36 protein-coding genes and 1 riboswitch are annotated in these 43,762 nt (G+C 60.8%); of the genes, 19 read left to right on the top strand and 17 right to left on the bottom strand.

Annotation, left to right across the window (positions count from 1 at the left end; translation table 11 throughout):
• The 3 genes from JHD62_RS12065 to prpF form a co-directional block, all read left to right on the top strand.
• On the top strand, positions 1-817 hold an 817-nt coding region (locus JHD62_RS12065; protein WP_199103105.1), incomplete at its 5' end, for a citrate/2-methylcitrate synthase.
• A 69-nt stretch (positions 818-886) separates the two neighbouring features.
• Positions 887-3,487, top strand: a complete 2,601-nt coding sequence (acnD, locus tag JHD62_RS12060) for a Fe/S-dependent 2-methylisocitrate dehydratase AcnD (protein WP_199103104.1) — start codon at positions 887-889, stop codon at positions 3,485-3,487.
• Between the two features lie 169 nt (positions 3,488-3,656).
• Entirely contained in the window at positions 3,657-4,850 is a 1,194-nt protein-coding gene (gene prpF / locus JHD62_RS12055; RefSeq protein ID WP_199103103.1) for a 2-methylaconitate cis-trans isomerase PrpF, read from the top strand.
• 75 nt (positions 4,851-4,925) lie between these two features.
• Here the strand turns inward: prpF and JHD62_RS12050 are convergent, their stop codons facing one another.
• Positions 4,926-6,425 carry a GGDEF domain-containing protein gene (locus tag JHD62_RS12050; RefSeq protein ID WP_199103102.1) on the bottom strand — a complete coding sequence of 500 codons (1,500 nt, stop codon included), beginning with the start codon at positions 6,423-6,425 and terminating at the stop codon, positions 4,926-4,928.
• A 302-nt stretch (positions 6,426-6,727) separates the two neighbouring features.
• Complete coding sequence (gene asd / locus JHD62_RS12045) at positions 6,728-7,576, bottom strand: archaetidylserine decarboxylase (protein ID WP_199103101.1); 849 nt, start codon at positions 7,574-7,576, stop codon at positions 6,728-6,730.
• A 187-nt stretch (positions 7,577-7,763) separates the two neighbouring features.
• On the opposite strand from asd, the gene JHD62_RS12040 reads away from it, so the two are divergent.
• Both JHD62_RS12040 and JHD62_RS12035 read left to right on the top strand, forming a co-directional pair.
• Complete coding sequence (locus JHD62_RS12040; RefSeq protein WP_199103100.1) at positions 7,764-8,312, top strand: NADPH-dependent FMN reductase; 549 nt, start codon at positions 7,764-7,766, stop codon at positions 8,310-8,312.
• Positions 8,313-8,493: 181 nt separating this feature from the next.
• Positions 8,494-9,162 (top strand): hypothetical protein, encoded by a 669-nt coding sequence (locus JHD62_RS12035; RefSeq protein WP_199103099.1) that lies wholly within the window; start codon positions 8,494-8,496, stop codon positions 9,160-9,162.
• A gap of 45 nt (positions 9,163-9,207) precedes the next feature.
• Here the strand turns inward: JHD62_RS12035 and JHD62_RS12030 are convergent, their stop codons facing one another.
• Positions 9,208-9,993, bottom strand: a complete 786-nt coding sequence (locus JHD62_RS12030) for an ABC transporter substrate-binding protein (RefSeq protein WP_052694230.1) — start codon at positions 9,991-9,993, stop codon at positions 9,208-9,210.
• 111 nt (positions 9,994-10,104) lie between these two features.
• A complete protein-coding gene (lysA, locus tag JHD62_RS12025; protein ID WP_199103098.1) occupies positions 10,105-11,490 on the bottom strand; it encodes a diaminopimelate decarboxylase in 1,386 nt (461 codons plus the stop codon).
• 96 nt (positions 11,491-11,586) lie between these two features.
• On the opposite strand from lysA, the gene JHD62_RS12020 reads away from it, so the two are divergent.
• Positions 11,587-12,483: a LysR substrate-binding domain-containing protein gene (locus tag JHD62_RS12020; RefSeq protein ID WP_199103097.1), complete on the top strand. Its 897-nt coding sequence runs from the start codon at positions 11,587-11,589 to the stop codon at positions 12,481-12,483.
• 49 nt (positions 12,484-12,532) lie between these two features.
• Here the strand turns inward: JHD62_RS12020 and JHD62_RS12015 are convergent, their stop codons facing one another.
• Both JHD62_RS12015 and JHD62_RS12010 read right to left on the bottom strand, forming a co-directional pair.
• Complete coding sequence (locus JHD62_RS12015; protein ID WP_045847980.1) at positions 12,533-12,745, bottom strand: sigma factor-like helix-turn-helix DNA-binding protein; 213 nt, start codon at positions 12,743-12,745, stop codon at positions 12,533-12,535.
• A gap of 166 nt (positions 12,746-12,911) precedes the next feature.
• Complete coding sequence (locus JHD62_RS12010) at positions 12,912-14,159, bottom strand: TIGR03862 family flavoprotein (protein ID WP_199103096.1); 1,248 nt, start codon at positions 14,157-14,159, stop codon at positions 12,912-12,914.
• A 240-nt stretch (positions 14,160-14,399) separates the two neighbouring features.
• Between JHD62_RS12010 and JHD62_RS12005 the strand changes: the two genes are divergently transcribed.
• A complete protein-coding gene (locus JHD62_RS12005) occupies positions 14,400-16,028 on the top strand; it encodes a methyl-accepting chemotaxis protein (protein WP_199103095.1) in 1,629 nt (542 codons plus the stop codon).
• 158 nt (positions 16,029-16,186) lie between these two features.
• Positions 16,187-17,572 carry an ATP-dependent RNA helicase DbpA gene (gene dbpA, locus JHD62_RS12000; RefSeq protein ID WP_199103094.1) on the top strand — a complete coding sequence of 462 codons (1,386 nt, stop codon included), beginning with the start codon at positions 16,187-16,189 and terminating at the stop codon, positions 17,570-17,572.
• An 87-nt stretch (positions 17,573-17,659) separates the two neighbouring features.
• On the opposite strand, the gene tauD is transcribed toward dbpA, so the two are convergent.
• From tauD to tauA, 4 genes are read right to left on the bottom strand one after another with little or no spacing between them, the layout of a single operon-like run.
• Complete coding sequence (tauD, locus tag JHD62_RS11995; RefSeq protein WP_062787079.1) at positions 17,660-18,493, bottom strand: taurine dioxygenase; 834 nt, start codon at positions 18,491-18,493, stop codon at positions 17,660-17,662.
• Between the two features lie 59 nt (positions 18,494-18,552).
• Positions 18,553-19,434 carry a taurine ABC transporter permease TauC gene (tauC, locus tag JHD62_RS11990; RefSeq protein ID WP_199103093.1) on the bottom strand — a complete coding sequence of 294 codons (882 nt, stop codon included), beginning with the start codon at positions 19,432-19,434 and terminating at the stop codon, positions 18,553-18,555.
• Positions 19,431-20,222 (bottom strand): taurine ABC transporter ATP-binding subunit, encoded by a 792-nt coding sequence (gene tauB / locus JHD62_RS11985; RefSeq protein WP_045847932.1) that lies wholly within the window; start codon positions 20,220-20,222, stop codon positions 19,431-19,433. The genes tauC and tauB overlap by 4 nt, the downstream gene beginning before the upstream one ends.
• A gap of 2 nt (positions 20,223-20,224) precedes the next feature.
• A complete protein-coding gene (gene tauA / locus JHD62_RS11980) occupies positions 20,225-21,220 on the bottom strand; it encodes a taurine ABC transporter substrate-binding protein (protein WP_199103092.1) in 996 nt (331 codons plus the stop codon).
• A gap of 397 nt (positions 21,221-21,617) precedes the next feature.
• Between tauA and JHD62_RS22985 the strand changes: the two genes are divergently transcribed.
• A complete protein-coding gene (locus JHD62_RS22985) occupies positions 21,618-22,724 on the top strand; it encodes a methyl-accepting chemotaxis protein (RefSeq protein ID WP_199103091.1) in 1,107 nt (368 codons plus the stop codon).
• 46 nt (positions 22,725-22,770) lie between these two features.
• Here the strand turns inward: JHD62_RS22985 and mmuM are convergent, their stop codons facing one another.
• Complete coding sequence (mmuM, locus tag JHD62_RS11970; RefSeq protein ID WP_199103090.1) at positions 22,771-23,727, bottom strand: homocysteine S-methyltransferase; 957 nt, start codon at positions 23,725-23,727, stop codon at positions 22,771-22,773.
• A complete protein-coding gene (locus JHD62_RS11965) occupies positions 23,724-24,611 on the bottom strand; it encodes a LysR family transcriptional regulator (protein ID WP_199103089.1) in 888 nt (295 codons plus the stop codon). Before JHD62_RS11965 ends, mmuM begins: the two co-directional genes overlap by 4 nt.
• A 124-nt stretch (positions 24,612-24,735) precedes the next feature.
• On the opposite strand from JHD62_RS11965, the gene JHD62_RS11960 reads away from it, so the two are divergent.
• Positions 24,736-25,377, top strand: a complete 642-nt coding sequence (locus tag JHD62_RS11960) for an NAD(P)-dependent oxidoreductase (protein WP_199103088.1) — start codon at positions 24,736-24,738, stop codon at positions 25,375-25,377.
• Positions 25,378-25,523: 146 nt separating this feature from the next.
• A riboswitch (glycine riboswitch) is annotated at positions 25,524-25,611 on the top strand.
• Positions 25,612-26,005: 394 nt separating this feature from the next.
• Entirely contained in the window at positions 26,006-27,406 is a 1,401-nt protein-coding gene (locus tag JHD62_RS11955; protein WP_199103087.1) for an L-serine ammonia-lyase, read from the top strand.
• Positions 27,407-27,491: 85 nt separating this feature from the next.
• Here the strand turns inward: JHD62_RS11955 and JHD62_RS11950 are convergent, their stop codons facing one another.
• Positions 27,492-28,760 (bottom strand): MFS transporter, encoded by a 1,269-nt coding sequence (locus tag JHD62_RS11950; protein WP_052694302.1) that lies wholly within the window; start codon positions 28,758-28,760, stop codon positions 27,492-27,494.
• A gap of 101 nt (positions 28,761-28,861) precedes the next feature.
• On the opposite strand from JHD62_RS11950, the gene JHD62_RS11945 reads away from it, so the two are divergent.
• The 5 genes from JHD62_RS11945 (at position 28,862) to JHD62_RS11925 (ending at position 34,428) form a co-directional block, all read left to right on the top strand.
• A complete protein-coding gene (locus tag JHD62_RS11945) occupies positions 28,862-29,758 on the top strand; it encodes a LysR family transcriptional regulator (protein WP_199103086.1) in 897 nt (298 codons plus the stop codon).
• Between the two features lie 324 nt (positions 29,759-30,082).
• On the top strand, positions 30,083-31,060 hold the full coding sequence (locus JHD62_RS11940; RefSeq protein WP_199103085.1) for a response regulator transcription factor: 978 nt from the start codon (positions 30,083-30,085) through the stop codon (positions 31,058-31,060).
• 123 nt (positions 31,061-31,183) lie between these two features.
• Complete coding sequence (locus tag JHD62_RS11935) at positions 31,184-32,059, top strand: transporter (protein ID WP_199103084.1); 876 nt, start codon at positions 31,184-31,186, stop codon at positions 32,057-32,059.
• A 58-nt stretch (positions 32,060-32,117) separates the two neighbouring features.
• Entirely contained in the window at positions 32,118-33,299 is a 1,182-nt protein-coding gene (locus JHD62_RS11930; protein ID WP_199103083.1) for an MFS transporter, read from the top strand.
• A 16-nt stretch (positions 33,300-33,315) separates the two neighbouring features.
• Positions 33,316-34,428: a class II histone deacetylase gene (locus JHD62_RS11925; RefSeq protein WP_199103082.1), complete on the top strand. Its 1,113-nt coding sequence runs from the start codon at positions 33,316-33,318 to the stop codon at positions 34,426-34,428.
• A gap of 170 nt (positions 34,429-34,598) precedes the next feature.
• Here the strand turns inward: JHD62_RS11925 and JHD62_RS11920 are convergent, their stop codons facing one another.
• Positions 34,599-35,855 carry a hypothetical protein gene (locus tag JHD62_RS11920; RefSeq protein ID WP_199103081.1) on the bottom strand — a complete coding sequence of 419 codons (1,257 nt, stop codon included), beginning with the start codon at positions 35,853-35,855 and terminating at the stop codon, positions 34,599-34,601.
• A 218-nt stretch (positions 35,856-36,073) separates the two neighbouring features.
• Between JHD62_RS11920 and JHD62_RS11915 the strand changes: the two genes are divergently transcribed.
• Complete coding sequence (locus JHD62_RS11915; RefSeq protein WP_199103080.1) at positions 36,074-37,723, top strand: BBE domain-containing protein; 1,650 nt, start codon at positions 36,074-36,076, stop codon at positions 37,721-37,723.
• 104 nt (positions 37,724-37,827) lie between these two features.
• Here JHD62_RS11915 and JHD62_RS11910 read toward each other — a convergent pair whose 3' ends face one another.
• From JHD62_RS11910 to uvrA, 3 genes are all read right to left on the bottom strand, one after another.
• Positions 37,828-38,001: a hypothetical protein gene (locus tag JHD62_RS11910; RefSeq protein ID WP_199103079.1), complete on the bottom strand. Its 174-nt coding sequence runs from the start codon at positions 37,999-38,001 to the stop codon at positions 37,828-37,830.
• 338 nt (positions 38,002-38,339) lie between these two features.
• A complete protein-coding gene (locus JHD62_RS11905; protein ID WP_199103078.1) occupies positions 38,340-38,783 on the bottom strand; it encodes a VOC family protein in 444 nt (147 codons plus the stop codon).
• Between the two features lie 128 nt (positions 38,784-38,911).
• A complete protein-coding gene (gene uvrA / locus JHD62_RS11900) occupies positions 38,912-41,740 on the bottom strand; it encodes an excinuclease ABC subunit UvrA (protein WP_045848295.1) in 2,829 nt (942 codons plus the stop codon).
• 180 nt (positions 41,741-41,920) lie between these two features.
• On the opposite strand from uvrA, the gene JHD62_RS11895 reads away from it, so the two are divergent.
• Positions 41,921-43,285, top strand: coding sequence for an MFS transporter (locus JHD62_RS11895; protein WP_199103077.1), 1,365 nt, complete (start codon positions 41,921-41,923; stop codon positions 43,283-43,285).
• Between the two features lie 90 nt (positions 43,286-43,375).
• The coding region (locus tag JHD62_RS11890) for a single-stranded DNA-binding protein (RefSeq protein ID WP_199103076.1) at positions 43,376-43,762 on the top strand (387 nt) is incomplete at its 3' end.

The following is a 43,762-nucleotide window of genomic DNA, read 5'->3' as shown; positions in this document are numbered from 1 at the left end:
GGGCTGCACCCTGCCGGAAAAGGACGACCACAACATCGCCGGTGCGCGTGACATCGCCGACCGCCTGATGGCTTCCTTCGGCTCCATGCTGCTGTACTGGTACCACTTCAGCCACAACGGCAAGCGCATCGACGTGGAAACCGACGACGACTCCATCGGCGGCCATTTCCTGCACCTGCTGCACGGTGAAAAGCCGTCCGAGCTATGGGTGAAGGCGATGCATACCTCGCTGATCCTGTACGCCGAGCACGAATTCAATGCATCCACCTTTACGAGCCGCGTGATTGCCGGTACCGGTTCGGACATGTACTCCAGCATTACCGGTGCCATTGGCGCGCTGCGCGGCCCCAAGCACGGCGGTGCCAATGAAGTGGCGTTTGAAATCCAGAAGCGTTACGACAATCCGGATGAAGCCGAGGCTGACATCAAGGCCCGCGTGGAACGCAAGGAAGTGGTGATCGGTTTTGGTCACCCGGTGTACACCATCTCCGACCCGCGCAACAAGGTGATCAAGGAAGTGGCGCGCAACCTGTCCGCCGCCGCTGGCGACAGCAAGATGTTCGACATTGCCGAGCGCCTGGAAAGCGTGATGTGGGACATCAAGAAGATGTTCCCCAACCTGGACTGGTTCTCCGCCGTGTCCTACCACATGATGGGCGTACCGACTGCCATGTTCACCCCGCTGTTCGTGATTGCCCGTACCAGCGGCTGGAGCGCACACGTGATCGAGCAACGCATTGACGGCAAGATCATCCGCCCGTCGGCCAACTACACCGGCCCGGACGATCAGGCTTTCGTGCCGCTGGCACAACGCTGATGGTCAGGGGAGCTAAGCCGCAAGGATAGCTCCCCGCTTTGCTTCCACCCTGAGAGTTTTAGCGACGCCATGAACAAAAACTACCGCACCCGATTGCCCGGCAGCCAGCTGGACTACTACGACACCCGCGCCGCCGTTGACGCCATTGCGCCCGGCGCCTATGCCACCCTGCCCTATACCTCGCGCGTACTGGCCGAGCAACTGGTGCGCCGCTGCGAACCGGAACTGCTGACCGACGCGCTCAAGCAACTGATCGAACGCAAACGCGACCTGGACTTCCCCTGGTATCCGGCGCGCGTGGTGTGCCATGACATTCTGGGCCAGACCGCACTGGTCGACCTGGCCGGTCTGCGTGACGCCATTGCCGACAAGGGTGGCGACCCCTCGCTGGTGAACCCGGTGGTGCCGACCCAGTTGATTGTCGACCACTCGCTGGCCGTGGAGTGCGGTGGTTTCGACCCGCAGGCTTTCGAAAAAAACCGCGCCATTGAAGACCGCCGTAATGAAGACCGTTTCCACTTCATCGAGTGGACCAAGACTGCCTTCAAGAATGTGGACGTGATTCCGGCCGGCAACGGCATCATGCACCAGATCAATCTGGAAAAAATGTCGCCGGTGATTCAGGTGCGCGACGGCGTGGCCTTCCCCGACACCTGTGTCGGCACCGACAGCCACACCCCGCACGTGGATGCGCTGGGCGTGATTGCCATCGGCGTGGGCGGCCTGGAAGCGGAAACCGTGATGCTGGGCCATCCTTCGATGATGCGTCTGCCGGACATCGTCGGCGTCAAGCTCACCGGCCAGCGCCAGCCCGGCATTACCGCCACCGACATCGTGCTGGCGCTCACCGAGTTCCTGCGCAAGGAGCGCGTAGTCGGTGCTTATGTGGAATTCTTTGGCGATGGCGCTGCCAGCCTGTCCATCGGCGACCGTGCCACCATCTCCAATATGTGCCCGGAATATGGCGCCACCGCTGCCATGTTCTATATCGACCAGCAAACCATCGACTACCTCAAGCTGACCGGCCGCGAAGCCGAGCAAGTGGCACTGGTGGAAAACTATGCCAAGGTGAGCGGCCTGTGGGCCGACAGCCTGGCAAGCGCGCAATACGAACGCGTGCTGGAGTTCGACCTGTCCAGCGTGGTGCGCAATATGGCTGGCCCGTCCAATCCGCACAAGCGCCTGCCCACCTCGGCACTGGCCGAGCGCGGCATTGCGGTTGACCTGGACAAGGCCCGCGCCGAAGAAGCCGAAGGCCTGCTGCCGGATGGCGCGGTCATCATTGCCGCCATCACCAGCTGCACCAACACCAGCAACCCGCGCAATGTGGTGGCTGCCGGCCTGCTGGCCAAGAAAGCCAATGAACTGGGCCTGCTGCGCAAGCCGTGGGTGAAGACGTCGTTTGCTCCGGGCTCCAAGGTGGCCAGGCTGTATCTGGAAGAAGCCGGCCTGCTGCCGGAACTGGAAAAGCTGGGCTTTGGCATCGTCGCCTATGCCTGCACCACCTGTAACGGCATGTCCGGCGCACTGGACCCGAAAATCCAGCAGGAAATCATAGACCGCGACCTGTACACCGCCGCCGTACTGTCGGGCAACCGCAACTTCGATGGCCGTATCCACCCCTATGCCAAGCAGGCCTTCCTGGCCTCGCCGCCGCTGGTGGTGGCCTATGCCATTGCCGGTACCGTGCGCTTCGACATCGAAAAAGACGTGCTGGGCGTGGTGGATGGCAAGGAAATCCGCCTGCAGGACCTGTGGCCGTCCGATGATGAAATCGACGCCATCGTGGCGCGCTGCGTGAAACCGGAGCAGTTCAAGCAGATCTACATCCCGATGTTCGATCTGGGTCAGGTGGAAGAAGCCAAGAGCCCGCTGTACGACTGGCGTCCGATGTCCACCTACATCCGTCGTCCGCCCTACTGGGAAGGCGCACTGGCCGGGGAGCGCACGCTCAAGGGCATGCTGCCGCTGGCGGTGCTGCCGGACAACATCACCACCGACCACCTGTCGCCGTCCAACGCCATCCTGCCCAGTTCGGCTGCCGGTGAATACCTGGCCAAGATGGGCTTGCCGGAGGAGGACTTCAACTCCTACGCCACCCACCGTGGCGACCACCTGACCGCCCAGCGCGCCACCTTTGCCAACCCGCAACTGGTGAACGAAATGGCCGTGGTGGATGGCGCAGTGAAGAAGGGTTCGCTGGCGCGTATCGAGCCGGAAGGCAAGGTCACCCGCATGTGGGAGGCCATAGAAACCTATATGGCGCGCAAGCAGCCGCTGATCATCATTGCCGGTGCCGACTACGGCCAGGGCAGCTCGCGTGACTGGGCGGCCAAGGGCGTGCGGCTGGCCGGGGTGGAAGCCATCGTGGCCGAAGGCTTCGAGCGCATCCACCGCACCAACCTGGTGGGCATGGGCGTGTTGCCGCTGGAATTCAAGGCGGGCAGCAACCGCAAGACACTGGGCATCGACGGCACCGAGAGCTACGACGTGAAGGGCGACATCTCGCCGCGCTGCACGCTGACACTGGTGATTCACCGTCGCAATGGCGAAACGCTGGAAGTTCCGGTCACCTGCCGTCTGGATACCGCCGCCGAAGTGCGGGTGTACCAGGCTGGCGGCGTGCTGCAGCGCTTTGCCCAGGACTTCCTGGAGTCCACCACCGTTTGAGTTTTGCTGCTCCCGGCCTGCGGGTATGTCCCTGCCGGCAGGCCGGACCCAGAGCAGCCCCAAACCGCAGGGCGGCGCGAAATCGGTTTCGCAGCCGCCCTGCTGCTTGCCACCCTATTCCGGCAATGCCTGTTGACGGCCTTGCCCACAGCATGACAGGAGAGACTGCATGGCCCATGCTCCACAAATCCGCATTCCTGCCACCTATATCCGTGGCGGCACCAGCAAGGGGGTGTTTTTCCGCCTGCAAGACCTGCCTGCCGCGGCCCAGCAGCCCGGCCCGGTGCGCGATGCCATCCTGATGCGGGTGATCGGCAGCCCCGATCCCTACGGCAAGCAGATCGACGGCATGGGCGGCGCCAGCTCCAGCACCAGCAAGACAGTGATCCTGGCCAAGAGCAGCCGGCCCGATCACGATGTGGACTACCTGTTTGGCCAGGTGGCCATCGACAAGGCCTTTGTCGACTGGAGCGGCAACTGCGGCAACCTGTCCGCCGCCGTCGGCTCCTTTGCCATCATGAGCGGACTGGTCGATGCCAGCCGCATTCCGGCCAATGGCGTGGCCACGGTACGCATCTGGCAGGCCAATATCAGCAAGACCATCATCGCCCATGTACCCATCACCAACGGTGAAGTACAGGAGACCGGCGATTTCGAACTGGACGGCGTCACCTTCCCGGCTGCCGAGGTACAGCTGGAATTCCTCGACCCGGCCGACGAGGGCGAAGGCGATGGCGGCGGCGCGATGTTCCCCACCGGCAATGTGGTGGACACGCTGGATGTTCCGGGCGTGGGTAGCTTCCAGGCCACCATGATCAATGCTGGCATCCCCACCATCTTCCTTAACGCAGCAGAACTGGGTTACAGCGGTAGCGAACTGCAGGAAGCCATCAATGGCGATGCCGCCGCACTGGCCCGCTTTGAAACCATCCGCGCCCACGGTGCCATCCGCATGGGCCTGATCAAGGACCTTGCCGAAGCGGCCACCCGCCAGCACACCCCCAAGATTGCCTTTGTCGCCCCGCCGGATGGCTATACCGCTTCCAGCGGCAAACAGATTGCTGCCAGCGACATCGACCTGCGCGTGCGCGCCATGTCCATGGGCAAACTGCACCACGCCATGATGGGCACCGCTGCGGTGGCCATCGGCACGGCTGCGGCCATTCCCGGTACGCTGGTAAACCTTGCCGCCGGAGGTGGCGAACGCCAGTCGGTGCGCTTTGGCCACCCCTCCGGCACCCTGCGCGTAGGTGCGGAAGCCAAGCTGGTGGACGGCCAATGGCAGGTCAGCAAGGCCATCATGAGCCGCAGCGCCCGCGTGCTGATGGAAGGCTGGGTGCGTATTCCCGGCGACAGTTTCTAAGCGCTGAAATCAGCAAATCAGCCAACAAGAATGGCCACCCCTGGGTGGCCATTTTTCATTGGGTAATGGCCAGCATCAGCCTGCCACCACCACCCGGTTGCGCCCGGCACGTTTGGCCTGATACAGCGCCATGTCAGCCTGCTTCACCCAGGCGGCCTTGTCGGCCATCAACAGCGAGGCACCCGCCACCCCCAGGCTCAGCGTTACCGTGATATCGGCCTGACTGGCATGCACCGTGCGTGCCGCCATTTGCTGACGCAGGGTTTCGGCCAGCAGCGCGGCATTTTCCAGAGTGCAATCGGGCAGCACCAGCAGGAACTCCTCGCCACCGTAACGGATGGCGGTATCGTGCAGGCGCATATGCTCCTGCAACACCATGGCTACCTGTGCAATCACCAGATCGCCCACATCGTGGCCGAACTCATCATTCACCTGCTTGAAATGGTCGATATCCAGCATGATCAGCACCGCTTGCTGGCCGGAGTGCTGGCAGCGCAACCACTCCTGCTGCAACACTTCGTCACCGGAACGGCGATTGAGCAGGCCGGTCAACCCGTCCAGCCGCACCAGTTGTGCCAGATAGGTATTGCTCTGTTTCAAGGCATCCAGCAGTTGCTGGTTGCGCCCTTGCCAGTGCAGGAACAGGCGGTAGGCAAAAAAGGCATTGAACAGCACGATCAGGGCGAACACCCAGAAGAACACCCAGCCGGTCTGGGTCATCACCAGCGCCGCCTGGTGCACTTCCGGAGCCAGCCCCCGTTGTAACTGCCCCAGCAACAGGCTGCTGCCCAGGCTGAGCGACAAATAGCCAAACACCAGTACCCCGACGCTGACCAACACCAGCAGCACCACCACCAGATGGCGCGATTCGCCATCACTGCCCTGCACCTGCGGCAAGCGCGCATACAGCCAGCGCTCGGTCCGCAGCCAGGACCACGCCAGGATAGGTCCCACCAGCAACAGGTTCTGCAGGAAAAAGCCTAGCCACCAGCCTTGCCAGATGGGCAGCAATTCCGACAAAGGCTGATGATTGCTGTAGGTCCAGATCAGCGCGCCGCTGGAGCTGAAAATGCTGCCGGCAAAGGAGAGCTGGACAAAATGCAGCAGCGACTCCAGGCTGCGCAGTCCACGCATTATCGGCAGGGCCCGAAACCCCAGGGCAATCACTGCCACGCCCAACGGGTCGGCAAAGGCAAACAGTACCGCCCACTGCCAGGCCATGCCGGCATACAAGGCCAGCGACAAGGTGGTGAGATAGGCTGGAATCGCCCCCCACCACCAGCCAATGCACAAACTCCACCACAGGCTGATCAGCAAGGCCGGGTAGACGGTGATATACACCGTCACCCCACCAAATTGCAGTGGCATGCCAGACCAGTTATCCACCACCGACAGCACACCCAGCCCCAGCGAAACCAGCAGACTGCCCAGCCACGCGCCAAACAACAGCCAGCGCTCACGTACCGACAGCTGTTGCCACAAACGCCAGGGGCTGGCAAAGGATGCGCGTGCACTGGCAAAAGCCGCAGGAACGGACAGCACGGAAGATGAGGAGCCGGCAGCGTCGGTATTCATGGTGAATCAAGGCTCACAACGGGATTGAAAAATCATTCTGCCTTGCCACCAACACTGGGCTGGGCGGCGGAACAAACCTGGAACACAGGCAAGGCGCGGCAGTGACATTAGCATAATTAACCCTTGCTCAGCAGGGATATTGCACCCGACTGCGGCATTACCCCTGCCCAGTTGCGACAGACGCATGATATTGCATGGACAGCTGTTGCATATTGACTGCACACCCGGTCTCATACCAGTCTGGACATGAAAAAACCCGGCCAAACCGGGTTCATGCACGCCATGTCCAAACCGGATGGCATTCAGACCGTGTCCGCCATGCTCTCGCCCAGACGCACCGGTCGTGCCGGTTGCCAGTCCTGCTCAAAATGCAGGCCAGCCGTGGCCGGGAACAGCAACACCACTGTAGAGCCCAGCTGGAAACGGCCCATCTCCTCGCCCTTGCGCAGCGTGATTTGCTGGTCCTGATAATCCCAATGCTGAATGCGGCCCGGACGCGGCGGATTGACAATACCGTGCCAGACCGTGCCCATGCTGCCAACGATGGTGGCGCCCACCAGCGTCAGCACAAAGCGGCCATGCGGGCCTTCGAATTCACACACCACCCGCTCGTTACGGGCAAACAGTCCGGGCACGCCACGCGCAGTAGCCGGGTTCACCGAAAACAGCGCACCAGGCACATAAGTCATGCTGAGCAAACGTCCGTCGCACGGCATGTGAATGCGGTGGTAATCACGCGGGCTCAGATAAATGGTGGCGAACTGGCCGTCCTGATAGCGTGCCGCCATCTCGGCATCACCACCCACCAGCGCAGTGGTGGAGTAAGCATGGCCCTTGGCCTGGAAGATCTGATCAGCGTGAATGGCACCAAACTGGCTGATGGCACCATCCACCGGACAAATCAGCGCGCTAGCCGCCAATGGCCGCGCCCCGGCACGCAGCGGGCGGGTAAAAAACTGGTTGAAGCTGGGATAGCTGCTGATATCCGGATTGGCCGCTTCGGCCATGTTCACCTGATAGCGTCCGACAAACCAGCGGATGACCGCCGTGGTCAGGCTGCCGGCTTCGGCACTTGCCAGCTTGCCGGCCAGAATGGTTAAAGCCTGCTTGGGCAGAAGATATTGCAGCCATACGGCAAAGCGTTCGGACACGATGTAAAACCTTGAATGCGGACAGCCGCACATTATAAGCCGGACTGCCAGTGAATGCGAAACGGCAAGCTGCAATTGCCTGCGCAGCAGATCACTGACCGTCAGCACTGGAAAGCCATGGATGCGCTAACTAGAATGCAGACGGGCTTTACCTCTTCTGCCCCCTTTCCTCACACAAGGAACCACGATGAGCACACTGAACGTTCTGGCCATTTGCGGCAGCCTGCGCCGTGCCTCCACCAATATGGGTCTGCTGCGCTACGCCAAGGCACATGCGCCAGCCGGCATCCAGATCGAAATTGCCGACATCAGTCAGGTCCCGTTCTACAACGCCGACATCACTGAGAAACCGGCCGCAGTGCAACAACTGCTGGCTCAACTGGCAAAGGCTGATGCCTTGCTGCTGGGCTGCCCGGAATACAACTACTCCATGGCACCTGCGTTGAAAAACGCACTGGACTGGGCCTCGCGCGAGCCAGAAAACAAACTGCTGGCAGGCAAGGCCGTGGCCATTGTGGGCGCTGGCGGCGGCATGGGTACTTCACGCGCGCAGTACCACCTGCGCCAAAGCTGCGTCTATCTGGACCTGCACCCGCTGAACAAGCCGGAAGTGTTTGCCAATGCCTTTGCCGGCGGCTTTGATGCCGAAGGCAACCTCACCGACGAGCGCCTGCAAGGCCTGGTGGTGCAGCAGCTGGAAGCATTGCAAGCCTGGGCCGCCCAACTGAAAGCCTGATCGCACCGCAGCACGCCCTGCGCTGTTCCACACCCGGCTGCGGGACAGCGCATTATCTTGTTTTTACTCAATTTTACCTCCATCCTGCCGATATACAGACATCTGCCGCAAGCCATACGGCACGCAGACCCGGCGCCATGCACAGGCTGGCGTCCTTCTCCGTTTTCAGCAGGAGCCTCCCATGACCGTCAACAGCGTCAACAGCAGCCTGTTGCTGAATGCCAGCTACAGCAGCAGCACCATTACCGACAGCAAAACCGGCAACAGCATCAGCAGCAGCAGCCTCACCGTGGACGAAGTGGTCACGCTGGGGCAAAACAGTCAGGACAACAGCGCCCTCACCTATGGCAAACCGACCACGGGCAGCAGCACGCCGGTGGATGTACCAGCCTTGCTGGCCAAGTCCAACCAGCAGGTGTCGGACTTCCTCAAGCTGCTGGGCAATCTGGTCCAGCAGCAGGGCCTGCAATGGAACAAGGTGGTGAGCGGCGAACAAAAACTGACTGTAGACCCGCAGACCAAGGCCGAAGCCACCCAGGCAGTGTCGGAAGATGGCGAGCTGGGCATCAAGAACACCGCGCGGCGCATTCTGGACTTTGCCCGGCTGGGCATAGGCAACGACCCCAGCAAGATAGATACCATTCGCGCTGCTGTGCAGCAGGGCTTTGACGAAGCCAAGAAGGCATTTGGCGGCAACCTGCCGGACATCAGCAACCAGACGCGGGATGCCATCATGGCTACGCTGGATGACTGGCAGAAAAACGGCCTGCCGAGCAATAACGACTACACGCTGATCCGCCCGGACTTGCAGCAGGACCAACAGCAGGCCACACAAAACGCGAGCAGTTGAAGCATGCCCGCAGTCCGTGACCGGGCTGCGGGAACACCAGTCGTGTCAGTAAATATCGCGGCCGAAGTACTGCACGCTCAGCTTCTTGAAAGTGCCATTGGCGCGCACGGCGCTGATGGCCTTGTTCAGCTTGTCCAGCAAGGCCTTGTCTTCCTTGCGCACCGCCATGCCGGCACCGGAGCCCAGCACCTCGCGCTCAGCAGCGTTGTCACCATTGATGGACGGGCCGACAAAGGCAAAACCCTTGCCCGGTTCGCTCTTGAGAAAACCCGCTTCCACTTGCAGCTCGTCCTGGAAGCTGGCATCCAGCCGGCCATTCACCAGGTCGGCATAGGCCTTGTCCTGATCCTCATAACGCACCACATCCATGCCGCGCGGTCCCCAGAACTTGCTCAGGTACATGTCGGCCGTGGTGCCACGCTGCACGCCCACCCGCTTGCCTTTCATCCCCTCCACCGTAAACCTGAGCGGACTGCCCTTGGCGGCAATCAGCCGCTGCGGCGTACGGAAATAGCGCTCGGTAAAGCTGACTGTTTTGGCCCGCTCGGCGGTAATGGTCATCGACGACATGATCACGTCGTACTTCTTGGCCATCAGCCCGGGAATGATGCCATCCCAGTCCTGATTGATCAGACTGCAGCGGGCTTTCATTTCCTTGCACAGGGCAGCTGCCAGGTCTGCCTCGAAGCCGACGATCTGCCCCGCCGGGTTCAGCGATTCGAACGGCGGATAGGTGGCATCCATGCCGATACGCAGATTGTTCAGGTCCGTCGCTCCCGCTTGCAGGGCGACAGCAGACAACAACACGGCACACCAGGATTGCAGCTTCATCTTCATTCCTCCGGACTGGGTGAGTAGACAAACGCACGACAAGGGACGGCTTGGTGTTATCACGCCACACCAGTCAAGGAGCGTGGCGGTAGGGCAAAAGGGTTCTGACCATCAGCAGAGGTCACGCTCCAGCAACAACATGTCGTCGAAGCGTTCCTGACGGCGGATCAGGCGGTACTGGCCGGGCCCGTCAATCAGCACGGCAGCGGAACGCGGCTGGGCGTTGTAGACCGTCTGGTTTTCCAGCTGGTAGGCACCCACATCCAGGAAGGCCAGCACATCACCCGGCGCACTGGCTTCGGGCAGCAGGAACTGCTCACCCAGCGGGCCATGGCGGAAGTAATCGCCACCATCGCACAAGGGGCCACCCAGCTTGACGGGCTGATTGTGGCTGTCCGTCATGCGGCTGGCGTTGTAGACATAGAAGTACCAGTCCTTGTAATCCGGAATGGCATTGAAGCCGGCATCCAGCATGCACCACTGCACCTGGCCTTCCACGCTGCCATCCTCGCGCAACAGGGTTTTGCGCTTGGCGGTCACCATGCGGGTAAGCAATACCCCGGCACTGCTCACCACCTTGCGGCCCGGCTCGATACAGATTTCGATATCGTCACGCCAGGCGTGTACTTCGCGGATGACGGCAGCGGCAAATTCATTGGCGCCGATTTGCGGCTGCATATTGTCCGGCCCGCCCAGGCCACGGTCGGTGGCGTAGCGGTATGGTGCCGGAATGCCACCACCGACATTGATCATGTCAAAGCGCACACCCAGTGCCGCTTCCAGCTGACGGGCACAATCCACCAGCACGCGGGTGGCCGCGCCAAACGGCTCGGCATCTGGCACCTGGTCACCCACATGCATGTGCAGGCCGCACAGCTGCACATAGGGCATGTCCAGTGCCTGACGGCAAATGCCTTCGGCATCGGCCAGATCCACCCCGGACTTGGCGCGGAATGCCGTCATCAGGCCTTCATGGGTGGCGGCCTTGACGTTGGGCTCCACCCGCAGGCAGATGCGTACCGGAATTTGCAGCTGACGGCTGATGCGGTCGATGGCCAGCAATTCGTGCTCGCTGTCGACATTGATGGCATGCAATTGCTGGCGAATGGCGAATTCCAGTTCCTCATCACGCTTCACCACGCCGTTGTACACAATCTGGCTGCCGGCAAAACCAGCGGCCAGACAGCGGCGGATTTCATTGGCCGAATTGGCCTCGATGCTGATGCCGGATTCGCGCACCACCTGCAATACCGCCAGCAAGGAGCAAGCCTTGGAGGCGTAGCAGATGCGGGTATTGGCATGGCTGGCAAAGGCCTGCTTGATTTCGTCGACATTGCGGCGGATTTCCGGCGCGGAATACACGAATAGCGGTGCGCCGAATTCTGCGGCCAGCGCGGCCAGCCCCACCCCCTCCATCTGCAACTGTCCATCAGCAGCAGACAGACGGCGGTCGTGTTGCAGGGTGTATTGCCGTTGGGAATCGAAATCGTGATGCATGTGCGCTCCGTCATGTTGTGTTGTTTGTTGCCAAACATACGGAAATCGCCTAGTTTTCACGAACGAATAATTGGCATTAAACCATTCCATTCCGTCATGAATGAAACCCACCACCTGCCCTCGCTCACCGCCTTGCGCGCCTTTGTCACCGTCATCGACACCGGCAGCTTTACCGAAGCCGCACGCCGCCTGTTTCTGACCCAGGGTGCCATCAGCAAGCAGATCAGCCTGCTGGAGCAGCACTACGCCACCGCGCTATTGCAAAGGCAGCACCGGCAGATACGCCCGACACCGGCAGGCCAGACCCTGCTGCCGGTGGCGCGTGAGGTGGTACAAAAACTGAAGGAAGTGGACAGGCAGATCAAAACCCGCAGCGACATCCTCAGCCTGCAGGTATATGTGAGCTTTGCCGTACGCTGGCTGATGCCGCGGCTGGGCAGTTTTTACCAGCAGCACCCGCTTACCCAGCTGCGCATCGACAGCATGGTGTACGAACCGGAGGTGCTGGACCCGGACAGCCATCAGGCCTATATCCTGTTCGGGCGCGGACAATGGCCGAACATGCAGGCCGAGCTGCTGTTACCCGAGGTGCTCAGCCCGGTGTGCTCCCCTGCCATGCGGACTGAACTGTCCGGTGTGGACAGCCTGGCGGGCCACACCCTGTTTCACACCACTCGCGACTATGAGGAATGGGTTGCCTGGCTGGATACCCGGGGCATACACACACTTGCCGCCTACAAGCATCAAGTGGTGGACTTGCACCACCTGGCGTGGACGGCGGCCGCCAGTGGGCTGGGCGTGGCGATCGGTGACATGGCCTTGCTGCAGGACGAGCTGGAACAAGGCCGGCTGGTCTGCCCTTTCGACAAGCCACTGCATACCGGTTCCGGTTACTGGCTGGTCTACCCGGAGAGCTATGCCGAGCATCCGGGCCTGCAGGATTTGCTGTCATGGCTGCGCGAGCAGGCTGGCGGCATTTGCCACGCGCCATAGAAAAAGCCCGGCTTGGAGGCCGGGCGACAAGTCAACAACACAGGAGAAATCACAAAGGCAAATGCGTGGACAGGGCATTGAGCTTGCGCAGTGCCTGACGGAAACGGGTGTGGGCGCGGGATACGGTGGATTCGCTGATATCCATCTGCTGGGCGGCGAAGTAGCCGGTCATGCCTTCTACTTCCATCAGCCAGACGGCTTCACGCGAACGCTTTTTCAGGCCGATCAGGTCGGCTACCTGATTGAAATCGTCGAGTTTCATGGCGCTGATCTCCGACATCATGGGGTGGGGGAATGATGCTCCAGCCAGTGCAGCAGACACTGGCAACCCCGGTAAAACCACTTGCCGGGGCCGGTAAATTCAGCATAGATGCTTGCAAAAAAAATGCACGGACAGTTTTGCAAGCGGGAAGAAAGACCAGGCTGGCTCAGCGGCCCCTTGCGGCCAGCCAGTCCAGCATGCCTTGCCCGGCGGCGCGGCCACTGGCGAGGCACGCGGTCAGCAGATAGCCGCCGGTAGGGGCTTCCCAGTCCAGCATTTCACCGGCGCAGAACACGCCCGGCATGTCTTTTAGCATCAGCCTTGCGTCCAGCGCTTCCAGGCGTACTCCGCCCGCTGTGCTGATGGCTTCGTCGATGGGCCGGGTGGCATGCATGGTCAGCGGCAAGCGCTTGATACCCGCCGCCAGCTGCTGCATGTCGTTGAATGCCTCTTTGCTCAGACACTCGCGCAGCAGGCCCGCCCTCACCCCTTTCAGGTTCAGGCGGCTTTGCAGATGGCTGGACAGCGAACGCGAGCCGCGTGGGTGTTTTACTTCCGCCGCCACCTGCTCGGCACTCTTTTGTGGCAGCAAATCCAGATACACCGTGGCACTGCCATTGGCCAGCAAGCTATCGCGGATGGGTGCGCTGAAGGCATAGATCAGATTACCTTCCACCCCGTGGCGGGTGACCACGCATTCCCCGGTCTTGCGCACGGTATGACCAGCCAGATCGGTAAACTCCAGCAGCACCGACTTGAGCGGCTCTCCGGCAAACTTGTCGGCAAAGTGGCTGCTCCAGTTGCAGTCAAAACCGCAATTGGCCGGCAGCAAATCGCGCACCGCCACACCGCGTTCGGCCAGCACGGGCAGCCAGCTGCCATCCGAACCCAGCTTTTTCCAGCTGCCGCCACCCAAGGCCAGCAGCACGGCATCATGACGGGCTTCCAGCTCTCCATCCGGCGTGGCAAAGCGCAGCGCGCCTTGATCGCCCCAGCCTAGCCAGCGATGGCGCACCCGGAATTGCACCCCGGCCTCACGCAAGCGTGTCAGCCAGACGCGCAACAGCGGTGCAGCCTTCATCTCGCGCGGGAATACCTTGCCCGAGCTGCCGACAAAGGTTTCCACCCCCAGACCATGCACCCATTCACGCAATATGTCGGCATCGAAATCCTGCAGCCAGGCGGCGACCTCGTTTTCCCGTTCGCGATAGCGGCCGAGAAAGTCAGCCTTGGGTTCCGAATGGGTGATGTTCATCCCCCCCACGCCGGCCAACAGGAATTTGCGCCCCACCGAGGGCATGGCGTCATACACCGTCACCGTCACACCAGCCCGGGATAGCACCTCGGCTGCCATCAGGCCGGACGGACCTCCGCCAATGATGGCAACACGTGAACAAGATGGGGATGACGACATGACAACTCCTGCAGCAAGAACAAGGCAAAACCGGCGGGCCGGTCGACAGAGGGCGGATTGTTGCAGAAAACCCGCGTTCGCCCAAGCCACATCGTATCCATACTGCAAATGGGGAAAAATTTTGTTTTAGACCAAGCACAGTTAATATGACGTGCGTTACGCTGGCCGTTGTGGCAGGTCGAGACGGCCTGGATAAAAACATAAGCAACAACAAAAGGAGGCGGGGCTCCCGTACATATAATGAAAAAATTTTCCGAATGGCCAATCTGGCTGCGTCTGACCAGCGCCATCTGGTGCTGTCTGGTAGTGGCATGGAGCGGGCTGATTGCCTGGGAAACCACGGTCAGCCGTGATATTGCGGTCTCGCAGGCCAAGGACCTTGCCAGCAGCATGAACGAAATGACGCTGGCAGGCCTCACCGGCATGATGATGACCGGCACCGTGGGCCAGCGTGATGTGTTTCTGGACCAGATCAAGGAACTGTCCGCCGTGCGCGAACTGCGTGTGGTACGCGGCGACGCGGTCAACAAGCAGTTTGGCCCCGGCAATGCCGGCGACAAGGCGCACGCTGCGGACGAAGCAGAAAAGACCGCCCTTGCCAGCGGCCAGCCCTATGTGGCCATTGAATCCAGCCCGCAACTGGGCGAACACCTGCACGTGGTGTACCCCGCGCGCGCAGCCAGCAATTACCTGGGCAAGAACTGCATCAGCTGTCACCAGGTGAGCGAAGGTACCCCGCTGGGCGCCGTCAGCATGCGCATTTCACTGGAAAAACCCTACGCTTCGGTAGCCCAATTCCGCAACCAGAGCATCCTGTTTGCCGTCATCGCCTCGTTGCCGCTGATGCTGGTGGTGTTCCTGTTCATCCGCCGCTTTGTCACCCGGCCGCTGCAAGCCATGGCAGGTGGCCTGGCTGAACTGGCCAAGGGCGAAGGCGACCTGACGCGCCGGCTGGAAGTGCGCCATCAGGATGAAATTGGCAAGACTGCCAGCCTGTTCAACCAGATGCTGGGTTCCATTGCCGAGCTGGTACGGCAGGTTGGCACCGCTGCGCGCAGCGTGGCTTCGTCTTCCGGCCAGCTGAGTCAGGGCGCGGAACGACTGGCCGAGGGTTCGCAAGCCCAGAATCGCCAGTCGCAGGATGCAGCGCAGGCGGTGGAGCAACTGGCCCAGCATATTGGCGACATTGCCCGCCATGCCGAACAGGTACTGCAACAGTCGGATGAAAGCCTGCAACGCTCGCAGCAGGGCCGCCAGAACCTGAGCCGCTTGCAACAGCAGGTTGGCGAAATCCAGCAAGCCGTCACCATGATGTCCGAAGCGGAAACCGAGCTGGTGCAATCTACCGCCGCCATCACCGGCATGACGCAGCAGGTGCGCGACATTGCCGAACAAACCAATCTGCTGGCCCTGAATGCCGCCATCGAAGCGGCACGAGCCGGCGAAGCCGGACGCGGCTTTGCCGTAGTGGCGGACGAAGTGCGCAAGCTGGCGGAAAAATCCGCCCTGTCGGCGCGCGAAATCGACAGCGTCACCGACGCGCTGAACAACAAGACCGAAGCCGTGCGCGATGCCGTGGCCGCCAGCCTGTCCTCCTTGCAGGCCAGCAATCAGTCGGCGGCACAGGTGGCCAGCGTACTGGATGCAGCCAATGACTCGGCGGTGGCAGTCCGTAATGGCCTGCAACAAATCGTGCAGGTGACCGAACAGCAGCGTGAAGCCAGCGAACGCGTGACCCGCAATATCGACAGCATTGCCCAGCTGGCCAATACCAACGACTCCGCCATCCAGCACACCGTGCGCTCGGCAGAGGAGCTGGAACAACTGGCAGGCGGACTGAACGACTCGGTGGCCCGATTCAGGGTGTAGCAGACCAGCAAGAGCAAGCAACGCCAGTGCGCCCCGGCCCGCTGGCGTTTTTTGTGTCTACCAGCGCGGTACAGCCACATCCGCAACAGCCGGTTTGGCCAATGCGCCGTCTGCTGTTACACTGCCAGCCCGTTTCTGTCGTGAATATCGCCAAGTCCGTGAAAAAAATCGCCTTTTCCAGCCTCACCGGGCTGCCTGAAGCCCTGCTCTCCAACCTGGACAGCCTCGGTTACCACAGCATGACCCCCATCCAGGCCGAAAGCCTGCCGGTGATTCTGGACGGACGCGACCTGATCGCCCAGGCCAAGACCGGCAGCGGCAAGACGGCCGCCTTCGGCCTTGGCATCCTGGCCAACATCAATCCGCGCTGGTTTGCCGTACAGGCACTGGTACTGTGCCCCACGCGCGAACTGGCCGACCAGGTGGCGCAGGAAATCCGCCGACTGGCACGCAGCATCGACAATATCAAGGTAGTGACCCTGACCGGCGGCTCGCCCATGGGACCGCAGCGTGCCTCGCTGGAGCATGGTGCACACATCGTGGTGGGTACGCCTGGCCGGCTGCAGGATCACCTGTACCGCGAATCGCTCAATCTGGCCGGGGTGAAAACCCTGGTGCTGGACGAAGCCGACCGCATGATTGACATGGGCTTCATCGAGGAAATCGTCGGCATCGTGCGCGCCTGCCCGCGCCAGCGTCAGACCCTGCTGTTCTCCGCCACCTACCCGGACACCATCCGCAAGGCCAGCGCGCAGTTCCTGCGCCAGCCGGTGGAAGTAAAGGTGGAAGCGCTGCACAGCGGCGACCATATCGAACAATGGTTCTACAAGGTGAAGCCGGAAACCCGGCTGGAAACCGTCACCCGCATTCTGCAGCACGTACGCCCGGCTTCCGCGCTGGCCTTCTGCAACACCAAGGAGCGCTGCAAGGAGCTGGTGAAAGACCTGCAAAGCCGTGGCTTCTCCGCGCTGGCGCTGTATGGCGATCTGGAACAGCGCGACCGCGACCAGATCCTGCTGCGCTTTGCCAACAAGAGCACCACGGTGCTGGTGGCCACCGACGTGGCCGCACGCGGGCTGGACATCAAGGAACTGGACCTGGTGATCAATGTGGACGTGAGCCACGACCCGGAAGTGCACATCCACCGCATTGGCCGAACCGGCCGTGGCGAGTTACATGGCCTGGCCATGACGCTGACCTGCGAAAGCGATGCCCGCCGTCTGGTGCAGATCGAGGACTACCAGAAGGCCCCGCTCACCTGGGCGGAAGTGGAGGAACTGACCCCGGCACCGGGCGGCCAGCTGATTCCGGCCATGGTGACGCTGGAAATTGCCGGCGGCAAACGTGACAAGCTGCGCCCGGGTGACATTCTGGGCGCGCTCACCGGAGATGGCGGCATTGCCGGCAGCCACGTGGGCAAGATCAACGTGCTGGAAGGTGCCAGCTTTGTCGCCCTGCAGCGCGACATCGCCCAGCAGGCTTTTGAACGCCTGTCGGTCAGCAAGATCAAGGGCCGTCTGTTCAAGATGCGCTTTGTCGAATAAGCCTTGCGCAACGCACCATGCAAAAGCCACCCTGCGGGGTGGCTTTTTTGTTTTCCGACAGAGAGCCAGAAGCTGCTCAGAGTCTGTTCAGAAGGGTTTGTCACCCAGAATCGTGGCCCGGTGCATGATGCGACGGTTGGGACGGTAATCGTCCACCGCATAATGACTGGTGGAGCGGTTATCCCAGAACGCCACATCCCCGGCCTGCCAGCGCCAGCGGATGGTGAATTCCGGCCGCGCCTGATGGGCAAGCAGGAAGGCCAGCAAGGCCGCGCCCTCTTCTTCCGGCAACTCGTTGATTTCAGTGGTGAAACCGCCATTGACGAACAGACCCTTGCGACCGCTTACCGGATGGGTGCGCACCACCGGATGGCTTAGCGGCGGATTGTCGCGCCGCGTCTGTTCCCATTTTTCCCGGTCGGCCGGGGTCAGGCCAAAGCGCTTGAGCGGGAAGGTCTTGGTGAAGTCATGGGTGGCGGTCAGCCCTTCCAGCAAGGTTTTCAGCCGGTCGGACAGCGCATCCCAGGCAGCAAAGCTGCTGGCCCACAGCGTGTCACCGCCGAACTCCGGCAGCAAGCGCGCGGCCAGCACCGCAGCGGCAGGCGGTGTTTCGATGAAGGTGACATCAGTGTGCCAGATGGCATTGTCCTTCAGGTCGAAAGCGTCGGTGTCCAGAATCATCACCTGCGGTGCATCCGGATGTTGCGGGTAGATGGGGTGGGTGTGCAGATCGCCAAAGCGGGCGGCAAAGTCGCGCTGCTGGCGCGGGCTGATGTCCTGATTACGGAAGAACAGCACCTGATGTTGCAGCAGGGCCTGCTGTATCTCCTGCTGCAGGCTGTCAGTCAGCGGCTGTGCCAGATCCACACCTTCGACAATCGCACCCAGAGCCGGGGACAAACGGGTAAGAGTCAGACTCATCTTCTATTCCTTGCAGTATTCGGTTCTGGCCGCCGCCTCTGGCAGTGGCCATGAAATCTTTAGTCCAGCTGGCCATGCCAGGGGGCGAGGCGTCGCTGCAACAGGCGCAAGCCCAGCTCCAGCGCAAAGGCAATCAACGCGATGACGGCAATGCCCAGAATCACCACATCAGTCACCAGAAACTGCGCCGCCGACTGCACCATGAAACCCAGCCCGCGGGTGGCCGCCACCAGCTCTGCCGCCACCAGGGTGGACCAGCCGGTACCCAGGCCGATGCGGATGCCGGTGAGGATTTCCGGCAAGGCCTCGGGCAGGATGACAAACCACAGCAACTGGCTGCGGCTGGCCCCCAGTGTCTGGGCGGCACGCAGGCGGTTACGGCTGACCTGTGCCACACCATGACTGGTGGCAATGATGACCGGGGCCAGCACCGCCAGGAAAATCAGCAACACCTTGGACAACTCGCCAATACCGAACCAGATGACAATCAGCGGCAGATAGGCCAGCGGCGGCACCGGGCGATAGGCTTCAATCAGCGGGTCCAGCAGGCCACGTGCCACCGGGCTGACGCCCATCAGCACACCCAGCGGGATACCCAGCAACACCGCTGCCAGCAAGGCCAGCACGATACGCTGCAAGCTGGCCGCCAGGTGCTGCCACAAGGTGGCATCCATGAAACCCTGGGTACTGACGGTGATCAGCTTGGCAACCACCGCTTCGGGTGCGGGCAAAAACAGCGGCGGCACCATGCCGCTGTGCGACAGCCCCCACCAGCCGCCCAGCACCGCCAGCAGGCTGATCAGGCTGAGCCAGCCGCGACGGTATTGCCGCCAGCGGGAGCTACCGGTGCGCGGGCTGCTGGCCGGCAGTTCGTCCGGTACGGTTTTGCTGACGGCGACATCAGCCAGTTTTTGTTCCAGTGTCTGTTCCAGTGCATTCATGCGGCAATCTCCTCGGCCTGACGGCGATGGTCGAACAGGGTGGCCAGCAATTGCTCGCGCAGCGCGATGAAGGCCGGATCGGACTTGATGGCCCGCGCCGATTCACCGGCACGGTAACGCTGGCTGAAGCCCGGGCGCAGGGTCTCGACTATGCGGCCCGGCCCCGGCGACATCAGCACCAGTTCGGTGGCGAGAAACAGCGCCTCTTCGATATCGTGGGTGATCAGGAAAATGCGTCGCCGTGCCTGCTGCCACACCTTGAGCAGCAGTTCCTGCATTTGCTCACGGGTAAAGGCATCCAGTGCGCCAAAGGGTTCGTCCATCAGCAATACTTGGGAATGGCTGGCCAGTGCGCGGGCAATCCCCACGCGCTGACGCTGGCCGCCGGACAGCTGCCAGCTGTAGCGACTGCCAGCTTCCGGCAGGTCCACCAGGCGCAGCACCTCGTCAGCCCGCGCCAGCCGTTCGGCCTTGGCCACACCTTGCAGACGCAAGCCAAACGCCACGTTGTCACGCACGGAAAGCCAGGGCAGCAAGGCGTCGTGCTGAAACACCACGGCGCGGTCCGCACCCGGCCCGGTCACCCGGGCTTCACCAAAGCGCACCTCGCCGCCATCCGGCTGGACAAATCCGGCAAACAGGTTCAGCAAGGTGGTCTTGCCGCAGCCGGACGGCCCCAGTGCCACGGTCAAGTCATCCGGACCGATATCCAGCGACACTTCGGACAAGGCGGGCCGGTCCTGACCGGGATAGCGCACGCTCACCTTGTTGGCGGAGAGGATGGCCATGATTATTTCGCTGCCTTCACAAACTGGTTGCTGACATAGGGGCTGTAATCAGCCTGCAAGCTGTCAACCTTGCCTTGCGATTTCAAAAAGGCTGCGGTATTGGCCACGGCCTGCACGAAAGGCTTTTGCAGCAGGGCGATCTGGTCTTTCTGGGTGAGGAAGCGGTTACCCTGCAAGCCCAGCACCACGTCGGCCGGAGCTGCACCGGTCAGGCGGCTGATCTTGTCGATATTGTCCTTGTTGGCGATAAAGGCCTTGGGATTGGCCACATAGCCGGCGATGGCATCCAGCGATACCTTGGCAAACTTGTTGACGAATTCCGGATGGGCATCGGCAAAGTCCTTGCGCACGATCCAGATATCGTAAGTCGGGGCGCCCCACTTGGAGACCTGTGCCGAGCTGGTCAGCACCTTGCCGTTAGCCTTGATCTTGCCCAGTGCCGGGTCCCACACGTAGGCGGCATCAATGTCGCCACGCTGCCAGGCTGCGGTGATTTCACTGGGGCGCAGGTTCAGCACATTCACCTTGGTCGGGTCGACCTTCCAGTGCTTGAGCGAGGCCAACAGGCTGTAATGAGTGGTGGATACATAGGGCACGGCCACTTTCTTGCCAATCAGGTCCTGCGGCTTGGCAATCTTGCTGCCATTGCGCACCACCAGTGCCTCGGCATCACCGATTTCATCGGCCACCAGGAAAGTGACAATGGGCAGGCCACGGCTGGCGGCAGCGGCCAGCGGACTGGAGCCCAGGTTGCCGATCACCACGTCGCCCGAGGCCACGGCGGCAATCACTTCCGAACCGCTTTCAAACTTGCGCCAGTTGATCTGGGTGCCGGTGGCCTTTTCATAAGTACCGTCGGCTTGCGGAATCTTGGTAGGGTCGATGCCGGTCTGGTAGGCGATGGTGACTGCATCACCGGCATGGGCAAGGCTGCCGAACAGGGCAAGGGAAGCGGCGATAAGGGAGAGGCGAACCGTCTTGGTCTTGGCTTGTGTCATGGTGTTTTCCGTTATTGGTGGGTTTGTTTGCTGGAGACCAATCTAGCAAGCAGCCATCGGAAAACTAAGCAAGAAAAAACGGTTTACTTAGCAAAAAAATGCAATAGGAAAAACCTGACAGTAATCACAAAAACAGCTGAAAACCCAGAGAGCCGGCCAAAACCGCACAATCGGCTTGATGTGGAGCAAACAGGGGGCAAAGTTTGTTCCGCGGCTATTTAAACCAGAGCGCAGAGAAAATACCATGCAGTTAAAAGCTGGCTTTTCAATTAACAAGGCCCAGGCACTTGTCAGTGCAAATACTTCAGCACGACAGGCTGAAGCGCAGTAAAGTCATTAAAAATCAAAACAACAGCTTCAATCAAAGAGAACAACCCAACGGTAGCCGGAGACTTTAATGTTTGGTGCAGCAAAGAACAGACGTATCCAGGAATTAGAGCAGCAAGTCGCACAGCTGGAACAACAAGCACGCCTCAATCAAACCCGCCTGCAGGAAAGTGAACAAGCCCGCCAGCAAGCCGAGCAACAGCTGTCCAGATTGCAACTGACCAGCCAGCGCAATGACAGCTATATCGAACCCTTTGGTGATTTTTGCAGCAGCCTCGCCAGCATCCGCACCTCGTTTGCCGACCTCGCCACCCTGATGGAAAGCAATTTTGGTGCTGCCGCCGATGCAGTCACCACCCTGCACGGCACCCGTGGCGCAGTGGACACCCTGGCACACAGCTTTGATGAAATTGCCCAGGCACAGCAGAAAACCGCTGAATCCATGGACTCGCTCAACAGCAAGACCGGGCAGATCCGCCAGTTCGTGCAGCTGATCAAGGACGTGGCAGATCAGACCAATCTGCTGGCCTTGAACGCCGCCATCGAAGCCGCCCGTGCCGGTGAACAGGGCCGTGGCTTTGCCGTGGTGGCCGACGAAGTACGCAAGCTGGCCGAGCGCACGGCCAATGCCACCAATGAAATTTCCAGCCTGGTGGGCGATGTGGAAAGCGCCTCGCACAGCACCAAGCAACAAGTGACCGAAGCAGCTGCGCAGGTAGCCGGTTACCGTGAAACCGGCATTGAAACCGCCAATGCCATCCGCAGCATGGTGGATGTCAGCGAACAGATGGCGCGGGTGATTGCCCAGGGCACCAACACCAGCTTCATGGAAGTGGTGAAGCTGGACCACATCGTGTTCAAGCTGGATATCTACAAGGCCTTCATCGGCTATCACGACCTGCATGCCGACAAGGTGTCCTCCCACCAGCATTGCCGTCTGGGCAAGTGGTATTACGAAGGCCGCGGCGCACAGGAATGCAAGGGCAACAGCAACTACACCCAGCTGGAAGCGCCGCACGCCAATGTGCACAACTTCGGCAAGGAAGCGCTCAACGCCTTCCACGCCCACGATTTTGCCAAGGCACAACAGGCACTGCGCCGCATGGAAGATGCGTCCAGCCAGGTGATGGACATCCTGACCGACATGGAAAACCAGCCCTGTACCCGCAAGATCTGAATCACTTTGTCAGCCGCCTGAAGCCGGTCCTTGACCGGCTTTTTGTTTAACCGTCATCGGCGACAAAGCTGGCGCGCAAGGCCGCAATATGCGCCGGGCCGGTACGGCAGCAGCCACCAATCAGCCGCGCCCCGGCAGCACGCCAGCGCTGCGCCAGTGCAACAAAACCCTCCACACTGGCGCTGCCCTGCCAGCAGTGCCGTTCCGTATCCCAGTGCTCGCCGGAGTTGGGGTAGGCCAGCAAGGGCCTGGAAGTAACGCTGGCCGCTTGCCCCAACAGTGCCTCCAGCAGCCGGGGATCGGTACAGTTCACCCCCAGCGCCACCACTTGCGGCACAGCGTCCAGCATGGCCATGCAGTCGGCCAGCCGCTCGCCCTGCCATACATGTTCTGCATCCCGGCAACTGAAGCTGATCCAGGCCGGCGTGGCGGGAAATTCCTGCTGCAGCAAGCGGGCCAGCGCTTCGGCCTCCTGCGGGCAAGGAATGGTTTCGCAGGCCAGCAAGTCGGCCCCGCTGGCAGCCAGCACGGCCAGCCGTGGCCGGTGAAAATCCATCAGCTGCGCCACGCTCAGGCCATAATTACCCCGGTATTCCGCGCCATCCGCCAACATGGCCCCGTAAGGCCCGACCGACGCTGCCACCAGCGGCGCTGTCGCCCCTTCCGGCTGGCCGGCCATGAAGCGTTGGCGCGCCTGCAAGGCCAGATCCACCGACAGCTGCATCAGCCCGGCGGCTTGCTGCCGGTCCAGGCCACGCCGGGCAAAGCCCTCAAAACTGGCCTGGTAGCTGGAGGTGGTGATGATGTCGGCCCCGGCCTGCAGATAGTCCAGATGCAGCCGGGCGATGGCCAGTGGCGCTTCCAGCAATACGCGTGCCGACCACAGCGGGTCAGCCAGATCAAAACCGCGCGCCTCCAGCTCGGTGGCCAGCGCACCGTCCAGCAACAGGCAATCGCGTTGCGCCAGCCTGTCCTGCAGCACCGTCAGGCCCGCCCTGCTCATGTCGCCGCTCCCGTTTTTTGCTGCATGCGCTGGCGCAAGGCTTCGATGGCATAGCGCACTTTAGCCGGCTGGGCATCGCGCCGTGGCGTTACCACGAAAATCCCCAGGGCAGGCAAGCGCCATTGCGGCAGCACACGCAGCAAGCGCCCATCGGCCAGTTCCTGCCGCACTTCGGGCTCCGGCTGTATCGACAGGCCCATGCCGGCCAGCACAAACTGCCGCGCCGCCAGAATGTTATTGCTGCTCACCCGCCGCTCCACCATTGGCCGCTCTACCTCGCCAGCTGCATTTTCCATGGTCAGCCAAGTGTGACTGCGCTCATGGTCCAGCATCACCCATTGGTGCTGTTCCAGTTGCTGGGGCGTGGTGATGGCCGGATGACGCGCGAGATAAGACGGAGCGGCGCACAGCACGCTGTCCCAGTCCGCCAGATGGCGCGCCACCAGCGAGGAGTCCTTCAGATCCCCGGCACGCAAGGCAAGGTCGATGCGGTGCTGTACCAGATCAATCATTTCGTCATGAAAGAACAGCTTCAGGCTCAGGCGCGGATGGGCCGCCAGCAAGGGGGCCAGTGCTTCGGTGAGCATGGGCCCGGCAAAGCCGGTGGGGGCGGACAGGCGCAATTCGCCCACCGGGGCGTCACGCATTTCGTTCAGGCGCTGCTCGGCCAGGCGCGCAGCGGCCAGCATGTCGGCGCAGCCCTGGTAAAACAGGCTGCCGGCTTCGGTCAGGGTCAGGCTGCGCGTGGTCCGGTGCAGCAAGGACACGCCATGTTCCGACTCCAGCTTGCTGATGTGCTGGCTGACTGCCGATGGCGTCATGCCCAGCGCACGTGCCGCCGCCACCATCGAGCCCTGCTCCACCACGGTGGCAAACACTGCCATACGGCGCAAGATATCCATATTATTAAGTTTGGCTAAGTTATTAATGCCAGTATCAGCTGATTATCAGCAGGACGGCAAGTCATTACACTGCGATTCATTCACTATCCACACAAAGGAATGCAAAATGAAAATCGCTCTGATTGGTGCCACCGGCTTTGTCGGCTCTGCCGTACTGCAAGAACTGCTGGCCCGCCAGCATCAGGTTTCGGCCATTGTCAGCCGTCCGGAACGCCTGCCCGCCCACCCGCAACTGACAGCCGTCAAGGCCGATGCCTATGATGCCGACGCCATTGCCCAGGCCGTTGCCGGACACGATATGGTGATCAGCACCTTCAACCCCGGCTGGGACAAGGCCGACATCCGCGCCCTCTTCCTCAAGGGCCATGCCGCCATTGTTGCCGGCGTGAAACAGGCAGGGGTGAAACGTTTTCTGGAAGTGGGCGGTGCCGGCAGCCTGTATGTGGCACCGGGCGTGCAACTGATCGACACCCCGCACTTCCCCGCCGAATACAAGGAAGGTGCCGAAGGCGCCCGCCAGGCACTGGCAGACTTGCAACAGGAAACCGTGCTGGACTGGGTATTCCTGTCGCCACCGGCGCTGCTGGCTCCGGGCGAGCGCAGCGGTCAGTACCGTCTGGGGGGCGATGCACTGCTGATGGATGGTGAAGCACCCGCCGGCATCAGCGTGGCCGACCTTGCCGTAGCCATTGCCGACGAGGTGGAAACGCCACGCCACAGCCGCCAGCGCTTTACCGTCGCACACTGATTTTCCCGCGTACCCGCCTTGGCCGCCTTGCTCCTGCAGGCGGCTTTTTTCATGGGCCCGCGCATGCTGCAACCGCACATCAAAACCCGCACCAATATTGGCGTTGACAGCCATTCCCGGCTTATCTACAGTGCCAGCCAGCCGTAATGGATGGCGCAGGAGAGATCACCCCGGAGGTGACGCCGAAGGGGTATCGCCCCAGAAACTCTCAGGCAAAAGAACTGCATCATCATCTGGCTCTCTGGAGAGAAGACCCGGGCCTGTTTGCTGCCCTGCGGTCTCGCCGAAGGAAGGTCGCACACCGACCATAATCTCTCAGGCAAAAGGACAGAGGGGGCGAAGACTGCGCCATGCCTGCGCGCAGGCTGTCCGGCTGAATTCAAGGGGCAAGCCCCGGCCGTTAGCCACCGCCCGGCACCAGCAGACCTGCGCCCGCTCGCCAACCCCCACCCGGTTACCGGACTTGACGCTTCACGACGCCTGATGGCCGGAAGCAGAACAGTCAGCCTGCACAAAGCATGACACGCTGACACACGACACACGGGCCTGCATCCGCAACCAGGCAGTCCCCCACCCGCAACACCGGCAGCCTGCACGGCAGGCTGCCTGCATCAGACAAGAGAGCATCATGGCAATCAGTGTTTTTGACCTGTTCAAAATTGGTATCGGCCCGTCCAGCTCCCACACGGTTGGCCCGATGCGTGCCGCGCGCCAGTTTGTCGCCCGGCTGGAAAAAGACGGCCAGCTGACGGCCACCCGCCGCGTACGCAGCGAGATGTATGGCTCGCTGGGTGCCACCGGCAAGGGCCACGGCTCGGATACCGCCGTTTTGCTGGGCCTGGCGGGCGAACTGCCGGACATGGTGGATACCGACGCCGTGCCGGACATCCTGGCCACCATCCGCCGGGAAAAGCAGCTGAAACTGCTGGGCGAGCACGCCATTGCCTTCAACGAGCCGGACGACCTGATACTGCACAAGCGCAAAACCCTGCCCTATCACCCCAACGGCATGATTTTTGAAGCCTTCGACGCTGACGGCAACAGCCTGTCCAAGCGTGCCTACTATTCGGTGGGCGGTGGTTTTGTGGTGGACGAAGCCGCTATCGAGGCCGGCTTTACCCCACCGGGAGTCACCGAACTCAAGCACCAGTTCAACAGCGCAGCCGAACTGCTGGCGCTATGCAAGGAACAGGGCAAGAGCATCAGCCAGATCATGCTGGAAAACGAACTGGCCTGGCGCAGCGAGGAAGAAGTGCGCCGCGACCTGCTCACCATCTGGGGCGTGATGCAAGCCTGTGTCAAACGCGGCTGCCAGCGCGAAGGCACCCTGCCTGGTGGCATGAAGGTAAAACGCCGCGCCGCCGACATGTACCAGAAGCTGCTGGCTGCACCGGAAGCCGCGCTGCGCGACCCGCTGACGGTGATGGACTGGGTGAATCTGTATGCGCTGGCGGTGAATGAAGAAAACGCCGCCGGTGGCCGCGTGGTGACTGCCCCCACCAATGGCGCAGCCGGCATCATCCCTGCGGTAATGCATTACTACGCCCGCTTTGTACCGGGTGCCAGCGAAGACGGCATCGTGCGCTACCTGCTGACTGCAGGCGCCATCGGCATTCTGTTCAAGCTCAATGCCTCCATCTCCGGTGCCGAAGTGGGCTGCCAGGGCGAGGTAGGTTCGGCCTGCTCGATGGCGGCTGGCGCGCTGGCCGAGGTGATGGGCGGCACGCCGGAACAAGTGGAAAACGCGGCGGAAATCGGCATGGAACACAATCTGGGCCTGACCTGCGACCCGGTGGGCGGCCTGGTGCAAGTGCCGTGCATCGAGCGTAACGCCATGGCCTCGGTCAAGGCCATCAACGCCGCGCGCATGGCCTTGCGTGGCGATGGCCAGCACTGCGTGTCGCTGGACCGCGTGATCAAGACCATGCGCGATACCGGCCGCGACATGAGCACCAAGTACAAGGAAACCGCCCGTGGCGGCCTTGCCATCAATGTGATTGAAGTACCGGTCAACGTGGTGGAGTGCTGATACCAGCACCTTGGCTTGCGGGCCAGATCACAAAACGCCGTGGACACTGTCCACGGCGTTTTTCATGGCTGGCTCTACCAGAGAATCAGACTGCCAGCGGCTCCAGCTTGCGCAGCCGCAGGGCAATCAGCAGCAGGGCCAGCAAACCCAGCGCAATCATCGCCGCCACGCCATTCCATTTGCCCATGCCCCACAGCAGGCCGGAAAACGACCCCACCACACTGGAACCCAGATAATAGGCGGTGAGGTAAAACGCCGAGGCCAGCGCCTTGCCGCGTTGCGCACGACGGCCAATCCAGCTGCTGGCCACCGAATGGCCACCAAAGAAGCCGAAGGTAAACAAGGCAATGCCCGGCACCATCAGCCACAGCGAATCCGCCAGCGTGCACACCAGCCCGGCGGCCATCAGCACCACCATCAGCCACAGCATGTTGCGGCGGCCAAAGCGGTCGGCCATGCGACCCACCCAGGCCGAGGCCCAGATGCCCACCATGTACAGCGAGAACACAAAGCCCAGCACGCTGTGGCTCAGGTTGAAGGGCGCAGCCAGCAAGCGGAAACCCAGGTAGTTGTACAGGCTGACAAAGCAGCCCATGAACAGGAAGGCAGACAGGAATAACCAGGGCAGGCCGCCGTCGGCAAAATGGCTGCCCACATCGCGCCGCAGTTCGGCCAGGTTCAATGGCACCGGCTTGAAGTGGCGCGAATCCGGCAGGCTGCGCCAGAATTCGATGGCACCGGCAATCCCCAGCACCGCCAGTGACAGTACTGCGGCACGCCAGCCAAAGTGGTCGGCAATCACTGCGGCCAGAAAGCGCCCGCTCATGCCGCCCAGTGCATTACCGGCAATATACAGGCCGATGGAATGGCCAAGTGACAAGGGCTCCACTTCTTCGCTCAGATAGGCCATGGCTACGGCAGGCAAGCCAGCCAGCACCACACCGAAAATGGCACGCAGGTAGAGAAACTGCTGAAAGCCGGGCGCAAAGGCCGCCAGCAACATCAGCAGTGCAGCCAGGCTCAGTGCGATATTCATCACCGGCTTGCGCCCCACCTTGTCCGCCAGAAAGCTGGCCGGAATCAGCGCCAGCGCAAGGCCGGTGGTGGGCACCGACAGCACGCTGCTGGCGGCAGCCGGGCTCAGGGCGAAGTCTTGCGCAAACATCGGCATCAGCGGCTGCATGCTGTACAGCATGGAAAAGGTGCAAAAGCCGCCGACAAACATGGCACGCGCAGTAGCGCGAAAGGCGGGCGAACCGGCTTGCAGGCGGGCGCTGGGGGAAATGGTGTTCTCCTGTGAGGCAGCAGGGCCTGCATGTAGCGTAGCAGCACAGGAAGCAGAATCGGGAGGCATGATGAAACCGGTAGCAGTGATACAGGATTCGAGCTTAGTCCTTGACAAAACAGCAGTCCAATATATCTTTATTCATTTATTAATACTTTAAAAGTATCAATATGGAACTGCGCCACCTGCGTTATTTCGTCACGGTTGCCGAAGAACTGCACTTCACCCGCGCTGCCGAGCGCCTGCACATCGCCCAGCCACCTTTGTCCCAGCAAATCCAGGCTCTGGAAGCCGAGCTGGGCGTGGCCTTGTTTCTGCGGGAAAAGCGCAAGGTGGAACTGACCGCTGCCGGCCAGCAATTTCTGCAACGCGCCCGGCGCATTCTGGCCGATACCGAAGAGGCCGCCGAACAGGCCAGACGCGCCGCACGTGGCGAGGTAGGCGAGTTGCGCATCGGCTTTACCTCCTCCCTGCCGCTTACCCCCATCCTGCCCGCCGCGCTGCATGCCTATCGCCAGCACTACCCGGCAGTACGGCTGACCTTGCGTGAAATGTTCACCACCGACCAGTTCTCCGCCTTGCAGCAGCAGGATATCGATGTCGGCTTCGTGCGTTTCAACGGCCTGTCCCCGGCAGACCGGATAGTGGTGCAGGAGCTGCGGCGCGACCCGCTGCTGGTGGTGATCAACAGCAACCACCCGCTGGCAGGTGAGCCCAGCCTGTCGCTGGGACAATTGCGTGACGAGGGGATGATCAGCTATCCACGCAGTGCCGGTACCGGCCTGCATACGGTCATCCGCCAGCTGTGCGAGGCCAATGGGTTCGAGCCGCGCATCACCCAGGAAGCGGGCGAGGCCACCACCCAGGTGGGGCTGGTGGCGGCCGGCCTTGGCATCGCCATCCTGCCCTCCCCGCTGAACTGCGTGCAGCTGCCGGGAGTGCGTTATATCCCGCTGACCGACGAGGGCGCGTATCTGGCCATGGGCATTGCCACCCGCGAGGGCGACAGCTCGCCGCTGGTGGCCGGCTTTATTACCCACTTGTGGGACGAAATCCCGGCCAGCTGATACCTGGCTGACGATTTGTTGCATTTTGTCTATCCAGAATTGGCAAAAATGGCGGATTTTTCATGGCAACAGCCCGGATTTTCCGCTAACACCAGCCCATCCCTCATTTGCAGGATGGTCAGCCCTGCCTTGCTGCATGACACTGACTCCACAACAAGAGCGACTGACAAACCCCCTGCCGCTGCGTTGCGCCTCCTTGCCGTACTCATGGTACTGTCTGCGTCGGCGCGCCTTGCCCCAGGGACGCTACGCTATTTTGTTAGCCGCTCTACAGGACAGACGGCAGGCCACGCAGCCACCGCACGCCATACAGAGGAGAACAACATGCAGCAGCCATCAGACCATCAGCCGGATCTGGCCATGTTCAGCGCCATCTTGCTGGAGATTTATCGCCTGGCGCGCGAGGAGTCGCTGGAACGCTTTCACCACACCGTGCTGGAGTGCCTGCGCCCGCAACTGCACTTCGACAAGGCCTGGTGGGGCCGCGCCGCCCAGGCGGCGGATGGCCCGCATGAGCACAGTTCCTTTCTGTTTGGCCTGCCGGATCACTACATCGACGACTGGAAATCTATCCGCCAGCACGACATTACCGTGACGCGCGTGCATGCCCGGCCAGGCCTGGCCGTGGTGGTGGACATGCAGGGCGGCGATGCACCGCCACAACTGCAATGGCTGGGCCAGCGCCACGACATTGGTGAATTGCTGTGCGTGATTCACATCGACCCGGTCACCCAGCTGAGCGACCATCTGGCGCTGTACCGCCACCCCGGCGCACCACGCTTTACTACCGCCGACTGCCTGCTGCTGTCCTGCCTGATGCCGCACCTGGCCTCCACGGTGGCCATCAACCAGATCCGCACCCTGCAGGCGCTGCGCGAAACCCTGAGCGGCCCACGGCTAGCCATGGCAGTGTGCGACCAGCACGGCACCCTGCACTGTGCCGAGCCCGGCTTTGTCGACCTGCTGCTGACCGAGTGGCCACAATGGACTGGCCCGGCCTTGCCCGCAGGCCTGTCACCGCAAGGGCATGACGGTGCCCGGCTCAATATCGAGGCGCGCCGCATCAGCGACCTCTTCCTGCTGACCGCGCGCTACCGCTGCGCGATGGAGCAGCTTTCCAGCCGCGAAACCGATGTCGCCCGCCTGTTCGGCGAAGGGCTCACCTACAAGGACATCGCGCGCAGGCTGGGCATGTCGCCGCATACCGTGCGCCATCACATCCGCGCCATCTACGCCAAGCTGGGCATCAAGGGCAAGGCAGGCATCGCCCATCTCTTGCACCAGCAAGCGCCATTCGGCTGATCTTTCCAGCCTGCTGATTCGACCCCTACGTCCCTGAAGTTGCCAAAGCTGCCATGGTCCGCCATGGCTGGCAGGGACAGCTGCGTCCAGGTTTTTTCGCCCACCCACCCAAAGGAACAAACCATGACCCCGTTTCGCCCTGTTTTGGCCGCTCTGGCGGCCAGCCTGCTGCTTGTCAGCCTGCCTGGCCAAGCCGCCGACACCAATGCCCGCGACTTTTTCAGCGCGCCGGTCGGCACCTCGCTGGGCGTGCTCTACCTGCCCGTCACCTGGGCCGACAGCTTTCACTCCGCCAGCGGCAAGGACCAGCAGGCCCGGCTCAACGTGGAGGCCCTGGCCTGGCGTCAGCTATGGTTTTCCGATATCTGCGGCACCCTGTGCACGCCGCAGTTCATCATCCCGGCCGCTCACATCAAAGCCACCCTGCCCGGCAGCCAGACCAGCCAGCAGGACAGCGGCATCGGCGATCCGCAGGTGGGCGGCACGCTGTTCTTCATCAACCAGCCGGACAAGCGCGCGTACAGCGGCCTGCTGACCCTGATCACCCTGCCGGTAGGCAACTACGACGCCCGGCACCCGGATGTTTCCGCCGGAGCAAACCGCTGGGGTGCCACCTTTCTCTACAACTACACCCACGGTGTAGGCAAAAACTGGGTGCTGGAAGCCTCGCTGGAAGCCCAGTTCTACGGCAACAACGACAACTATCTCGGCAACAACCTGAAACAGCAGCCCTTGTACCGCCTGCAGGCCTTTGCCTCCTATGACTTCACGCCAGATACCTACGGCGCGCTACGGCTGTACCACACCCGTGGCGGTGCCTTGCGCCTGAATGGACAGGACCTGCCCGACACCCGGCAGAACAGTACCCAGCTGGGCGTCGAACTGGGCCACTGGCTCAGCAAGCAAGACCAGCTGATGCTGATGCTGGCGCGCAATATCCACACCACCAACAGCTTTGACAGCAGCCAGGCCATGTTGCGTCTGGTACATGTTTTCTGAGTTGAGCAAGCCGACAAGAACATCCGCCCGACGGATCACCCGCTACAGAGGAAAAATCATGAACACGCTCTCCCGCGCCAAGCCCGCCGCACCGGATCACCATGCGCGCCCGGCCATGGCCGCCATTGTCGGTTTTGCCGCCATCGTCCCTGCCGTGCTGATGATGGCCCCCGCCGTCGCCAGCCAGTTGGCCAGCCAGCTGCAACTGGGGCCGGTGGATATCGGCAAGCTGTTCTCCGCCGAACTGGGTGCCATGAGCCTGGCCACCCTGCCGGCATTTTTCTGGCTGCCGCGCGTCAACTGGCGCAATGCCGCCTGGCTGGCGGTGCTGGTATTCATCGCAGCCAACCTGCTGTCGGCCACTACCGTCAGCTATCCGCTGCTGCTGGGCCTGCGTTTTGTCAGTGCGCTGGCGGGTGGCTCGCTGATGATTCTGTGCCTGTCCGCTGCCGCCACCCTGCCCAACCGCGACCGCGTTTATGGCTTGTGGGTGATGGGCCAGCTGGCCTTGGGTGCCGTGGGGCTGGTGGCGATGCCATCCTTGTTTGCCCGCTTCGGCATTGCCGCCTGTTATGTGGGGCTGGCCTTGCTGATGGCACTGTGTGCTCCGCTGGCGCGCTGTTTTCCCCAGCGCCTGCAGGAAGTCACGCCAGCGAGCACAGTGTCCACCTACGACCCACGCCGTGGCCGTGCCGCACTGGGCATCATCGCCACGCTGGCGTTTTACATCAGCCTGAGCGGGGTGTGGACCTTTGTCGGCCAGATCGCCGTGCAATCCGGCATTGAGCCGCAGCAAAGCGGCAATATCTTCGCCATTGCCACCTTGCTGGGCGTGGCCGGTGCCGGCAGCGCCTCGCTGATTGGCCGCCGCCTGCCACGCTCCCGACTGCTGCTGGCCGGCTTTGCCATGATGATGGCAGCCATGCTGCTGTTGCTGCATAACCCGGCGCTGGCGCGCTTTGCCACCGCAGCACTGCTGTTCAAGTTCAGCTGGACCTTCATCCTGCCTTTCATCCTGGCCACACTGGCCGACATCGACCACAGCGGCAAGCTGATGAATGCCACCAATCTGGTGATCGGTGGCGGCCTGGCCATCGGCCCCACGCTGGCCGGTCAGCTGATCGCCGCCAATGGCGGCAGCCTGCATGTCTTGCTACTGCTGGCCACCCTGGTAGCCGCCCTGTCGCTGACCTTGTTGCTGGCACTGCAAGCCCCCCGCTCCATCCCTGCCCACGCATGAAACCCAAGGAGATGCCATGACATCCGCTACCGCCTTTTATTTTGATGAACTGTGCATGTGGCACAGCGCCGGCCTGCATGCACTGACACTGCCGGTGGGAGGCTGGGTGCAGCCGCCAGCCGCCGCCGGCCATGCCGAATCGCCGGAAACCAAGCGCCGCTTGAAAAACCTGCTGGATGTAGCCGGCATCAGCCGTCAGCTACGGCAATGTACTGCCGAGCCGGCCAGCCGTGAAGACCTGCTGCGGGTACATGGCGCAGCCTATCTGGATGAATTCAAACGCATCAGCGATGCCGGAGGCGGAGAGCTCGGCCCGCAAGCACCCATCGGGCCCGGCAGCTACAACATTGCCTGCCTGTCTGCCGGCCTTGCCATCGCTGCGGTGGATGCGGTGTGGCGCGGCGAGGTGGCCAATGCCTATGTGCTGACGCGTCCGCCGGGCCACCACTGCCTGCCGGATGCCGCCATGGGCTTTTGCTTCCTGTCCAATATCGCCGTTGCCATCGAAACGGCCAAGACGCGCTACGGCATAGAACGGGTGGCGGTGCTGGACTGGGACGTGCACCACGGCAACGGCACCCAGGCCATCTACTACCAGCGCCCGGACGTCCTCACCATGTCGATTCATCAGGATGGCTGCTTCCCGCCGGGCTACAACGGCAGTGAAGACCGGGGTGAAGGGGCCGGGCTGGGGGCCAATATCAATATCCCGTTGTTACCGGGCAGTGGTCATGATGCCTATCTGTACGCCATGCAGCGTATCGTGCTGCCGGCGCTGGAGCGCTATCAGCCGCAGCTGATCATCGTCGCCTGCGGCTATGACGCCAATGCGGTGGACCCGCTGGCGCGCATGCTGGCCCACAGTGACACCTTCCGCCAGATGACCAGCCTGCTGCGCAGCTTTGCCGGGCAGCACTGCGCCGGCAAACTGGTGCTGATGCATGAAGGCGGCTATTCCGAAGCCTATGTGCCGTTCTGCGGCCTCGCCACCATCGAAGCCCTGTCGGGCCTTAGCAGCGAAGTAGTCGACCCGCTGCTGGACTTCATCAAGCAGCAGCAGCCCTGCGCGGCCATGCTGCAATTGCAGCACCAATTGCTGGATGAGATGGCCAGCCTGCACGGGCTGTAGCAGGCGGAAATGACCATGCACAAGGCCCGCCAATGGCGGGCCTTGTGCATGGCGATGGATGACACCCTACATGACTAAATCAGCAGCAATCCATGGGCACAACAGGAAAAGGACGTATCCCTTGTACTGCGGCATGGCGCGTCATGGACTGCCCATTTCCCAGCACCGGCTCAAGCATTGGAATGGGTCTTGTCACGGCGCTGCCGGGCTGCAAGCGCTGCCGGGACAGGCGGGGTCAGCGAGGCAGGACTGCTATTCAGCGTGAAAGGCACTTTGGCATCCAGATAACGGGCAAAACGCATGGCGCTGGTGGCAAACACGGCATACACCAATGTTTCATCGTTGTCGGCTGCAATTCCGCTGGGATAGCAGTGATGCTCCTGGTCGCAGCGCCACTGCAAGGGGAGGTCTTGTTCATGTGCATCCTCATAATGCGTGAACAAGGCAGTAATGCGCTGCCTGTTGGCATCAATTTCCAGGCTGGTCTTGCTCGCATCAACAGGGATGAGTGGCAAATCAGCCTTGCCACCGAAAGCATGATTAAGCATTTCCTGACTCAGGTGAATCACCCGCTTGGCCTTGATGGCAAAAATCACCGGCAATTGGTGATTGGGCAGGCAGGGCACCGTTGCCAGGCTGCGTTCGTCGCCCTTGTTGTCGCAACGCTTGCTACGCGTCGCCATCTGCTGCAAGAAGCGACGATAGTCACTGCCCGGTACCAGTTCATAAATGGACGGATCCACGGCCAATAGTGCCTGTATGTGGTGGCTAGCCATATTGGCTCCACCACTCAGAAACTGCGCTGCATTTTCCAGCTTGATGCCACCAGACTGATCCTGCTGATACAGAAACAGAATGGCTGGTGGCATGTCGGGACTTAACCATGCGTCCAGGGCATCGGGCTTGTCCGGCATCACCACCGCTCCCGGACTACCTTTTTTACTGTAGCTGCGCCGAATGACATAGGAATCAGAATGGTAGCCCTGCAACAGCTGGCCATCATCCAGCCGGACCCCACCCTCAAGTGGACGAACCGATTCCAGCTCCCCATCCTCATCGAGTTTGGCATAAACAAATGGCAGTTCACCCACATCAATATTTACCACACCTCCATTATCAAACAGCATTGAAATAAACGGAATTGCCTGATCGGTATCCGTATATTGACCACTTCCGGAATGACGAAACGAATCCAGAAAGCCAGTCAGATTGGTACTGGCACAGCCGGCCAGCATTGAGGCAATCACAACAATGGATGCAAAGTCTTTTAATCTCACGAAATACTCCCTAAACATATTAAATAATACAAATGTGTATTCCGATAGAGAATACCCAGTGCAATACGTTCCATTGAGTATAATTTTCACAACTCCGCCGATACCACTCAATTCATTTTCACATGTCATCACATATTGAATATCAGTCACTGCCGGACTTATTTACCGGTAATTTCGGCCTCTTATATAGGCATGTTCATTTACATGACATACACCACAAGTACTGAACTAAAGTACAGTTAATAAGAAAAATCCAATATAACTCATTGCTAATTCAGCGCAATGACTCAACAATTCATACCGCAGGGCAAGAAAATTCTCAGCAATGAGCCGCCTTGCTGTTTGATTAACAACTGATTGGATTCATCATGAACAAGATTGAAAGCAACAATAAAACATACGTAGCCCTTCAAAAGGGTTTCAATTTGCGCTGGCCGATTACCAGCGAAGATGGTGCCCAGCGCATTTATATCTGCAGTACGCCGGAAGAAGTGCAGACCGCTGCCAATGAAGCCCTGAGTGAAGGTTTCCGCATTACTGTACGCAGTGGCGGCCACTGCTATGAAGGTTTTGTTTCCAACCGTCTGGATACTGCAGAAAAACTTGCAATCATTGACGTTGGCGAAATGAAAGGCATGGATCATGACGCCGCAGGCAAGGTCAAGTCACCTTATGACAAGGATGGTCACGGCTATCAGTTCCGTATTGCTACCGGCAATCAAAACTGGGATGGATACATTGCACTATACAGACAAGCAGGAAAAACCATTCCCGGCGGTTCTTGCTATTCGGTTGGCGTTGGTGGCCACGTCAGTGGTGGTGGCTACGGCCTGCTGTCTCGTCTGCATGGCTTGACGGTAGACTGGGTCAGCGGTGTAGATATCCTGGTTCCAGCTTCAGATGGTAAAAGCTTGCAATTCAAACATGTTCGAGCCGATAGTGCTGACGCAACCGACCGCGTGCTGTTTACTGCCTGCTGCGGTGCGGGCGGCAACAACTTTGGCATCATCATCAATTATTACTACGCAGAACTGCCTGACGCCCCGCAACAAGCGTACTGGTATCCGCTTAAATATGACTGGGCCCACTTCGTGAAAAACCCGGAAAGTTTCACCAAACTGCTGCAGGCTTATTGGCAATGGTTTCATGACAATGATGCCAATTCCAATAACCCGGACCCGGCAATTGGCAATGGTGGCTTGTTTACGCTGTTCAAACTGAATCATATCAAGAGTGATGACAATATTGTCCTTGCCATCCAGTACACTGGTATAGACGGTTTGGTTGGCGGCGAGCGCGACAAGCCACTGAATGACTTCATCCAGAAGATGAATGATGCAGCAGGCAAACCCGGTGTGGTTCATGATGCCTTCCTGCTTCCCAATATCAACCCGTTGGGACGCCGTGATGCCGGCATGACGCTCAGCCAGGCAGACCCGCTCATGGCGATGGACTGGATTTATGTCACCCAAAGTATTAATGGCTCTGGCAATAATCAGCGCGGCAAATACAAATCTGAATATCAGATTCAAAACTTCAGCGATGAAGTATGCAAAGCGCTATTTGAAAACCTGACCAACCTTAACGACACGGCAATGACGCAATCCTTGGTACAGATTGACTCCTATGGCGGCAAAATCAATGCCAACGGAATTGGTCATACTGCCGTACCGCAACGTAATTCCATCCTGAAGGCACAGTATCAGACTTACTGGACTGACCCGAACGAGGACGACGTTCAAGTGGCCTGGATTCGCCGCATTTACAATGCGGTACATGCTTCCACGAACAACAGGCCCTTGCCGCCAGCTTATGACGGTTGCTATATCAATTATCCAGACGTGGATATGAAATATATCAATGACGATCCGGCGATGGGGATTGATTATGATTGGGTCAAACTGTACTACAAGGATACTTCGTTGATTGCTAATCTGATCGCCTTGAAAAACAAGATCGATCCGGAAAATCTATTCCGCCACGAAATGTCGATTCCTCTTTCCTTGCCACGAAGCTGAACCCGGCAGCACCTGCTTTCACTGAGCGGGTACTGAACCGCTGAAACAAGGCCCGCCAATGGCGGGCCTTGTCACGTCACCGGTTCAAACCCGGCGTGGCAGTTTTACTGCTGTTGTCCGGCGGGCTGCGGCATGCTGCTGCCCTGCTCCGGTGCTGCATCAGGCAGATTGCCTTGTGGTGCCGAAGCCTCTGGCTGCTCTGACTGTGTCTGCGGCGCGGGCGTGGCGGCAAACACCAGATTGATCAATCCCAGGCTGGCCGGGGGCAGGGAAAGCATGGCCACAACAAGCAATTTCTTATGCATGAGCTTCTTTCAATGTGGTTGGAAGACAAGCCTGTTTTTGCAAACACCATGCCAGCCACGCATTGTCATTTAAAAACAATGACTTGCATTGAAAACTAGCAAACCGAACCATGCCGGTTGTCGGCAATGAGCGACAAGCATTGCAACAACTTGTCCAAGTTATTGAAATGGCTGCACTTTTTGGGTCGCCAATTGACGACACCCAGGCATCACCTCACCTACCTTACTGATTTGACAGCATTTTTCAGCACGGCAGGCATGAAAAAACCCGCCGTAGCGGGTTGGTGGCCAATGCGGCGGCAGACAGCCGGTCAGGCCGGTTTGCTGGCCAGCTTGAGCTTGCCAGCAAGCCAGGTATGGTCGTAGCTGACGATCTCGAACGGGTTGCCGAACGGGTCGACAAAACTGATGGAACAGAAAAACTGGTGATCCACCACGGAGTCTCGCGCCACGGTCTGGCCGGCGCGATCGACTACCCGCTCACCAGCCAGCTGGTCTATCCATTCCAGGAAATCCTGCCCGCTTACCAGAAAAGCCACCGAACCGGGCTCACAAACCGGCTTGTCCTCCTGGGAAATGGCCAGACGCACCGAACCATTGCTGTTCATCAGCATCACGACGCCGTGCGGCCCGCTCTGCATGTGCTTGTAGCGGGTGTCCGGTGCCAGGTTCAGTACACGCTGGTACCAGCCCTGCGCCTTTGCCAGATCGGTGACACGGATATGGATATGGTCAATCTTGCCAAGCGATAGCATTGCATCCTCATCGGGTGTGGGTGACGCGCCAGCCAGTGGCACGTGCTCATTCTACGGTGTTTGCCGCAGCCGGCAAAAATGGCATTGGCTGCCCGCCGCGGCTTGGTACTGCGCTGCGCGTGCCGCGCTCAGGTGCGCGGTTGCAGCAGCGGCTTGAGATAACGCCCGGTATGGCTGACCGGATTATCCGCCACCTGTTCCGGCGTGCCGGTGGCAATGATCTGGCCACCACCCGCGCCGCCTTCCGGGCCGAGGTCGATCAGCCAGTCGGCAGTCTTGATCACGTCCAGATTGTGCTCGATCACCACCACGGTATTGCCGTTTTCACGCAGGCGATGCAGCACTTGCAACAACAGGTCGATATCGTGGAAGTGCAGGCCGGTGGTGGGTTCATCCAGAATATACAAAGTGCGGCCGGTGTCACGCTTGGACAGTTCCAGCCCCAGCTTCACCCGCTGCGCTTCACCACCAGACAGCGTGGTGGCGCTCTGCCCCAGGCGGATGTAGCCGAGGCCCACGTCCATCAGTGTTTTGAGCTTGCGGGCCACTGCCGGTACCACGCTGAAGAACTCCAGCGCCTGTTCCACCGTCATGTCCAGCACTTCGTAAACGTTTTTGCCCTTGTACTGCACTTCCAGCGTTTCGCGGTTGTAGCGCTTGCCGTGGCACACGTCGCACGGCACGTAGATGTCCGGCAGGAAGTGCATTTCCACCTTGATCACCCCGTCGCCCTGGCAGGCTTCGCAGCGGCCACCCTTGACGTTGAAGCTGAACCGGCCCGGCCCGTAGCCGCGCTCACGCGACAGCGGCACCCCGGCAAACAGTTCACGGATGGGGGTGAACAGGCCGGTATAGGTGGCCGGATTGGAACGCGGTGTGCGGCCGATCGGGCTCTGGTCGACGTTGATCACCTTGTCCAGCAGCTCCAGCCCTTCGATGCTGTCGTACGGTGCCGGTTCTTCGCTGGCACCGTTCAGGTCGCGCGCGGCAATCTTGTACAGGGTGTCGTTGATCAAGGTGGACTTGCCGGAACCGGACACGCCGGTAATGCAGGCCAGCATGCCCAGCGGCAGCTCCAGCGAAACGTTCTTCAGGTTATTGCCGGTGGCACCATGCAGCTTCAGCACCCGTTCCGGATTGACTGCGCGGCGCTCCCCCGGCCAGTTGATGCGGCGGCGACCAGACAGGAAGGCACCAGTCACCGAGTTTTCATTCGCTGCAACATCAGCCGGCGTACCGGCCACCAGCACCTCACCACCGTGTTCGCCAGCACCAGGGCCCATGTCCACCAGGTAATCGGCAGCGCGGATGGCGTCTTCGTCGTGCTCCACCACAATCACGCTGTTGCCAATGTCGCGCAGGCGCATCAGCGTGGCCAGCAGCCGGTCGTTATCGCGCTGGTGCAGGCCGATGGACGGTTCGTCCAGCACATACATCACGCCGGTCAGGCCGGAACCGATCTGGCTGGCCAGACGGATACGCTGTGCCTCGCCACCGGACAGGGTATCGGCGGAACGTGACAGGTTGAGGTAATCCAGACCCACATTATTGAGGAAGGACACCCGCTCGCTGATTTCCTTGACGATTTTCTCCGCCACCGCCTGTTTCTGACCGCTGAATTCCAGTTGGGCAAAGAAGGCTGCGGTTTCTTTCAGCGGCAGCTGGTTAAGCTGGTGCAGCGTCTGGCCGCCGATGAACACGTGGCGGGCCTCCAGCCGCAGGCGCGAGCCCTGGCAGTGCGGGCAGGGCTGGTTGTTCTGGTACTTGGCCAGTTCCTCGCGCACCGCGCTGGAGTCGGTTTCGCGATAGCGGCGTTCCAGATTGGGGATGATGCCTTCAAACGGATGGGCACGGGTAAAGCGGGTGCCCTTTTCCGACATGTAGACAAATTCGATGCTGTCGCGGCCGGAACCGTGCAGTACCACATGGCGCACTTTTTCCGGCAGGTCTTCAAACGCAAGCTCCGTAGGCGAAAAACCGTAATGCTCGCCCAGCGCCAGCAGCATCTGGAAGTAAAACTGGTTGCGCTTGTCCCAGCCCTTGATGGCCCCGGCGGCCAGGGTCAGCTCCGGGTGGGCCACCACGCGCTTGGGGTCGAAAAAGGTGATTTCGCCCAGGCCATCACACTTGGGGCAGGCACCCATGGGGTTGTTGAAGGAGAACAGGCGCGGTTCCAGCTCCGGCAGACTGTAGCTGCACACCGGGCAGGCAAACTTGGCGGAGAACCAGTGTTCCTGGCCGCTATCCATCTCCACCGCAATGGCGCGGCCTTCGGCATGGCGCAAGGCGGTTTCAAAGCTTTCCGCCAGCCGCTGCTTCATGTCCTCGCGCACTTTCAGGCGGTCGATCACCACTTCGATGGTGTGCTTCTTGTTCTTGTCCAGCTTGGGCAGGCTGTCGATTTCGTACACTTCGCCATCCACCCGCACGCGGATGAAACCCTGGGCGCGCAGGTCGTCGAACAGGTCGAGGTTTTCACCCTTGCGGCCAACAATCACCGGGGCCAGGATCATCACCCGGGTTTCTTCCGGCAGTGCCAGCACATGGTCCACCATCTGGCTGACGGTTTGCGATGCCAGCGGCACGCCGTGTTCCGGGCAGTGCGGCTCGCCTACGCGGGCAAACAGCAGACGCAGGTAGTCGTGGATTTCCGTGACCGTACCCACGGTGGAGCGCGGGTTGTGGCTGGTGGCTTTCTGTTCGATGGAAATGGCTGGCGACAAGCCTTCGATCAGGTCGACATCCGGCTTTTCCATCAACTGCAGAAACTGCCGTGCATAGGCCGACAGGCTCTCTACATAGCGGCGCTGGCCCTCGGCATACAGGGTGTCAAAAGCCAGAGAGGACTTGCCGGAACCGGACAGGCCGGTGATGACGATCAACTGGTTGCGCGGCAAATCCAGATTGACGTTTTTCAGATTGTGCGTCCGAGCGCCACGAATGCGGATGGTGTCCATGTGTGAGAGCGTTACTCAGTCGGTCGGGGAACCTGATAATATACCCGACTTGGCGACCGCCGCTCCACCAAAGTATGCGCTGCAGCAAAAAAGGCAGCGCAGGACAATGGCCCGCAAGGTAAACCGCTGGCCGTTGGCGGCGTTGATAGCCTGACTCCTGAATCGATAACGACAACACACATGAATTCGCTTGAACTGCGCGCCAGCCTAGGGCTGGCTGGTATTTACGCCCTGCGCATGCTGGGCATGTTCCTGATCCTGCCGGTGTTTGCCATTTACGCGCAAACCCTGCACGGGGCCGACAACCACACCCTGATTGGCCTGGCACTGGGCAGCTACGGCCTCACCCAGGCGCTGCTGCAACTGCCGCTGGGCATGCTGTCCGACCGCATCGGCCGCAAGAAGGTGATTTACGGCGGACTGCTGCTGTTTGCCATCGGCAGCTTCGTGGCCGCCGGCGCACACGATATTGTCACCCTCACCATCGGCCGCGTGATCCAGGGTTCCGGTGCCATCTCCGCCGCCATTACCGCTCTCTTGGCCGACCTGACCCGTGAAGAGAACCGCACCCGCGCCATGGCCATGATAGGCATGAGCATCGGCACCACCTTTGCCGTCAGCCTGGTGCTGGGGCCGGTGCTGGCGCAGTACATCGGCGTCAACGGCATTTTCGCGCTCACCGGCGCGCTGTCGCTGGCCGCGCTGGTGGGCGTGTGGCTGATCATCCCCGACCCGGCCATCTCGCGCTTTCACTCGGATACCGAAGCCAATACCAAACGCCTGCCGGCGGTACTGAAAAACCCGCAACTGCTGCGGCTGAACTACGGCATTTTCGCGCTGCATGCCGCGCAAATGGCCATGTTCGTCACCATTCCGTTTGCCCTGATCAAGACCGCAGGCCTGGACAAGGCACACCACTGGGAGGTGTACCTGCCGGTGACTGTCATCGGCTTCATCCTGATGGTGCCCGCCATCATCTATGGCGAGAAAAAAGCCCGGCTCAAGCAGGTATTCATCGGTGCCATCGCCATCATGACTGCCGCCCAGCTGGGCATGGCACTGGCGCTGGACAGCTTCTGGCAGATCGTGATGTGGCTGGGCCTGTATTTCATTGCCTTCAACATTCTGGAAGCCACCCTGCCCTCGCTGATTTCAAAAATTGCCCCGGCCGATGCCAAAGGGACGGCCATCGGTGTGTATAATACGGCCCAGTCTTTTGGCTTGTTCATGGGTGCTGCCGCCGGCGGCTGGCTGTACACCCATTACGGCCCTGCCGGTGTGTTCGGCTTTACCAGCCTGCTGATGGCCAGCTGGCTGCTGGCATCCTTCAGCATGCAGGCACCACAGGCAGTGCGCTCGGTAATGTTCCACATTGGAGAGGACTGGCAAGGCAACCCGCAACAGCTATCACAGCAGCTATCAGCCCTCGCCGGCGTCAGCGAAGCGGTGGTGGTGATGGAAGACAGGGTGGCCTACCTCAAGGTCTCGCAGCAAGGCTGGGACGAAAACACCGTGAAACAGCTGGTTGAAGCCACTTATTCCTGACGGTGCGGCCATTGCCAGGACGCACCTCACCCTGCAATCATGCGTCGGCCAAGACCGGCGCAGCATTATCGAATCGAATCGGAGATCCACATGAACAGCATCACTTTTGACGGACGCCTGGCGGCAGACGCCGAACTGCGCTACACCCCGAGCGGCGAACCGGTGCTGAGCTTCCGCGTGGCCAGCGACATCGGCTTTGGCGAGCGCAAGACCACCAACTGGTTCAGCTGCCAGGTATGGGGCAAGCGCGGCGAATCACTGAAAAACTTCCTGAGCAAGGGCCAGCAAGTCACCGTGTACGGCCAGCTCACCCTGCGCGAATGGCAGAACAAGGAAGGTCAGAAGCAACTGTCGCCGGATGTGCGCGTGAACGAACTGAGCCTGCAAGGCGGCAAACGCGAAGGCGGCTCGTCCATGGACGACAACTACGCCTACGGCGAACCGGCAGCGCAATCCCGCCCGGCCGCAGCACCGGCC

It is taken from the genome of Aquitalea sp. ASV11, from assembly GCF_016429185.1.
Classification (GTDB): domain Bacteria; phylum Pseudomonadota; class Gammaproteobacteria; order Burkholderiales; family Chromobacteriaceae; genus Aquitalea; species Aquitalea pelogenes.
The sequence above is the reverse complement of the archived record's forward strand: the minus strand, read 5'-3'. Positions and strand labels throughout refer to the sequence as shown.

Excerpts from the sequence above, each read along its gene's own strand:
- acnD (WP_199103104.1), top strand. The coding sequence starts at position 887 with ATGAACAAAAACTACCGCACCCGATTGCCCGGCAGCCAGCTGGACTAC.
- prpF (WP_199103103.1), top strand. The coding sequence starts at position 3,657 with ATGGCCCATGCTCCACAAATCCGCATTCCTGCCACCTATATCCGTGGC.
- JHD62_RS12050 (WP_199103102.1), bottom strand. The coding sequence starts at position 6,425 with ATGAATACCGACGCTGCCGGCTCCTCATCTTCCGTGCTGTCCGTTCCT.
- JHD62_RS12040 (WP_199103100.1), top strand. The coding sequence starts at position 7,764 with ATGAGCACACTGAACGTTCTGGCCATTTGCGGCAGCCTGCGCCGTGCC.
- JHD62_RS12035 (WP_199103099.1), top strand. The coding sequence starts at position 8,494 with ATGACCGTCAACAGCGTCAACAGCAGCCTGTTGCTGAATGCCAGCTAC.
- JHD62_RS12030 (WP_052694230.1), bottom strand. The coding sequence starts at position 9,993 with ATGAAGCTGCAATCCTGGTGTGCCGTGTTGTTGTCTGCTGTCGCCCTG.
- lysA (WP_199103098.1), bottom strand. The coding sequence starts at position 11,490 with ATGCATCACGATTTCGATTCCCAACGGCAATACACCCTGCAACACGAC.
- JHD62_RS12020 (WP_199103097.1), top strand. The coding sequence starts at position 11,587 with ATGAATGAAACCCACCACCTGCCCTCGCTCACCGCCTTGCGCGCCTTT.
- JHD62_RS12015 (WP_045847980.1), bottom strand. The coding sequence starts at position 12,745 with ATGAAACTCGACGATTTCAATCAGGTAGCCGACCTGATCGGCCTGAAA.
- JHD62_RS12010 (WP_199103096.1), bottom strand. The coding sequence starts at position 14,159 with ATGTCGTCATCCCCATCTTGTTCACGTGTTGCCATCATTGGCGGAGGT.
- JHD62_RS12005 (WP_199103095.1), top strand. The coding sequence starts at position 14,400 with ATGAAAAAATTTTCCGAATGGCCAATCTGGCTGCGTCTGACCAGCGCC.
- tauD (WP_062787079.1), bottom strand. The coding sequence starts at position 18,493 with ATGAGTCTGACTCTTACCCGTTTGTCCCCGGCTCTGGGTGCGATTGTC.
- tauC (WP_199103093.1), bottom strand. The coding sequence starts at position 19,434 with ATGAATGCACTGGAACAGACACTGGAACAAAAACTGGCTGATGTCGCC.
- tauB (WP_045847932.1), bottom strand. The coding sequence starts at position 20,222 with ATGGCCATCCTCTCCGCCAACAAGGTGAGCGTGCGCTATCCCGGTCAG.
- tauA (WP_199103092.1), bottom strand. The coding sequence starts at position 21,220 with ATGACACAAGCCAAGACCAAGACGGTTCGCCTCTCCCTTATCGCCGCT.
- JHD62_RS22985 (WP_199103091.1), top strand. The coding sequence starts at position 21,618 with ATGTTTGGTGCAGCAAAGAACAGACGTATCCAGGAATTAGAGCAGCAA.
- mmuM (WP_199103090.1), bottom strand. The coding sequence starts at position 23,727 with ATGAGCAGGGCGGGCCTGACGGTGCTGCAGGACAGGCTGGCGCAACGC.
- JHD62_RS11965 (WP_199103089.1), bottom strand. The coding sequence starts at position 24,611 with ATGGCAGTGTTTGCCACCGTGGTGGAGCAGGGCTCGATGGTGGCGGCG.
- JHD62_RS11960 (WP_199103088.1), top strand. The coding sequence starts at position 24,736 with ATGAAAATCGCTCTGATTGGTGCCACCGGCTTTGTCGGCTCTGCCGTA.
- JHD62_RS11955 (WP_199103087.1), top strand. The coding sequence starts at position 26,006 with ATGGCAATCAGTGTTTTTGACCTGTTCAAAATTGGTATCGGCCCGTCC.
- JHD62_RS11950 (WP_052694302.1), bottom strand. The coding sequence starts at position 28,760 with ATGCCTCCCGATTCTGCTTCCTGTGCTGCTACGCTACATGCAGGCCCT.
- JHD62_RS11945 (WP_199103086.1), top strand. The coding sequence starts at position 28,862 with ATGGAACTGCGCCACCTGCGTTATTTCGTCACGGTTGCCGAAGAACTG.
- JHD62_RS11940 (WP_199103085.1), top strand. The coding sequence starts at position 30,083 with ATGCAGCAGCCATCAGACCATCAGCCGGATCTGGCCATGTTCAGCGCC.
- JHD62_RS11935 (WP_199103084.1), top strand. The coding sequence starts at position 31,184 with ATGACCCCGTTTCGCCCTGTTTTGGCCGCTCTGGCGGCCAGCCTGCTG.
- JHD62_RS11930 (WP_199103083.1), top strand. The coding sequence starts at position 32,118 with ATGAACACGCTCTCCCGCGCCAAGCCCGCCGCACCGGATCACCATGCG.
- JHD62_RS11925 (WP_199103082.1), top strand. The coding sequence starts at position 33,316 with ATGACATCCGCTACCGCCTTTTATTTTGATGAACTGTGCATGTGGCAC.
- JHD62_RS11915 (WP_199103080.1), top strand. The coding sequence starts at position 36,074 with ATGAACAAGATTGAAAGCAACAATAAAACATACGTAGCCCTTCAAAAG.
- JHD62_RS11910 (WP_199103079.1), bottom strand. The coding sequence starts at position 38,001 with ATGCTTTCCCTGCCCCCGGCCAGCCTGGGATTGATCAATCTGGTGTTT.
- JHD62_RS11905 (WP_199103078.1), bottom strand. The coding sequence starts at position 38,783 with ATGCTATCGCTTGGCAAGATTGACCATATCCATATCCGTGTCACCGAT.
- uvrA (WP_045848295.1), bottom strand. The coding sequence starts at position 41,740 with ATGGACACCATCCGCATTCGTGGCGCTCGGACGCACAATCTGAAAAAC.
- JHD62_RS11895 (WP_199103077.1), top strand. The coding sequence starts at position 41,921 with ATGAATTCGCTTGAACTGCGCGCCAGCCTAGGGCTGGCTGGTATTTAC.